Origin of the sequence: Methylobacterium sp. WL119 (assembly GCF_008039875.1) — a bacterium.
Lineage (GTDB): Bacteria > Pseudomonadota > Alphaproteobacteria > Rhizobiales > Beijerinckiaceae > Methylobacterium.
In genome coordinates this window covers 1-57,149 of record NZ_VRUU01000010.1, presented here as the reverse complement: position 1 = coordinate 57,149, position 57,149 = coordinate 1, and the positions used below count along the sequence as shown (strand labels likewise).

At 71.0% G+C, this 57,149-nt stretch carries 50 protein-coding genes and 2 pseudogenes (1 of these 52 running past the window's edge); 24 read left to right on the top strand and 28 right to left on the bottom strand.

What is annotated here, in order from left to right; genetic code table 11:
- Both FV227_RS06865 and FV227_RS06860 read left to right on the top strand, forming a co-directional pair.
- Positions 1-1,187 carry the 3' portion of a TonB-dependent siderophore receptor gene (locus FV227_RS06865; protein ID WP_147858614.1) on the top strand. The gene continues 1,174 nt to the left of window position 1, outside the view, so the window shows 1,187 of its 2,361 coding nt (coding positions 1,175-2,361); its start codon lies beyond the left edge, outside the window; the stop codon is at positions 1,185-1,187.
- 11 nt (positions 1,188-1,198) lie between these two features.
- Positions 1,199-2,753: pseudogene (locus FV227_RS06860) on the top strand (PepSY-associated TM helix domain-containing protein).
- A 61-nt stretch (positions 2,754-2,814) separates the two neighbouring features.
- Here FV227_RS06860 and murI read toward each other — a convergent pair.
- Positions 2,815-3,693 (bottom strand): glutamate racemase, encoded by an 879-nt coding sequence (gene murI / locus FV227_RS06855; protein ID WP_147727258.1) that lies wholly within the window; start codon positions 3,691-3,693, stop codon positions 2,815-2,817.
- Positions 3,694-3,948: 255 nt separating this feature from the next.
- On the opposite strand from murI, the gene egtB reads away from it, so the two are divergent.
- Both egtB and egtD read left to right on the top strand, forming a co-directional pair.
- Positions 3,949-5,211, top strand: coding sequence for an ergothioneine biosynthesis protein EgtB (gene egtB, locus FV227_RS06850; RefSeq protein WP_147727260.1), 1,263 nt, complete (start codon positions 3,949-3,951; stop codon positions 5,209-5,211).
- Positions 5,212-5,234: 23 nt separating this feature from the next.
- Positions 5,235-6,209, top strand: a complete 975-nt coding sequence (gene egtD, locus FV227_RS06845; protein ID WP_147858613.1) for an L-histidine N(alpha)-methyltransferase — start codon at positions 5,235-5,237, stop codon at positions 6,207-6,209.
- A 108-nt stretch (positions 6,210-6,317) separates the two neighbouring features.
- On the opposite strand, the gene FV227_RS06840 is transcribed toward egtD, so the two are convergent.
- From FV227_RS06840 to FV227_RS06820, 5 genes are all read right to left on the bottom strand, one after another.
- A complete protein-coding gene (locus tag FV227_RS06840; protein WP_147858612.1) occupies positions 6,318-7,625 on the bottom strand; it encodes an NAD(P)/FAD-dependent oxidoreductase in 1,308 nt (435 codons plus the stop codon).
- A gap of 46 nt (positions 7,626-7,671) precedes the next feature.
- On the bottom strand, positions 7,672-7,944 hold the full coding sequence (locus FV227_RS06835) for a hypothetical protein (protein ID WP_147727263.1): 273 nt from the start codon (positions 7,942-7,944) through the stop codon (positions 7,672-7,674).
- A gap of 157 nt (positions 7,945-8,101) precedes the next feature.
- A complete protein-coding gene (clpA, locus tag FV227_RS06830; protein WP_147727264.1) occupies positions 8,102-10,582 on the bottom strand; it encodes an ATP-dependent Clp protease ATP-binding subunit ClpA in 2,481 nt (826 codons plus the stop codon).
- A 26-nt stretch (positions 10,583-10,608) separates the two neighbouring features.
- Complete coding sequence (clpS, locus tag FV227_RS06825) at positions 10,609-11,025, bottom strand: ATP-dependent Clp protease adapter ClpS (protein ID WP_243933045.1); 417 nt, start codon at positions 11,023-11,025, stop codon at positions 10,609-10,611.
- Between the two features lie 153 nt (positions 11,026-11,178).
- Positions 11,179-11,556, bottom strand: coding sequence for a phasin family protein (locus FV227_RS06820; RefSeq protein ID WP_187274711.1), 378 nt, complete (start codon positions 11,554-11,556; stop codon positions 11,179-11,181).
- 298 nt (positions 11,557-11,854) lie between these two features.
- Between FV227_RS06820 and FV227_RS06815 the strand changes: the two genes are divergently transcribed.
- Positions 11,855-13,348, top strand: a complete 1,494-nt coding sequence (locus FV227_RS06815; protein ID WP_147858611.1) for an SPOR domain-containing protein — start codon at positions 11,855-11,857, stop codon at positions 13,346-13,348.
- A 143-nt stretch (positions 13,349-13,491) separates the two neighbouring features.
- Here the strand turns inward: FV227_RS06815 and FV227_RS06810 are convergent, their stop codons facing one another.
- The 3 genes from FV227_RS06810 to FV227_RS06800 are packed head-to-tail and all read right to left on the bottom strand — an operon-like array spanning position 13,492 to position 15,618.
- A complete protein-coding gene (locus FV227_RS06810; protein ID WP_147858610.1) occupies positions 13,492-14,202 on the bottom strand; it encodes a DnaJ domain-containing protein in 711 nt (236 codons plus the stop codon).
- A 4-nt stretch (positions 14,203-14,206) separates the two neighbouring features.
- Positions 14,207-14,473, bottom strand: a complete 267-nt coding sequence (locus tag FV227_RS06805) for a hypothetical protein (protein WP_246686443.1) — start codon at positions 14,471-14,473, stop codon at positions 14,207-14,209.
- Positions 14,470-15,618: a trypsin-like peptidase domain-containing protein gene (locus tag FV227_RS06800; RefSeq protein ID WP_147858609.1), complete on the bottom strand. Its 1,149-nt coding sequence runs from the start codon at positions 15,616-15,618 to the stop codon at positions 14,470-14,472. Before FV227_RS06800 ends, FV227_RS06805 begins: the two co-directional genes overlap by 4 nt.
- Positions 15,619-15,775: 157 nt before the next feature.
- On the opposite strand from FV227_RS06800, the gene FV227_RS30285 reads away from it, so the two are divergent.
- A complete protein-coding gene (locus FV227_RS30285; RefSeq protein ID WP_281407516.1) occupies positions 15,776-15,904 on the top strand; it encodes a hypothetical protein in 129 nt (42 codons plus the stop codon).
- 141 nt (positions 15,905-16,045) lie between these two features.
- Positions 16,046-16,261 (top strand): hypothetical protein, encoded by a 216-nt coding sequence (locus tag FV227_RS06795; RefSeq protein ID WP_147729791.1) that lies wholly within the window; start codon positions 16,046-16,048, stop codon positions 16,259-16,261.
- Positions 16,262-16,558: 297 nt separating this feature from the next.
- Here FV227_RS06795 and FV227_RS06790 read toward each other — a convergent pair whose 3' ends face one another.
- A complete protein-coding gene (locus tag FV227_RS06790) occupies positions 16,559-19,999 on the bottom strand; it encodes an SbcC/MukB-like Walker B domain-containing protein (protein ID WP_147858608.1) in 3,441 nt (1,146 codons plus the stop codon).
- Positions 20,000-20,210: 211 nt separating this feature from the next.
- Here FV227_RS06790 and FV227_RS06785 point away from each other — a divergent pair, with 211 nt between their 5' ends.
- Positions 20,211-21,026: a sialate O-acetylesterase gene (locus FV227_RS06785; protein WP_187274710.1), complete on the top strand. Its 816-nt coding sequence runs from the start codon at positions 20,211-20,213 to the stop codon at positions 21,024-21,026.
- A 1-nt stretch (position 21,027) separates the two neighbouring features.
- On the opposite strand, the gene FV227_RS06780 is transcribed toward FV227_RS06785, so the two are convergent.
- The 3 genes from FV227_RS06780 to FV227_RS06770 are packed head-to-tail and all read right to left on the bottom strand — an operon-like array spanning position 21,028 to position 23,487.
- Positions 21,028-21,654, bottom strand: a complete 627-nt coding sequence (locus FV227_RS06780; RefSeq protein WP_147729679.1) for a DUF4194 domain-containing protein — start codon at positions 21,652-21,654, stop codon at positions 21,028-21,030.
- Positions 21,647-23,032, bottom strand: a complete 1,386-nt coding sequence (locus FV227_RS06775; protein WP_147858606.1) for a Wadjet anti-phage system protein JetA family protein — start codon at positions 23,030-23,032, stop codon at positions 21,647-21,649. The genes FV227_RS06780 and FV227_RS06775 overlap by 8 nt, the downstream gene beginning before the upstream one ends.
- 35 nt (positions 23,033-23,067) lie before the next feature.
- A complete protein-coding gene (locus tag FV227_RS06770) occupies positions 23,068-23,487 on the bottom strand; it encodes an FKBP-type peptidyl-prolyl cis-trans isomerase (protein ID WP_147728502.1) in 420 nt (139 codons plus the stop codon).
- A 364-nt stretch (positions 23,488-23,851) separates the two neighbouring features.
- Between FV227_RS06770 and ggt the strand changes: the two genes are divergently transcribed.
- Together ggt and FV227_RS06760 are read left to right on the top strand one after the other, a co-directional pair.
- Positions 23,852-25,519, top strand: a complete 1,668-nt coding sequence (gene ggt / locus FV227_RS06765; RefSeq protein WP_246686571.1) for a gamma-glutamyltransferase — start codon at positions 23,852-23,854, stop codon at positions 25,517-25,519.
- Positions 25,520-25,600: 81 nt separating this feature from the next.
- A complete protein-coding gene (locus tag FV227_RS06760) occupies positions 25,601-25,915 on the top strand; it encodes a hypothetical protein (protein WP_147728504.1) in 315 nt (104 codons plus the stop codon).
- Here the strand turns inward: FV227_RS06760 and FV227_RS06755 are convergent.
- Positions 25,903-28,659, bottom strand: a complete 2,757-nt coding sequence (locus FV227_RS06755) for an autotransporter domain-containing protein (protein ID WP_187274709.1) — start codon at positions 28,657-28,659, stop codon at positions 25,903-25,905. The genes FV227_RS06760 and FV227_RS06755 overlap by 13 nt on opposite strands.
- Positions 28,660-28,925: 266 nt before the next feature.
- Between FV227_RS06755 and ruvB the strand changes: the two genes are divergently transcribed.
- The 7 genes from ruvB (at position 28,926) to tolB (ending at position 35,862) form a co-directional block, all read left to right on the top strand.
- A complete protein-coding gene (gene ruvB / locus FV227_RS06750; protein ID WP_147726888.1) occupies positions 28,926-29,987 on the top strand; it encodes a Holliday junction branch migration DNA helicase RuvB in 1,062 nt (353 codons plus the stop codon).
- A 375-nt stretch (positions 29,988-30,362) separates the two neighbouring features.
- A complete protein-coding gene (locus tag FV227_RS06745) occupies positions 30,363-31,085 on the top strand; it encodes a DUF4142 domain-containing protein (protein WP_147726886.1) in 723 nt (240 codons plus the stop codon).
- A gap of 250 nt (positions 31,086-31,335) precedes the next feature.
- The gene (ybgC, locus tag FV227_RS06740; protein WP_147726892.1) at positions 31,336-31,764 is read left to right on the top strand and encodes a tol-pal system-associated acyl-CoA thioesterase; all 429 of its coding nucleotides are present in this window, start codon (positions 31,336-31,338) and stop codon (positions 31,762-31,764) included.
- Positions 31,765-31,941: 177 nt separating this feature from the next.
- A complete protein-coding gene (gene tolQ / locus FV227_RS06735; RefSeq protein WP_147726885.1) occupies positions 31,942-32,658 on the top strand; it encodes a protein TolQ in 717 nt (238 codons plus the stop codon).
- Positions 32,659-32,683: 25 nt separating this feature from the next.
- Positions 32,684-33,130, top strand: coding sequence for a biopolymer transporter ExbD (locus tag FV227_RS06730; RefSeq protein ID WP_187274707.1), 447 nt, complete (start codon positions 32,684-32,686; stop codon positions 33,128-33,130).
- A 7-nt stretch (positions 33,131-33,137) separates the two neighbouring features.
- A complete protein-coding gene (gene tolA / locus FV227_RS06725; RefSeq protein ID WP_147858603.1) occupies positions 33,138-34,448 on the top strand; it encodes a cell envelope integrity protein TolA in 1,311 nt (436 codons plus the stop codon).
- A 73-nt stretch (positions 34,449-34,521) separates the two neighbouring features.
- Positions 34,522-35,862, top strand: a complete 1,341-nt coding sequence (tolB, locus tag FV227_RS06720) for a Tol-Pal system beta propeller repeat protein TolB (protein ID WP_147726881.1) — start codon at positions 34,522-34,524, stop codon at positions 35,860-35,862.
- A 375-nt stretch (positions 35,863-36,237) separates the two neighbouring features.
- Here tolB and FV227_RS06715 read toward each other — a convergent pair whose 3' ends face one another.
- Both FV227_RS06715 and FV227_RS06710 read right to left on the bottom strand, forming a co-directional pair.
- Positions 36,238-36,486: a hypothetical protein gene (locus FV227_RS06715; RefSeq protein ID WP_147726879.1), complete on the bottom strand. Its 249-nt coding sequence runs from the start codon at positions 36,484-36,486 to the stop codon at positions 36,238-36,240.
- A 104-nt stretch (positions 36,487-36,590) separates the two neighbouring features.
- Positions 36,591-37,823, bottom strand: coding sequence for an MFS transporter (locus FV227_RS06710; protein ID WP_147726876.1), 1,233 nt, complete (start codon positions 37,821-37,823; stop codon positions 36,591-36,593).
- Between the two features lie 321 nt (positions 37,824-38,144).
- On the opposite strand from FV227_RS06710, the gene FV227_RS06705 reads away from it, so the two are divergent.
- A complete protein-coding gene (locus FV227_RS06705) occupies positions 38,145-39,617 on the top strand; it encodes a PAS domain-containing methyl-accepting chemotaxis protein (protein WP_147726874.1) in 1,473 nt (490 codons plus the stop codon).
- A gap of 11 nt (positions 39,618-39,628) precedes the next feature.
- Here FV227_RS06705 and FV227_RS06700 read toward each other — a convergent pair whose 3' ends face one another.
- From FV227_RS06700 to FV227_RS06650, 11 genes are all read right to left on the bottom strand, one after another.
- A complete protein-coding gene (locus tag FV227_RS06700) occupies positions 39,629-42,136 on the bottom strand; it encodes a PAS domain-containing sensor histidine kinase (protein ID WP_147858602.1) in 2,508 nt (835 codons plus the stop codon).
- 334 nt (positions 42,137-42,470) lie between these two features.
- Entirely contained in the window at positions 42,471-43,871 is a 1,401-nt protein-coding gene (gene ahcY / locus FV227_RS06695) for an adenosylhomocysteinase (protein ID WP_147727175.1), read from the bottom strand.
- Between the two features lie 128 nt (positions 43,872-43,999).
- On the bottom strand, positions 44,000-44,761 hold the full coding sequence (locus FV227_RS06690; protein ID WP_147727174.1) for an ABC transporter permease: 762 nt from the start codon (positions 44,759-44,761) through the stop codon (positions 44,000-44,002).
- Between the two features lie 97 nt (positions 44,762-44,858).
- Positions 44,859-45,785 carry an ABC transporter ATP-binding protein gene (locus FV227_RS06685; RefSeq protein ID WP_147727173.1) on the bottom strand — a complete coding sequence of 309 codons (927 nt, stop codon included), beginning with the start codon at positions 45,783-45,785 and terminating at the stop codon, positions 44,859-44,861.
- Between the two features lie 438 nt (positions 45,786-46,223).
- Positions 46,224-46,709, bottom strand: coding sequence for an ATP F0F1 synthase subunit B (locus FV227_RS06680; protein WP_187274714.1), 486 nt, complete (start codon positions 46,707-46,709; stop codon positions 46,224-46,226).
- A gap of 19 nt (positions 46,710-46,728) precedes the next feature.
- A complete protein-coding gene (locus FV227_RS06675; RefSeq protein WP_246687866.1) occupies positions 46,729-47,259 on the bottom strand; it encodes a F0F1 ATP synthase subunit B' in 531 nt (176 codons plus the stop codon).
- A 164-nt stretch (positions 47,260-47,423) separates the two neighbouring features.
- Positions 47,424-47,651, bottom strand: a complete 228-nt coding sequence (locus FV227_RS06670; protein ID WP_007566773.1) for a F0F1 ATP synthase subunit C — start codon at positions 47,649-47,651, stop codon at positions 47,424-47,426.
- Between the two features lie 58 nt (positions 47,652-47,709).
- Positions 47,710-48,495, bottom strand: coding sequence for a F0F1 ATP synthase subunit A (locus FV227_RS06665; protein ID WP_147727170.1), 786 nt, complete (start codon positions 48,493-48,495; stop codon positions 47,710-47,712).
- A gap of 80 nt (positions 48,496-48,575) precedes the next feature.
- Positions 48,576-48,956, bottom strand: coding sequence for an AtpZ/AtpI family protein (locus FV227_RS06660; RefSeq protein WP_147727169.1), 381 nt, complete (start codon positions 48,954-48,956; stop codon positions 48,576-48,578).
- A 189-nt stretch (positions 48,957-49,145) separates the two neighbouring features.
- Positions 49,146-49,790 carry a DsbA family protein gene (locus FV227_RS06655; RefSeq protein WP_147727168.1) on the bottom strand — a complete coding sequence of 215 codons (645 nt, stop codon included), beginning with the start codon at positions 49,788-49,790 and terminating at the stop codon, positions 49,146-49,148.
- A gap of 79 nt (positions 49,791-49,869) precedes the next feature.
- Positions 49,870-50,352 carry a DciA family protein gene (locus FV227_RS06650; RefSeq protein WP_147727167.1) on the bottom strand — a complete coding sequence of 161 codons (483 nt, stop codon included), beginning with the start codon at positions 50,350-50,352 and terminating at the stop codon, positions 49,870-49,872.
- A 102-nt stretch (positions 50,353-50,454) separates the two neighbouring features.
- Here FV227_RS06650 and mutY point away from each other — a divergent pair, with 102 nt between their 5' ends.
- Positions 50,455-51,747: an A/G-specific adenine glycosylase gene (gene mutY, locus FV227_RS06645; protein WP_147858600.1), complete on the top strand. Its 1,293-nt coding sequence runs from the start codon at positions 50,455-50,457 to the stop codon at positions 51,745-51,747.
- Between the two features lie 118 nt (positions 51,748-51,865).
- Here mutY and FV227_RS06640 read toward each other — a convergent pair whose 3' ends face one another.
- Positions 51,866-53,059 (bottom strand): site-specific DNA-methyltransferase, encoded by a 1,194-nt coding sequence (locus FV227_RS06640; protein ID WP_147729732.1) that lies wholly within the window; start codon positions 53,057-53,059, stop codon positions 51,866-51,868.
- Between the two features lie 675 nt (positions 53,060-53,734).
- Here FV227_RS06640 and FV227_RS06635 point away from each other — a divergent pair.
- The 5 genes and pseudogenes from FV227_RS06635 to FV227_RS06615 all read left to right on the top strand — a co-directional run.
- A complete protein-coding gene (locus FV227_RS06635) occupies positions 53,735-54,091 on the top strand; it encodes a septal ring lytic transglycosylase RlpA family protein (protein WP_246686587.1) in 357 nt (118 codons plus the stop codon).
- Positions 54,092-54,171: 80 nt separating this feature from the next.
- On the top strand, positions 54,172-54,486 hold the full coding sequence (locus FV227_RS06630) for a polyhydroxyalkanoic acid system family protein (protein ID WP_147729107.1): 315 nt from the start codon (positions 54,172-54,174) through the stop codon (positions 54,484-54,486).
- Between the two features lie 89 nt (positions 54,487-54,575).
- On the top strand, positions 54,576-54,788 hold the full coding sequence (locus FV227_RS06625; RefSeq protein ID WP_147858599.1) for a hypothetical protein: 213 nt from the start codon (positions 54,576-54,578) through the stop codon (positions 54,786-54,788).
- A 48-nt stretch (positions 54,789-54,836) separates the two neighbouring features.
- On the top strand, positions 54,837-56,666 hold the full coding sequence (locus tag FV227_RS06620; RefSeq protein ID WP_147729105.1) for an ATP-binding cassette domain-containing protein: 1,830 nt from the start codon (positions 54,837-54,839) through the stop codon (positions 56,664-56,666).
- 203 nt (positions 56,667-56,869) lie between these two features.
- Positions 56,870-57,149: pseudogene (locus tag FV227_RS06615) on the top strand (hypothetical protein); the annotation flags it as partial.

The window sequence follows — 57,149 nt, the reverse complement described above, 5'->3', positions numbered from 1 at the left end:
CCGTCATCGGCAACATCGTCGCGGCCGAAGCCTACACGATGGATTCGAACGTCGTGGCCAACTTCGACACCGGCCCGATCGCCCACACGGCGCTCCTCGGCGTCGACCACCGCACCTTCAGCACGCGCGCCAGCGGGACGCCGTTCCCGAACGCGCCGGACCTGAACGCGCTCGCGCCGAACTACGAAATGAACATCCCGTTCCCGGCCATCAACACGACCTCGCGCGTCGACGCGCAGCAGACCGGCGTCTACTTCCAGGATCAGATGAAGGTCGACGGCCTGATCCTGACATTGGGCGGGCGCTACGACGTCGCCCGCCAGACCGGCCCGACCCGGTCGTTCACCGCGACGGGAAGCACGCTGACGCTGCAGGACGCGGCCTCCGACGCCTTCACGGGCCGGGCGAGCCTGCTCTACCTGTTCCAGTCCGGCGTCGCGCCGTACGTGTCCTACAGCCAGGCCTTCGAGCCGATCGTCGCCGGCCGGGTGTTCGACACCGCCTTCGGCACCGTCGGGCGGGTGCCCGACCCGCAGCTCAGCGACCAGTACGAGGCCGGTATCAAGTACCAGCCGCCGGGCACCGACATCCTCCTCACCGCCGCATTCTTCGACATCCGCCAGTCGAACCGGACGACGGCCGACACCACGCTCGGCCGCCCCACCGGCTTCGTGCTGCAGACCGGCGAGGTCGGCGTACAGGGCGTCGAGTTCGAGGCGCGGGCGAACCTCACCGAAGGCGTGACCCTGATCGGCGGCTTCTCGCTCCTCGACATCCGCAACGTCCGCGACGACGGCCGGACCGCCAACGACCTCGCGCCCGGCCAGACGGTGCCGCTGCAGGGGCGCCGCCCGGTGCTGGTGCCGGATTCCACCGCCTCGCTTCTGGCGACCTACCGCTTCCTCGACGGGCCGATGCTCGGCCTCGAGGTCGGCGGCGGCGTCCGCTATCTCGGCCCGTCCTGGGGCGACGCGGCCAACACCTTCAAGGTGCCGGAAAGCATGCTGGTCGACGCCGTGGTCTCCTACGACCTGAAGAACCTCGACCCGACGCTGGCCGGCTTCTCGATGCAACTGAACGCCAACAACCTGCTCGACGACACCTACGTCAGCGGCTGCAACGGCTACACCAGCTGCTATTACGGGCTGCCGCGCACGGTCTACGCCACGCTCCGCTACCGCTGGTAGGACGCGAAACCATGCGCAACGGCTTCCGGCAATCGATGGCGTGGCTGCACGCCTGGTCCGGCCTCGTCGTCGGCTGGGTGCTGTTTTCCGTCTTCGTCACCGGCACGGCGAGCTACTACCGCTCGGAGATCTCGCAATGGATGCGGCCGGAACTGAGGGCCGGGGCTCCGCTGAGCCCGGTCGCCCTCGGGCACGCCGCCGACCTCGCCCGCGCCTATCTCGAGGCGCAGGCGAAGGGCGCGCGCAGCTGGTTCATCACCCTGCCGAGCCCGGACCGGCCGACCCTCGACCTGTTTTGGCGCCGCAAGCCCGGCACCCCGCCGGGCCAGGCGATGCTCGATCCCGCGACCGGCGCCGCGGTCGCCGTCCGCGACACCCGCGGCGGCGACTTCCTCTACCGCTTCCACTTCGAGCTCAGCATGGCGCCGCTCTGGGGCCGCTGGATCGTCGGAATCTGCGCGATGATTATGCTCGTCGCGCTGGTCTCCGGGATCGTCACCCACCGGCGGATCTTCGTCGACCTGTTCACCTTCCGCCGTCACGCCAAGTCGGCGCAGTGCGGCTGGCTCGACGCGCACAACGTGACCGGGGTGCTGGCGCTGCCGTTCCACCTGATGATCACCTATACGGGGATCGTGACGCTGGCGCTGATGTACATGCCCTGGGGCGTCACCACCGCCTATCGCGGCGACGCGCAGGCCTTCTTCGCCGAATCCGGCCAGATCACCGCCGCCCGCCCGCCCGCCGCTCGCCCCGTTCGGCCCGATGGTCGAGCGCGCGCTCGCGATGAACGCCGAGCCGCTGGAGCGGATCACCGTGCAGAACCCGGGCGACGCCAACGCGACGGTCGTGGCGGTGTTCGAGGAGCCGCATGGCCTGAGGCACCGCCATCCGCAGGTGGCGTTCGACGGCACCAGCGGCGCGGTGATCGAGACCTTGGGCGCGATGAAGCCCGCCGCCGGCACCTTCACCGCGATGGTCGGCCTGCACGAGGCGCATTTCGCCGGGCCGGCCCTGCGCGTGCTGTTCTTCCTCAGCGGCGCGATGGGCGCGGCCATGGTGGCGACCGGGCTGATCCTCTGGACGGTGGCGCGGGTGCCCAAGCCCGGCACCGCGACGCGGGCGCATCTCGGGATGCGGCTGGTGCAGGCGCTCAACGTCGGCACCATCGCCGGGCTGCCGATCGCCATCGCCGGCTACTTCCTGGCCAACCGCCTGCTCCCGCTCGGGATGGCGGAGCGCAAGGAGGCCGAGGTGACGGTCTTCTTCGGCGCCTGGATCCTGGCCACGCTGGTGCCGCTGGCCCTGCCGCCGCGAACCGGATGGACCGCGATGCTCGCGACCGCGGCCGCGCTGCTCGCCGCCGTGCCGGTCGTCGGCGGGCTCGCCACCGGGCGCCACCTGCTCGCGAGCCTGCGGGCCGGCGACGCGGCGTTCTACGGGTTCGATCTCGCGCTGCTCGGGCTCGGCGCCGCCTTCGCCTTCGCGGCCTGCAAGGCGGCGGGGCTGCGCCGGCGACCGCTCGCCGAGCGACCGCGGCCCGGCTCCGTGGCGGCGCAGCACTGATCGACGGATTACTTGCGGTCGCGCGCCCCGCCGGTCTCGCCGGCCAGGCGGCGGCGCGGCGCTACTGCAGCGTCAGCGGCATCGGGTCGACGCCGATCGACGGGATGCCGCGCCGGTCGAGCGAGGCGCGCAGCGCATCCGTGAGCGTCGCGCCGCCGGTGAAGGCGCCGAGCACCGGGCCCTCGTCCGAGCGCGCATCGCGCGGGGTGCTGCCGAGGAGCTGCGTCACCCGGCGCGCGATGGCGGGCGCCGGATCGATCCAGGTGACGGGCCAGGGCGCGAGCCGCTCGAAGCGGGCGCGCAGCAGCGGGTAATGGGTGCAGGCGAGGCAGACGACGTCGGTGCGCCGGCCGTCCTCGGCCGTGACGAAGCACGGTGCGATCTCGGCGGCGATCGCCGCGTCGTCCACCGGCGTGCCGGCGAGTTCCGCCTCGGCGTAGTTGGCGAGGTTCGCCGAGCCGATCGAGGTCACCGAGCAGGCCTCGGCATAGGTCATGATCAGGTCGCGCGTGTAGGAGCGCGCGACGGTGCCGGGGGTCGCCAGCAGCGTGACGAGGCGTGAGCGGCTGGTCTCGGCCGCCGGCTTGATCGGCGGCACCACGCCGACGAACGGCGTCGGGAAGCGCTGGCGCAGGGCCGGCAGCACCAGCGTCGAGGCGGTGTTGCAGGCGATGACGACGAGGTCGGGCCGGTGCGTCGCGATCAGGCGCGCCATCACGTCGAGCACGCGCTGGACCAGGACCGATTCCGAGAGCCGGCCGTAGGGAAAGGCCGCGTCGTCCGCAGCGTAGACGTAGCGCGCGTCGGGCCGGGCTCGGCGCACCTGCTCCAGCACCGTCAGGCCGCCGAGGCCCGAGTCGAACACCAGGATGGTGGGCTCGGGCGCCGCGCGCAAAGCCGCCGCCGACAGGCTCGCTCCGGCCATCAGATCGATCCGCATCAGAACGCGTACCCCAGCATCAGAGCCCCGCAGTCTTGGACGAGAGGGTTAAGGCCATCTCACTGCGGCTGCAAAAAGGCTCGGGGATCGATCAACCGCGTCAAGCGGCCCCGCTCTACACAGACTTGCGGCGCGTCGGCCGGCGTCGGTGAGCCTATTGCGAACTGAATCGTCGCGCTGCCGTTGTCGGCTGCGCCTTCGGCCATATCTCCATCAACCGCGACCGGCGGATCAGCGGACGACGGGAGGACCAGCATGGCTGCGACGGCGACACTTCGCGAGACGGACGCGCCCGCTCAGGCCTTCCCGCCGCCGCCCGTCTCCGCCCGGCCGGTGGACCGGGACGCCTGGATCGCCGCCTTCCGCTTCGTCCGTGCCGAGACCGAGCGCCGTGCCGCGCCGCTGTCGCCGGAGGATCAGCAGGTCCAATCGATGGCCGATGCCAGCCCGACCAAGTGGCATCGCGCGCACACGACATGGTTCTTCGAGCAGTTCCTGCTGCGCGAGCACCTGCCGGGCTACCGCATCCATGACGAGCGCCTGCATTACCTGTTCAACTCGTACTATGTCGCCGCCGGCCCACGTCAGCCGCGGGTGATGCGCGGGCTGATCACCCGGCCGACCACCGAGGAGATCGCCGGCTACCGCGCGCACATCGACCGCGCGGTCGAGACGTTGCTGGCGCAGGCCGCGCCGGGCGCGCTCGAGGCGATCCTGCCGATCCTCGAGATCGGGCTGTTCCACGAGCAGCAGCACCAGGAGCTGCTGCTCACCGACATCCTGCACGCCTTCGCGCAGAACCCGCTGCATCCGGTCTACGACGCCGAATGGCGTTTCCCGAAGGCGGCCAATCGTTCCGGCACGATCGACCTGGCCCACGGCATCCATCAGGTCGGCCATGCCGGCGACGGGTTCTCGTTCGACAACGAGCATCCCCGGCACGACAGCCTGGTCCTGCCCGTGTCGATCGACCGGGCGCTCGTCACGACCGGCGACTGGCTGCGCTTCATGGAAGATGGCGGCTATTCCCGCCCCGACCTGTGGTTGTCCGACGGCTGGCTCGCGGCGCAGGCCGAGGGCTGGGAGGCGCCGGGCTACTGGCAGCCGGGCGAGCCGGGCTGGACCTGCATGACGCTCGGCGGCCGGCGCCCGATCGATCCGGCGCAGCCCGTCACCCACGTCAGCTACTACGAGGCGGATGCCTACGCCCGCTGGGCCGGGCGCGACCTGCCGACCGAGTTCGAATGGGAGGTCGCCGCCCGCGATGGCAGACTCGACGACGCGTTCGGCCTCGTCTGGCAATGGACCCGCAGCGCCTACACCGCCTACCCGGGATACCGCCCGCTGCCGGGCGCACTCGGCGAGTACAACGGCAAGTTCATGTCGAACCAGTTCGTGCTGCGCGGCTCGTCGGTGGCGACGCCGGAGGGTCATGCGCGGCTGCCGTACCGCAATTTCTTCTATCCGCATCAGCGCTGGCAATTCACGGGCCTGCGCCTGGCGCAGTCCCGCGCCTGACGTCGCATCTCGGAGTACCGCGCGTGACCATCAAGCCCGTCTTCGCAGACGCGACGCCGCTCGCCCACTTGCCCGACGACCGGGCGTTCCTCGAAGACGTGCTGGCCGGGTTCGCGAAGCCGCAGAAGACCCTGCCGGCGAAGTACTTCTACGACGCCGTCGGGTCCGACCTGTTCGAGCAGATCACGCGGCTGCCGGAATACTACCCGACCCGGACCGAGCTCGGCATCCTCGACATGCGAGGCGCCGAGATCGCCGCCGCCCTGCCGCGCGGCGCCGCGCTGGTGGAGTTCGGCAGCGGCTCGACCGTGAAGGTCCGTCGCCTGCTCCGGCACATGCCGGACCTCGCGGCCTACGTCCCGGTCGACGTGTCGGAGACGTTCCTGCGCAGCGAGGCGGCCGCGCTCCAGGGCGATCATCCCGCCCTGCGCATCGCGCCGATCGCCGCCGACTTCACCCAGCCCTTCGCCCTGCCGCACGACCTCGGCGACGCGCCGCGCGCCGGGTTCTTCCCGGGCTCGACCATCGGCAACTTCGAGCCCGCGGAGGCCGCCCGCCTGCTGCGCCAGTTCGGCGACGTGCTGGGGGAGGGCGCGACGCTCGTCGTCGGCGTCGACCTCGTCAAGGACGCCGCGGTGCTCGAGGCGGCCTACGACGACGCGGCCGGCGTGACCGCGGCGTTCAACCTCAATCTGCTGACCCGGATCGATCGCGACCTGTCCGGCACCTTCGCCGCCGCCGCGTTCGCGCACCGGGCGGTGTTCAACCGCGCGGCCTCGCGGATCGAGATGCATCTCGTGAGCCGCGCCGACCAGACGGTGACGGTGGCCGGACACGCCTTCGCCTTCGCCGAGGGCGAGACGATCCACACCGAGAACAGCTACAAGTACACGCTCGACGGTTTTCGCGCCTTGGCGGCGGAGGCCGGGTGGTCGCCGGTCACGGTGTGGACCGACCCCGAGAGGTTGTTCTCGGTGCATGCCCTGCGCTTGGGATAGGGGGCGGCTCGACGGTTCTTGCGAGAGCGTCGCACGTCACGCCCCCCTCTCCCGCAGGGGAGAGGGCCTGCACCCCGATCCGCACGCAAGATCCGCGTCCGATCCCCCTCAGCCCAGCATCCGCAGGACGGCCCGCGCGGCGCGTTCGCCGTCGAGGGTCGCGCCGCCGACCGTCATGGCGCCGCCGCCCGCATAGGCTTCGCCGGCGAGGAAGATGCGGTCGCCGATCGCCGCCTGCAGGGCGGTCCGGGCGTCGGCATGGCCGGGATGGGCGATCGCGTAGCTGCCGCGCGCATGCGGATCGGTCCACCAGCCGGCAAGCTTGCCTGCCGTCACGGCGCCGCGCGCCTGCGTGCCGAGGATCGCCACCAGCCGGTCCGTGACCTCGGCGACGGCCGCCGCTTCGCCGAGCTCGCACAGGGCACGGGATCCGTCGCCGCCGATGTTGGCCACCGCGAGCGGTCGGTCGAACGGCGAGACCTCGAAGTAGATCGTCCGGTCCTGGTCGCCGCGGTGCGCCACGGACACTGCGTCCCCCACCGCCTTCAGGTCGATCCGGGCGGGATCGAGCCGGAGGCCGACCTTGCTGTAGGCGCCCATGCCGAGGCCGCCGAGCGCATCCCGCGTCGGGGCCGGCAGGTCCGGCGTGAAGCGGATCGTGCCCGCGGCCAGCACGCCGACCGGAACGGTGAGGATCACCGCCGCGGCGTCGAGCGTGCCGCCGGGCGTCGTCACCCGCACGCCCTCGCCGGTCCAATCGATGGCGGTCGCGGCCGTGCCGAGGGAGACCGGCATCGTCGCGAAGCGGCGGCGGACAAGGCTGCCGTAGCCGTCGAGCCACAGATCGGTGCCGGACCACAGCCGGTCGTAGTCGAGCACCGAGACGCGCTCGGGCTCCTCGCCGAGCGACAGCCGGGCAAGGCCCGCCGCCGCCTGCGCCATGTCCGGTCCGGCCGCGGCGGCGGCTTCGGCGAGCGACCGGTCGGGGCCGTCCACCGGCTTCAGGGCGGCGTCGAGGCCGGAGAAGGCGGCGCGGCGTCGGTTGCGCTCGGTCACGGTCGCCGGGCGCCCGTCGACGAACAGGATCCGCGCCCAGCCTTCCTGCCCGGCGATCCGCACGTTCTCGCGTTCGGCGACGGCGCGCCAGGGATTGCGCTCGGCCCAGTGAACGTACTCGGCACCGGCATCGAAGGGACAGTCCAGTCCGAGCCCGAGCTCGGTATGGGCGCGACCGCCGATGCGGTCGCGCGCCTCGATCACGGTGAAGGGACGCCCGGCCTGGCGCAGGATGTCGGCGGCCGCGAGCCCGGCCGCGCCGGCGCCGACGACGATCACCGGACCGTCGCGACCGGCCGCCCTTACGACCGGAGTCGCGAGGAGGGCGCCGATCAGCGCGGCGCGACGGGTGAGGGACATGACGGCTCCGTTCGCGCGAGTGCGTGCGGCGACCGGAGCGACGCGATCAGGCGCGCTTCTCCATCATCGCCTTGACCTGCATCAGCTGGTCCCAGACCTGGCCCGGCGAGGTTCCCATGAACTCGAAGCCGGCATTGATGCCCCAGTAGATCCCGAGGCAGATCAGCGGCACCAGCACCCAGGCCAGGATCTCCTCGCCGCGGCGGCGGCGGGTCCGGCGGCGGCGGCGCTCCTCGCGTCGGGTGACGGGCTTCGGTCGGGCGGGCGCCGCCGTGGGCTGATCGACGGGCAGGAGGGGGCCCTCATGCAGTTCGCTCATCGTCACGCCCGCTCGATCCTTCGCGGCGACGGTCGGCCGCCGCGTCCATGGTGCAATCGTCCGCGAACCTGAAAGCCGCATTCGCCGTCATGCGCAAGGCCCCGGAGCGCGAGGCGCGCTCCGGGGCCAGGTCGATCGGGCTCACGTCACTCCGGCGTCAAGCCCGGACGAGGGGGACTTTCGGCACCGTGCGGACGCCGCCGCCACCCGAATTGCCGCCCTTGTCGTCCTTGGGCGTCTTCTTGCGGGCCGCGGCCCGGGGCTTGGCGCGCTTGTGCTTCTTGACCGCGTTGGTCACGTCCGCTTCGGGCTTCGGCACCACGGGGCCGGCCGGGAACTCGAAGCCCAGCGTCTCCTTGCCGCCGGCCTTCGCCTCCGCATCCTCGGGCTTGCGCACGATGACGCGGACCGCGCCGCCGTTCTTCAGCTTGCCGAACAGCACCTCGTCGGCGAGCTGCGTCTTGATGCTCGACTGGATCAGCCGCGCCATCGGGCGGGCGCCCATCGCATCGTCGTAGCCGTGCTCGACCAGCCACGCGCGCGCCTCGTCCGACAGCTCGATCGTGACGTTGCGATCGGCGAGCTGCGCCTCGAGCTGGAGCACGAACTTGTCGACGACCTTGGCTACGACCTCCTTCGGCAGGTGGCCAAACGAGATGATCGCATCGAGCCGGTTGCGGAATTCCGGTGCGAACAGCTTGTTGATCGCCTCCACGTCGTCGCCCGTGCGCTTGGCCTGTGTGAAGCCGTAGGCCGACTTCGCGAGGTCGGACGCGCCTGCGTTCGTGGTCATGATGATGATCACGTTGCGGAAATCGACCTGCTTGCCGTTGTGGTCGGTGAGCTTGCCGTGGTCCATCACCTGCAACAGGATGTTGAACAGGTCCGGATGCGCCTTCTCGATCTCGTCGAGCAGTAGCACGCAGTGCGGGTGCTGGTCGATCCCGTCGGTGAGCAGGCCGCCCTGGTCGAAGCCGACATAGCCGGGCGGTGCGCCGATCAGGCGCGAGACCGTGTGGCGCTCCATGTATTCCGACATGTCGAACCGCAGCATCTCGACGCCGAGCGACGACGCCAGCTGCTTGGCGGCCTCGGTCTTGCCGACGCCGGTCGGTCCCGCGAACAGGTAGGAGCCGATCGGCTTGTCCGGGTCGCGCAGGCCGGCGCGCGCCAGCTTGATCGCCGAGGTCAACGCATCGATGGCGTTGGGCTGGCCGTAGACGACGCGCTTCAGGTTCTCGGTGAGATGCTGGAGCACCACCGCGTCGTCCTTCGACACGGTCTTCGGGGGGATGCGCGCCATCGTGGCGATCGTCGCTTCGATCTCCTTGATGCCGATCACGCGCTTGCGGCGCGCCTCCGGCACCAGCATCTGCGACGCGCCGGTCTCGTCGATCACGTCGATCGCCTTGTCGGGCAGCTTGCGGTCGTTGATGTAACGCGCCGACAGCTCGACCGCGGCCTTCACGGCCTCGGTGGTGAACTTGAGCTTGTGGAACTCCTCGTAATAGGGCCGCAGGCCCTTCACGATCTCGATCGCGTCCGGGATCGACGGCTCGGCGACGTCGATCTTCTGGAAGCGACGCACCAGGGCGCGATCCTTCTCGAAGTACTGGCGGTACTCCTTGTAGGTGGTCGAGCCGATGCAGCGCAGGGTCCCGGCGGCGAGCGCGGGCTTGAGCAGGTTCGAGGCGTCCATCGCGCCGCCGGAGGTGGCGCCGGCGCCGATCACGGTGTGGATCTCGTCGATGAAGAGCACCGCGTTCGGGTGCGCCTCGATCTCCTTCATCACCTGCTTCAGGCGCTCCTCGAAGTCGCCGCGGTAGCGCGTGCCGGCGAGCAGCGTGCCCATGTCGAGGGAGAACACGGTGGCGTCGGCCAGGACCTCCGGCACCTCCTTCTGCACGATCTTGCGGGCGAGCCCTTCCGCGATCGCGGTCTTGCCGACGCCGGGATCGCCGACCAGCAGCGGGTTGTTCTTCTGCCGGCGGCACAGCACCTGGATCGTGCGCTGGACCTCGCTCTCGCGGCCGATCAGCGGGTCGACCTTGCCGTCGCGGGCCTTCTTGTTGAGGTTGACGCAGTAGGCGTCGAGGGCGTCGCCCTTCTTCTTCGTGCGGTTCTCGCCGTCGTCGCTCGGGCGCTCGTTCGAGCCCTCGTCGTCGGCCCCGCGCACCGGCTTCGCCTCGGAGGCGCCGGGGCGCTTGGCGATGCCGTGGCTGATGTAGTTGACCGCGTCGTAACGGGTCATGTCCTGCTCCTGCAGGAAGTAGGCGGCGTGGCTCTCGCGCTCGGCGAAGATCGCCACCAGCACGTTGGCGCCGGTGACCTCCTCGCGGCCCGAGGACTGCACGTGGATCACCGCGCGCTGGATCACGCGCTGGAAGCCGGCCGTGGGCTTGGCGTCCTGGCGTCCGTCCCCGGTGAGGTTGGAAAGCTCGGTGTCGACGTACTCGACGAGGCTGCGCTTCAGCGTGTCGATCTCGACGTTGCAGGCCCTCATGACGGCGGCGGCGTCCTGGTCGTCGACCAGCGCCAGGAGCAGATGCTCCAGCGTGGCGTATTCGTGCCGGCGCTCGCCGGCTAGCGCCAGGGCGCGGTGGAGAGCTTGTTCAAGGCTGCGTGAGAAGCTGGGCAATGCTCGAGCCTTTGTGCTGCGTGAGCCTACTTTTTTTCCATAACGCACTGCAGAGGATGTTGGTGTTTGCGCGCAAAGTCCATGACCTGCGTCACCTTGGTCTCGGCGACCTCGTAGGTGAACACCCCGCATTCTCCGACGCCGTTATGATGCACGTGCATCATGATCTGGTAGGCGTCTTCGTGGGTCTTGTTGAAGAAACGCTCGACCACCAGCACGACGAAATCCTGCGGCGTGTAGTCGTCGTTGAGCAATAGCACCCGATACAGGCTCGGCCGCTTGGTCTTCGGCTTGGTACGGGTGATGATCGCCGTATTCGAGCGATCGTCGCCGCCCGGGTCCCCGGGGTCCGAGGCGGTCGTCGTGAACCGCACCGCCTCGAGCGAAGGCCGGCCTGTCGAGTCGTGGGGATGAGCGGTGCCCCGCATCGGGACGTCTGTCATCGTGATGGAACCGGCTCCTTCGTGCCGGCCGGGGCTTGTCGCGTCGCTGCGACGGGCCCGGCCGCGTCTGAGCCAATCTAGGCGGCGGGATTCGGTTTCGCCAGTCGTCTGCGCGCAACTGTCCGGGAGCGGGCCGCCGCACCCGCAAACGGGTCAGGCGGGGGTTCGCGCCGCCGCCGCCGTGGCGGACCGGCCGACCAGCGTCGTGAACGGCTTCGCCATGTCCTGGGCCAGCGTGGCGTAGAGGTCGCGGAAGGTCGCCGCGCGCGCCATCCAGAGCTCGCCGGAGGTCTTCACGAACGCGCTCTGGATCTCGATCGCCTTGGCCGGGCTGCCGGCCTTCACGACCTTTTCCGTGGTCGCGGTGACCTCGGCGCTGACCTGCTTGAGGAAGTCCATCCACTCGATGCCGATGGTCTGGCTGGTGCGGGCGGCGGCGCCGACGCTCTGGCTCAGCGCCGCGGCGCCGGCCTTCGCGCCGTCGAGGCCGTTGCGGACCGCGTCGGCGGCCGGGGCGTAGGATGGGGTCATGAAGGATCTCCTGCGGCGCCACGGCCTCGACCGCGCGCCCGCGAACAATCGGGGTGCCACCGTCGTCCGGCCCGAACGGCTACGGCCCGTCACATTTGTGCACTGCAGCATCAGCCGTCAATCCGTGTTGCGATGCAAAAGTGATGCGTCGAATGTCGTCGGCTCCATTAACCGCGCTGTAACTGCATCGCCGTAGCGTGTTTGACAGACGTGATCGGGCCACGCCGCAGGGCATGTCCGAGCTGAATAGTGCGATGCAAACTGGCCGTGGCCGGTCTGTCGAGGGCAATGAGTCGTGATGCGTAGCGTTTCCCGTCGCTCCCGGACCGTGCCCACGATCTCGGCCGCGCTCGCCGCCGCCGCGGTCCTGACCGCGCTGGCGTCTCCCGCCGAGGCGCGCCGCCACGGGCGCCACGTCCGCCCCGGCGGCGGCTACAATCCGCCCTACGCCGCGATGGTGGTCGACGTGAAGTCCGGCCGCACGCTGCACGCGGTGAACGAGGACGCGATCCGGCACCCGGCCTCGATCACCAAGGTGATGACCCTCTACATGCTGTTCGAGCAGATGGAGAAGGGGCGCTTCGCCCTCGATTCCGAGCTGACGATCTCGGCCCATGCCGCAGCCCAGGCGCCGTCGAAGCTCGGCCTGCGGCCCGGCCAGACCATCGCCGTCGAGGACGCGATCAAGGCGATCGTCACCAAGTCGGCCAACGACGTGGCCTGCGCCATCGGCGAGAACATCGCCGGCTCCGAGGAGCGGTTCGCCGAGCTGATGACCGCCAAGGCGCACGCGCTCGGCATGAGCCGCACGCACTACGCCAACGCCTCGGGCCTTCCCGATTCCGAGCAGGTGACGACGGCCCGCGACCTCACCGTGCTGGCGCGCGCGATCCAGGACCGCTTCCCGCGCTACTACCGCTACTTCCAGACCCGGTCCTTCGCCTTCCGCGGCCGGACGATCGGCAACCACAACCACCTGCTCGGCAACGTCGAGGGCGTCGACGGCATCAAGACCGGCTACACCCGCGATTCCGGCTTCAACCTGATGACGGCGGCCAAGTCCGACGACCGCCAGATCGTCGCGATCGTGCTCGGCGGCAAGTCGGGCGCCAGCCGCGACCGGATCATGGCCGACCTCGTCCGCGCCAGCCTGCCGCGTGCCTATGCCGGCGCCCGCCAGGCGCCGCCGACCGTCGAGGTCGCCGAGCGCGCCCGGCCGGCGGTCGTCGCCGACGCGGTCTCGCGGACCCGGACGCAGCTGGCTTCGGCCGAGGACGACGAGGTCGAGACCACGAACTCGACCGATGCCGGCCAGCCCCTCGACATCGCGCCGCGGCGCTCGACCGCGACCCCCGGCAGCGCCGGCGCCTTCAAGGCCGGCGCGCAGCCCCTGCCGAAGGCGGCGCAGGCCTACGCCGCACCCGCGACGGGACAGGCCGCGTTCCCGGGCGGCGCACGCAAATCCGATCAGCGCATCGCGTCGGCCGACGGCCCGATCGCCCGCGCCGAGGCGCCGAAGCCCATCGCCGGCCCGAAGATCGTGCCGACGGCCTGGGTGATCCAGCTCGGCGCCATGGACGACGAGGGCAAGGCCAAGGCGATGCTGGCCGACGCCAAGGCGAAGGGCGGCGGCAGCCTCTCGAAGGCCGCGCCCTACACGGTGAAGGTCGAGCACAGCGGCGCCACCCTCTACCGCGCACGCTTCTCCGGCTTCCAAGAGCAGGACGCGGCGCAGGATGCCTGCTCCGCCCTGAAGCGCAGCGGCTTCAGCTGCTTCGCCACCCGCAGCTGATCCCCCTCACGTCGCGCCGCGGTCCGTTCGACCGTGGCGTTCAGCGACCGGCGGCCTTCGCCGTCCCGGTCGCCATCGACGCCGACGGCGGACGCCGCCCTCGGCGAACGTCGTCCTGCACCCCTGGCAACGCGCGTGGAGTCTCAGCGATGTCGGTTCGTCAGCCTGTCGCGGGCCGCGTTGACGCGGGCCGCCCCTTCGGCGCTTCCCCCCTGGTCGGGGTGGGCGCGCTTCATCAAGGTCCGGTGAGCCGTGCGGACGGCCTCTGGGGTCGCCCCGCGCTCAAGCCCCAGGATCTGATAGGCCTCGTCCTGCGTCATCGTCCCTGGCTGCGCCGGACGGCGCGGCCCCGCGTTGCGATCGCGCTCAGCGTCTACACGCCAGCCGGCGTGCCGGCGGTCGAGATACGCCTCTAGCGGCACCACCGCCGCGGGATCCTGCGTCCGGCAGACCGCCAGCACCGCGCGGAGGTCGGCGAGCCCGAGGCTCTCGAGACGCCGGCCGCCGAGCGGGCCGCCTCGCAGGATGCCGTCGCCGACGCTGCCGTCGTCGCGCAGGACGAAATCCACCCGCGCCGTCCGGTGCCGTCTCGGCGACGGCTTCATCGACGCCAGCAGCCGCTTGAGCCGGGAACCCAGCGTCTCCGGCCCTTCGAGCAGCCAGACGCCGCCGAGCCCGACGACCAGGGCCGGGGCGAGCTGGCCGCGCAGCAGCAGGATGGCGGCGAGCCCGATCGCGATCCAGGCGCCGGCACGCCGGATCGACCGCGGGGTGAGCCTGGGCCCGAGCCGGCCGCCGTTCCGGCCGAGCCACCACAGGCCGAAACACGTCGCGAAGCCGAGGACGAGCAGCATCCGCCTAGCGCCGCATGTCGAAGCTGGAACTCGCGCGCCCGCTGATGCGGATGCCCGTGCCCGGAAGGATCTCGTGGAACCCGGAATCGCGCCGCGGCGCCGGGATCTCGCGCGATCCGCAGCCCGGCTGCGGCGGCAGGCGTACGCCCTCCGGCGCGTCCTCGGGACAGAGCCGCGGGCGCGCCGGCCTCTCGGCGGCTGGCGCGGGGAGGGGGGCGGCGATCGAGAGGCCGGCGGCGAGGCCGATCAGCACGGCGAGGGTAGGGATCATGGCCGGTTCTCCGCGACGTCCGCCGTCGTGATGCGCACGCGGCGGGTGCGCCCGTCCCGCTCGACCGCGAGGTCGATCGGCTGGCCGAGACCCGCCGCCTCGAGCGCCGCGGTGAGGTCGGCCAGGCGGTGGACCGGGCGGTCGCCGACGCCGACGACGACGTCGCCGATCGCCCCCGTTTGCGGGTCGACCCCGCGCAGGCCCGCGCCGGCGGCCGGCGATCCGCGCAGGACGCGGAGCACCACGACGCCGTCGATGCCGAGCCGGGCGGCGGTCGCCTCCTGGCCGGCGATGATGCCGATGCCGGGGTTGCGCACGCGGCCGTTGCGGATGAGATCGGGCACCACGCGGTTGACCACGTCCACCGGCACCGCGAAGCCGATGCCGGCGCTCGCCCCGGACGGCGAGAAGATCGCGGTGTTGACGCCGATCAGCCGGCCGGCGGAATCGAGCAGCGGCCCGCCGGAATTGCCGGGGTTGATCGCCGCATCGGTCTGGATCACGCCGGACAATTCGCGGCCCTCGCTCGTCGGCAGGCGCCGCTGGAGCGCGCTGATCACGCCGGTGGTGAGGGTGTGGTCGAGCCCGAACGGGTTGCCGATGGCGAAGGTGGACTGCCCGACCTTCAGGTCGGCCGAGGTGCCGATGGCGAGCGGCGGCGGCGCCTTCGCCACCCGGCCGAGCCGCAGCACCGCAAGGTCGTAGGCCGGCGCGGCGCCGACCACGGTCGCGGAGACCACCTCGCCCGAGGACAGGCGCACCGAGATCGACCCGCCCGACTGGATCGCCGCCTGGACGACGTGGTTGTTGGTGACGACGTGGCCGCCGGCATCCCAGACGAAGCCGGTCCCGGTCTGGGTGTTGCCTGACCGGCCGCCCTCCTGGCCCTGCTCGGATTCGTCGTCGAGGCTCATCAGGTCGGCGCCGCGCGCCGCCCCTTGCGCGAAGACGTGCACCACCGAAGGGCTCGCCCGCTCGAACAGCGCGACGGTGGTCGCCTCCGCCGGTGCGAGGTCGCCGCGGGCGGTCACCGCGCGCGGGACCTCCCGCGAGAACAGGAACGCGGTGACGTAGGGCTGTGCGACGAACAGCGCCAGCAGCACCAGGATGGCGGCCAGCACGAGGCGCGCGAAACGATCCGGCACGATGACGCGATCTCCGACCGACGGGCACGACGACGCGGCCGACCCGCGATCCGTCGACCCTTAACGTGGCATTCAGCCTGCCCGCTTCAACGTTCTCGCACGGGAATGGTCAAGGTGCGGCGCCGCACCGTCGCGCTGCGGCGGAGACGCTAACGGAATGGTCATTCCTCAAGACCACAGTTTCGACAAGACGAAACGAAGTCCTGAGGTGTTCGCGCGCGATCTGCCACCGGTGGTCGGCAATCCGACGCGGGCGATTTGCGACGCAATCATGACCGGTTCCTGACGAGGGTGCCGCAATGATCGTGAAGCTGCCTTAGAGATGCTTCGATGTCTGGGCAAATACGCTGCGTTCCTGATCGGCCAGCCCTGGTGCCGGCCGTGGACGCCTGAACGGACGATACCGTTTCGGAAGGAAAAGAGTGAGATGGAAACCGAGGCCCTCGAACGACCCGCCGATCTGACGATCTGGCGCACCCTGCCGGCAAGCTCGCCGCTGGCGCAGCCCAAGCGCTACGGCACCCTGCGCGAGGCGATCGCCGCCGCCGCCGGCGCGCTGACCGACCCGGCCAAGCAGCCCTGGATCATCACGGACGAGGGCGAGATCCTGTCCCCGAACTGGATCCGCACCTACCTGAACTGAGACGTCGCGCCGGCCCCCCGGACGGGCGGCGCTTCCGCGACGCGACCGCGCCCGGCCCGATGCGGCGGCGCGGTCGCGCTGCCGACCGCCGGCCGCCCACGATGCGCGACGGTGCATAAGTCCGACACGCCGGAGTTTTGTCGTCGGCACTTTCACAAATGTGAATGGCGATCGGCCGAGCAAACCCTAGGGTGTAATCGGCTCGATGAGTTCCCCCCTCTCGTCTGGCTGGCACCGCTGGCCGGACGTTCTCCCGATCGTTCTCGCGCCGGCGGTGCCTAATTGCGATCGCGCAGCCTACTCGGCCGCATCGCGATCGTCGTCGTACCGCTCCGGATTGATCGCGTGCAGCGCACGCTTGGCCGCCTCCAGCGGGTGCTCGGACTCGATCCGCACCGAGGCGAGATCCGGGCTCTTGTAGACGGTGACGATGGTGTCCATCACCTCGGTCAGCGTGGTGCGCTTGTCCTCCGGGGCGGCGATGAGCAGCTGCAGCCCCCACGCCGCGTAGAGATCGACCAGCGCCTGGCTGTTGCGCACGTCGAGCTTCGAGAACGCCTCGTCGAGCAGGCACAGGCCGAAGCCCGGATTCTCGTCGCCCGGCCGGTCGCCCGGATAGTAGGCGCTGGCGAGCGAGGCCGCGATCGCCACGTAGAACGGCGCCTGCGCCTCGCCGCCCGATCCGCGCAGCGCCCGGCTCGACATCGTGGTGCGGTTTCCCGCCCCGTCCCGCATCCCGATCTCGTAGACGAAGTAGTTGCGGTAGTCGGCCAGGCGTGCCGCGTCCTCGGCACCGGAGATCAGGGCGGTGACCTCGGCAAGCGCAGCGGCCATCGGGCCCTCGCCATCGTCCGGCAGCAGCGCCTGGGCCGCGTCGGGCGAGCGCGCCACCTCGGTCGCCAGCGCGTGGACGGCGGCGTAGCGGCGGTCGACCACGGCCTCGAAGGCGTAGGTCTGGCCGGTGAAGCGCTGGGTCGAGAGCCGCTCGTTGAGCGCGTCGAGCCGCGCGCGCACCCGCTCGAACTTGTCGGCGAGCCGCGTCAGCAGGTCCTCCGTCATCAGGCGGCGCATCTCGTCCGTCGCCCGCTCGGCCTGGGCGCGGTAGCGGCGCAGCTCGTGCCCCTCGACCTCGTCGTGCTCGCGCCGGACCCAGGCATAGCCCAAGGTCGCCGGCTGGTCGCCGCGGTTGCCGTCGCCGCGGCCGAGCGGGTTGTCGATCCGCCACTGGGCGCAATACTCGGCGAGGTCGCGCTCGGCCGCGCGGCCGTGCGAGCGCGCGCTCTCGGCCGCCTCCTGCGCGAGGCTGCGCTCGGCCGACGCCGCAGCCGAGATCGCCTTCGCCTCCAGCCCGGCCAGCTCCGCGCGGATCGCGTGGACGGGGGCGGCCGAGAACACCTGCCCGCGCACCATGCGGATGCGCAGGCAATCCCCGCTGGCGAGCCTATGCAGGGCGCTGCGGCGGGCGGCGAAGGCGGCACGCGCCGCCTCGCGCCCGGCCCCGAGCCGCGCCTTCAGCCCGGCCTCCTCGGCGAGCAGGCCGTCGAGCTTCGGTTCCAGCACCTCGGAGAGCTCGCGCAGGTAGGCGATGCGCTCGGCGGTGAGCGCCTTGATCTCCTCGGCGAGGCCGGCGGTGTCGCGCTTCTCGATCGCCTCGCGCTCGGTGGCGAGCGTACGCTTGCGGCCCTCGATCCCGTCGATCTCCTCGCGCAGGGCGTCGCAATCCTCGACGCCGCGGGCGATGCGCGCGCGGATCGCCGCCGCCGTCCGCGCGGCCTCGCGCAGGACCACGGCCTCGCCGCGCAGGCGCTTGGCCTCCGCCACCGCGACCTCGTGGTTGCGCCGGCCTTCGGCGGTGGGGCCACGCTGGCCGCGCGTCATCAGCAGGTCGACCGAGCGGGTCACCGAGTAGGCCATGCCGGCGGTGGTGCGCCCGCTCGGCGCCACGGCGCGGCTCATCCGGCGCAGCTCGGCGTCGTCGCGGGCGAGATCGTAGCCGCCGAGCCGCACGCCGAGGAAGGCGGCGGCGTGCGGGTCGTCGGTCTCGATCACCGAGAGCGGGCCGTCGTCGAAACGGCGCGCCCGCTGGCCGGCGGTGTCGGTCGTCTTCACCAGGATGCAGCGGCTGAAGCGGTCGCGGTTGCCCTGGAGCACGCCGAGCGCCTCCTCGAGCCGGTCGGGCGCGACCACGAGGGCTTCGCGCGCCCGGCCGAGCAGGCCCTCGAGCGCCGGCCCCCAATGCGGATCGACGATCTCCGCGAGCTCGCAGACCGGCACGGCATCGATGTTGCGCCGGGCCAGCTCGGCGCGGAAGGCGACCGTGTCGGAGGAGAGCCGCGCGCCGTGCCCTGCGGCCGGGGCGGGGGCCGAGCGCTCGGCCTCGCTCTCCTGCGCGCGGGCCTTCAGCGCCGTGTCCTCGGCGGCCCGGTCCAGGGCCTCGTCGAACTCGGGCAGCCGCAGCAGGCCCTCGATCAGGTCGGGGAGGGGCCCGTCGTGGCGCAGGGTCTCCTCCGGCGGGGCCTCGCGGCGCAGCCCCGAGCGGGCGCAGGCCTCGGCGAGCCGCGCGGCCTGCGGCGCCACCTGGCGCAGCACCGGCGCGACCGCCTGGAGCTTGCCCATCTGCCCGACGAGGCCGACGAGGTCGGCGACCCGGGCCGCCAGGTCCCGCCGGTCGCGCTCCAGCATCGACAGGCCGATGGTCGAGGCGGCCAGGCGCCCGTCCGTGGCGCCGCCGACGACGAGGGCCTTCTTCTCGGCGATCTCCCCGTCGATGTCGCGCACGAAGCCGCGGCTCGTGGCGACACTCTCGCGGGCGATCCGCAGCGGCTCGGCGCCGGCGCGGAGCTTGGCCCGCACCGCCACGAGATCGTGGCAGCGGCGGCGCAGCTCGGCGCTGGCCGCCCGGGCCTCGTGGATGCCGGAGGCGAGCACCGCGTCGGCCCAGGATTCGTAGCGCCCGGCGAGACGCTTCAGCCGCGCGAGCTTCACCTCCAGCTCCTCGATCGTCTCCAGCAGCCGGCGCCAATTCTCGACCGATTGCCGGACGCGGGCGACGTCGAGCGGCTCGGGGTCGAGGACGAAGCTGCGCACGAAGGCGCTCGAATCGAAGATCGGCTTGAACGCGACCGCGTTCGAGAAGGTGCGCAGGAAGTGGCGCGGGTCCGGCGCCGGCGCACCCTCGCGCAAGGTCGCCAGCACTTCCGCCGTGAAGCGCTCGCCGGAGGAGCGGAACTCCTCGAAGCGCTCGGCCCGCAGCCGCAGGTCCTTGGCGATCTCGGTCCACGGCGCGGTGAAGCTGCCCTCGGCATTGGTGCGCAGGTAGTCGCCGATCTCGAAGCGGTGCCCGGTGGCGATGAAGCGGGAGAGCACCTCCTCCTTCTGGTCGGTCGCCCGCGCGGCGAGCGCCAGCCCGAAGGAGACCGTGCGCCCGCTCTCGGCGTTCTCGAATACCAGGGCGATGACGGTCTCGCAGGCCTCGCGCGTCGGGCGCCCGCCCTCGGCCGGGTCGCTGATCCAGCCGAGGCAGTAGTCGCGCACAGTGCGCGCGCTGCGGCCCGAGGCCGAGGCGTTCAGCGCCAGCCGGCTGGCATTGTTGCCGGCCAGCACGGTGCCGACCGCATCGAAGATCGTCGACTTGCCGGCCCCCGTCGGCCCGACGAGCGCCGCCGCGCCCCGAATCCGGATCTGCTCGCGCCGGATGAGGTACCAGTTCGAAAGGGCGATGTCGGTGAGGCGGTACACCGGGGGCGGGTCCGATCCGGGTGAGGCGGGGGCGCCCAGTTGGCCAACCGCGCGGGCAGACGCAAGGGCGCGCAGAGCACGGACGGCGGGGGCGCCGCGGGTTTTCGGTGTAGAGGGGGGCCGGAAGCCCCTCGATCCCGGGGGAGCGGGCACGGCAGCCATGATCTTGAGAACGCAGCGCACGGGTCCTCGCCGGGCCAGGAGGCTCGGCGTGTCGGCCCTCGTCGGCCTCGCGCTGGCGTCGCCCGCGACGGCGGGGGTCTGCAGGCCGACCGATCGGGGGCGGGGCACCGACGTGGTGCTGCTCGCCGGGCAGTCGAACATGGTCGGGTTCGGCCTGGGCTTCGACGCCGCGCTCGACGGGACGCCCGATCCGCGCATCGGGCAGTGGAGCCAGGCCGGCGGCCGTGGCCGGATCGTGGCCGCGATCGATCCGCTCCTGCATCCGGGGGCCGCCGCGGGGCGGGTCGGCCTCGGCTTGAGCTTCGCCCGCGCCTACATCGCCGCGCGGCCGCCGGGCCGCCGGATCCTGCTCGTGCCCGCGGCCGTCGGCGGCACCGGCTTCGCCAACGGCCGCTGGAACCCCGGCGACGACCTGTTCGAGGCCGCGGTGATGCGCACCAACGCGGCGCTCGCCGCCGCGCCGAACGCCTGCCTCGCCGCGATCCTCTGGCACCAGGGCGAGGCCGACGTCGGCGCGCTGTCCGGCTCGGATTACGCCGCGCGGCTCACGCGCACCGTCGCCGCGTTCCGCGCCCGCATCGGCGGCGCGCGGAACGCGCCGTTCGTGACGGGGCGCTTCGAGCCGGAATGGGTGAAGCCGACGCCCGCGCAGACCGCGATCCTCGACGCGCTCGCGCACCTCGCCGACACGGTGCCGCGGACGGTCGACGTCTCGGCCGACGGGCTGACCGGAAACCCCGGCGACAAGATCCATTTCGACGCGGCCTCGCAGCGCATCCTCGGTCGGCGCTACTTCGAGGCTTTGCGCACGCTGCTGCCCGCGCCACGGGCGGCGAAGCCCTGACTCAGCCCTCGGCCGCCTCGGACCACGCCCGCAGGCGGTCGAGCCACGCGTCCGAGGCGAGCACCAGGATGCCGGGCAGCACGCTCACCGGGGTGACGCGCTCAGCCCTGTCGCGCTCGCCGAGCCGCAGCCCGCCGCGGCGGGCGATCAGGCGCAGGATCTCGATCAGCCGCGTCTCCTCGGGCGGATCGCTGCGGGCGGCGGTGCGGATGCGCTCGGTGACGTCGTCGGTGGTGCACTCGACGAGCCCGTCGGTGGAGACGCGGTGATCGCGCAAGCCTTCCTCGTAGATCAGGCGGAGCGCCAGCAGCACCAGGGTCTCGTCCTTGCGCAGGCGCTCGGCGACGATGTCGTGACGCGGGCCGTCCTGGGCCAGCGTGAGCGAGACCATCTGGTCGCGGTGCGACACGGTCAGCGCGTAGCCGAGGCAGGCGAAGTAGTCGGTGAAGAACGGGGCGTAGTGGCGCGCGATCTCGTAGCTGCGGCCGATGCCGGGGGTGTTCGCGTAGATCACCTGGCCCTTCAGCAGCACCGCGAGCGCGCGGGTCAGCTCCTCCACGTCGGGCGCGCGGGCGCCGGGCGGGGGCGGCTCCTCGCCGTCGACGATGGCGCGGAACGGCTCAAGCATGCCGGTCGCCCGAGATGCGGCGGATGACGAAGTCCGGGCAGTCGAGCCAGCCGTTCGCGAGCCGGCCCTCCACGCGGGCGATCGTGTAGCGCGTGCCGAGCGCGCCCTCGAACAGCACGTCGATCTCGCGCAGGCGCTGGAACACGACGAAGGCGTCGACGTCGGCGACCGCGATCGCCGAGCCGCGCAGGGTGCCGTCGGGCCCGAGGTGGCGGTCGAGGAAGGCGGTCATCGTCTCCGCCGTCACGGTGGTGCGCCGGCGATAGGCCGCCTTCGCCTCGACGAAGGCCTCGATCGCGGGATCGATCTCGAAATCCGGCAGCGCCTCGGTCTCGATCGGGACTTTTCGCCCGCGCGGGATCGCGAGGTGCGGCGTCCCGATCGGCGGGCGCAGCAGCGAGATCGCCGGTGCCACGTCCGGTGGGGCCGCCGCGGCGCCGACCGCGCGCAGGGCCGCCGCCGTGCGCTCGATCCCGGCCGAATCCGGCCGGTCCATGTAGCGGACGGCGGCCGCGATCCGGCGCTCCATCCGCGCGACCACGTCGTCGACGGCGTCGAGGTGCCGGTCGAGTCCTTCGAAGATCGACAGGATCTGGGTGAGGTCGGCGCGCACGCCGCGCTCGGCGACGCGGAGTTCCGCCGCCCTTCCCTCGCGCAGGATCGCCTCGGCGAGCGCGCGGATCAGCAGCGGGTCGCGCAGCGCGCGGCCCGCCTCGCGCACGATCGCCGAGCGGAAGCGGAACGGGTTGTAGCGCGTGTGCAGCGTCCGGTAGTCGCTGATCAGGTGGCGCTCGACGAAGTCCTCGAAGTAGAGGCGGAAGGCGGCGCGCATGTCCTCCTCGTGGAGAATGCGCTCCTCGATCTTGCGCATCGCGCCGGCCAGCCCGCGGACGTGCCCGAGGAAGGCCTGCGCCGCGCGGGCCGCGTTGCCGAGCGCCTCGGAGCGATCGGCGGGGTTGGCGATCGCGCTCTCCAGGCTTCCGAGCACGTCGAGGATCGCGGCGCCGTAGGAGCGGGTCTCGCCGCGCTCCATCCGCGACAGCTCCTCGAGCAGCAGCCGCGCCTCGGGGTCGAAATCGACCACCGGCACGTAGCGCTCGCGCCGCTCGATCAGCCAGCCGGTCTCGAGGAAGCGCCGGAACAGCGCCGAGCGCCGCTCGATCGGATCGACCGGCACCGGCTCGTCGTCGGATTGCTGGTCGAGCGCCCAGTCGGCGGAGAAGTCGCCGATGGCGGCCAGCAGCTCCGCCTTGCGCACCGGGTCGGGGCTGGTGCCCATCACCTTGCGGTGCAGGTGCAGCAGCAGCGCGGCGTTGAAGGCCCGGCTCGGCGAGGCCAGCGGCCGGAACAGGTCGTCGGGAAGCTGCGCGAACAGCATCGTCTCGAACTCCCGCGTTCGCGCAGCCGTCCGCGTTACTTCGCGCCGAGAAGCTCGACGTCGAAGATCAGCGTCGCGCCGGGCGGGATGATGCCGCCGGCGCCGCGGGCGCCGTAGCCGAGCTCGGCCGGGATCACCAGGGTGCGCTTGCCGCCCTGCTTCATCGTGGCGACGCCGAGGTCCCAGCCCTGGATGACCTGGCCGGCGCCGAGGGTGAAGGTGAAGGGCTGGTTGCGATCCCGCGAGGAATCGAACTTCTTGCCCTTCTTGCCGGCGTCGTCGAGCCAGCCGGTGTACTGCACGGTCACCTTCTGGCCGGCCTTCGGCTCGGGCCCGGTGCCGACGACTTCGTCCTGATACTTCAGGCCGGAGGGCAGGGTGGTGTAGTCGGCGTTGGCGGCAGCGGTCATGGCGATCAGCACGGCTCCGGCGATGGGGAGAATAAAGCGAGGCATCGTTCCTCCGTCGGGCCGAGCCTCTTTCGGGCCGCCCGTCGAGGGGCCTCTTAACAGCAGGGCCGGGGCCGAGGCCAGCCGGCGGGGCTTTTCGCCGTCGGCGCACGCCGCGATCGGGCACGGAACGCGGCTTGCGGGGCGGGAGGCGGCCCTTCGCGATTTTCGCCCGGCGCCGGTTGACGCGGCGCCAACCTTGGCGGCCCATTCCACCGCCCGGGCCGCGAGCGCGGCCTTACCAACTTTCCTCGGAGCGACGATGCGCCTGGATCGAACGGACGGCAGCCCTGGCCCGACGCAGACGGCTGGGTCGCACCGCAGGCCGGCCCGGGCGGTCGCGTCGATGCTCGCGATCCTCGCCCTCGCGATGCCGGCCCGAGCGGCCTCGATCGCGCCCGCGGTGGCCGAGCACGGCATGGTCGTGACCGCGCAGCACCTCGCGACCCAGGTCGGCGTCGACGTGCTGAAGCGCGGCGGCAATGCCGTCGATGCGGCGGTGGCCGTCGGCTACGCGCTGGCGGTGGTCTACCCGGCCGCGGGCAACCTCGGCGGCGGCGGCTTCATGACCGTCCAGCTCGCCGACGGGCGCCGGACCTTCCTCGATTTTCGCGAGAAGGCGCCCTTGGCCGCGACCCGCGACATGTACCTCGACAGGGACGGGAACGTCATCAAGGGCCTAAGCGTCAGCGGCCCCCTCGCCGTGGCGGTGCCGGGCACCGTCTCCGGCCTGGAGACGGCGCTCGAGACCTACGGGACGATGGCCCGCGCCGACCTGATCGCCCCGGCCATCGCCTACGCCGAGGGCGGTTTCGTCCTCGAGCAGGGCGACGCCGACATGTTCGCCATCGCCACCCCGGACCTGCGCAGGGATCCGGCCTCCGCCGCGATCTTCGTCGACGGCGATGCGCCGTTCCGGGCCGGCCGGACGCTCAAGCAGAAGGATCTCGCGGGAACGCTCCGGACGATCGCCGAGCACGGCGCGGCCGGCTTCTACGGCGGCCCGGTCGGCAGCGCGATCGTGGCCTCCAGCCAGGCCGGCAAGGGCCTGATCGTCCAGGCCGACCTCGACCGCTACCGCACCCGCGAGCTGAAGCCGGTCGAGTGCGACTATCGCGGCTACCGCGTGATCTCGGCTCCGCCGCCGAGTTCGGGCGGCGTCGTCATCTGCGAGATGCTGAACATCCTCGAAGGCTACCCCCTCGGCGATCTCGGCTGGGGCTCGGTGCAGGCGATCCACTACGAGATCGAGGCGATGCGGCACGCCTACGTCGACCGCAACAGCTACCTGGGCGATCCCGACTTCGTCGACAACCCGACCGCGCGCCTGACCGACAAGGCCTACGCGGCGACCATCCGGAGCGCGATCGATCCGGGCAAGGCCGGCGTGTCGAGCCGGCTCAAGCCGGGGGTGCCGCCGCACGAGGGCAGCAACACGACGCATTATTCCATCGTCGACGGCGCCGGCAACGCGGTCTCGGTGACCTACACCCTGAACGACTGGTTCGGCGCGCGCATCACCGTGCCCGGCACCGGCGTGCTGCTCAACGACGAGATGGACGACTTCACCGCCAAGGTCGGGGTCCCGAACATCTACGGGTTGGTGCAGGGCGAGGCCAACGCCATCGCGCCGGGCAAGACGCCGCTGAGCTCGATGAGCCCGACCATCGTGACCAAGGACGGCAAGCCCGTCCTCGTCACCGGCACGCCGGGCGGCAGCCGCATCCTCACCGTGGTGCTGCACAGCATCCTGAACGTCGTCGATTACGGCATGAACGTGCAGGAGGCGGCCGACGCGCCCCGCATCCACAACCAGTGGCTGCCCGACGTCACCAACGTCGAGCGGTTCGCGCTCTCGCCCGACACCCGCAGGATCCTCGAGGGCATGGGCCACCATTTCGCCGGGCCGCAGCCGGCCAACCACCTCGCCGCGATCCTGATCGGCGCGCCGGTGCTCGGCGGCAAGGCGGTCGGGGCGAACCGGTTCTACGGGGCGAACGACCCGCGCCGGAACACCGGCTTGGCGCTGGGCTACTGAGCGGCGCCCGACGCTGCCCCGTCCGCACACCGGGACCGAGAAAATCCGGCGACGTTTTCGTCGCTGGTGCGTTCCTGGAGGATGAACCCGACACCCGACGATTGGGACCAGCGCGTCGCGCACCTCTCCCAAAAGCTGCCCGCGCCGCTGCAGCGCGCCGTCGGCTGGCTGCGCGAGCCGTCGCGCCTGTGGCTGCGGGTGGGGGCCGCACTGCTGCTCATCCTCGGCGGGATCTTCTCGATCCTGCCGGTGCTCGGCCTGTGGATGCTGCCGCTCGGCCTCGCGCTTCTGGCGCAGGACGTGCCCTGGCTGAAGGTGCCGCTGGAGAAGGCCGCCCGCTGGATCGAGAGGACCTGGGCCGCCCTCGTCGCGTGGTGGCGGCGTCAGAAGCGGTAGGTCAGGTTGCCCTTGGCGCCGTGGTCCTGGGCGCGGGCGCCGATCTGCCCGGCATAGGACAGGCCGACGGTGGTCGAGGGTAGGACGATCCAGCTCAACCCGGTCTCGAGCAGCACGGCGCTGCGGTCGACCGGCGCGCCGCGGGTCAGCGCCGAGACGCCACCGGCATTGAAGGCAAGCAGCGCGTTCGGGGTGACGTCGCCGAGGGCGCCGCGATACCCGACGAGGCCGCGCAGCAGCATCGGCAGGCCGCCGACGAAGCCGTCGATCCGCGCCTCGGCCCGCACGCCCGCGGTCGCGGTGGACACGGTGGCGTCGCGCGCCGCGCCGGTGAGCGCCGCTGCGCCGCCGGTCTCGGAAAAGGCGTCCTGCCCGACGCGGATCACCGCACCGCCGGCAAAGGGCTCCAGCGTCAGGCCGGCGAGGTCCATGCGGTAGCCGATTTCGCCGAAGCCCTGCGCGACGCTGCCGCCGTAAGAGGCGCGGGCGCTGTCGCGAAAGCCGGCGAACGCGACGTCGCGCCGGGTCTCGGTGTCGCTGATGCCGTAGAGGCCGCCGATCCGCAGGTCGAGCGCGCCGAGGCCGATGCCGGCATAGACCGACCCGAACCCGGTCTGGACGTTGCCGCTCGACATGCGCAGCGGGATGTCGAGGGCGGTGTCGGTGTAGCCGGCGGCGGCGCCGACGCGGATCAGGTCGCTCGCGGCGACGTCGCCGCCGATCACGAGGCCGCCGGTGTTGCGCTGGAGGGCGGCAGCGTTGCCGTCCGAGCCGGTGCGCCCGAAGCTGCCGAAGCCCTGGCCCCACAAGCCGACGATCCGCTGGTCGAGGCCGCCGGGGCCGAGGCCCGTGCCGCATTCGGGCACGGAGTTCAGCGGCACCCGGGCGATCGGTGCGCGCTCTGCCGGCAGGCCGGGCGCGGCCGGCGTGCAGGTGAGGCCGGCGCCGTCCGACCAGCGCATCCGATCGAGGATCGCCTCGCGCGCCAGGCCGCCGGACTCGACGAGCGCGGTGACCGCGCTCGCGTGGACTTCGCCCGAGAGCGCGTCGAAGGCCTGCCGGGCCTGGGCGGTGGAGAGCGGGCCGACCGCGTCGTAGACCGCCTGTCCGGCACCGAGCGACTGCGCGCGCCGGCCGGCGGCGACGCCGTTCACCGTCGCGCCGGCGGTGTCGAAGCCGAGGTCGTTGCGGATCAGGTGCAGCTGCACCGCGTCGTCCGCGTAAGTCAGCGACGGCGTCAGGAAGGCGAAGTTGGAGGTGACGGCGGCGAACTGCCCCTGCACGCCGCCCGCTGCCGTGAGGATCGTGTAGGTGGTGTTGGCGCTGTAGGCGCCTGGCTGCGCCTGCACGTCGACGAGGCCGCCGCGCAGGGTCGCGACGCCGCCCGCCGCGATCCGGTCGCTGTTGCCGGCCGCATCCGCCTTCACCTGGAAGATCGAGCCCGCCTCGAACAGCACGTTGCCGTTGGCCGACAGCGTGCCGATCCCGTCGTAGCCCGGCGCCGCGCGGCCGCCGCTGCGGACGCTGAGGCCGCCGAGCGTGCCGATGCCCTCGATCGTCGCGCCGGAGGCGACGCCGACATCGGCCGCGCCGAGGTCGCCGCCGACCCGCAGGCGGCCTTCCGCCACCGTCACGCCGCCGGCGAACGGGCTGTCGCCGGTGAGGTCGAGGCGGCCGGCGCCGGTCTTCACGATGGTGCCGGTGCCGTCGATCGTGCCGGAAAACAGCGCGTCGGTGCCGTTCGAGCCGGCGGTGAGGGTGGCTCCGCCCAGCGAGACCCGACCGTCGCCGTTCAGCGCGGCGACGCTCTGGTCGTAGCCGGCGAGGTCGAAGGTCCCGGCACCGGCGACGAGGAGCGCGCTGCCCGCGGGGAGGGCGCCCGCGATGCCGGCGCGCAGGGTCCCGTTGGTGACCGAGGTGGTTCCGGCGTAGCTGTTGGCCTGGGTCAGCAGGACGGTGCCGTCGCCGCTCTTGGCGAGCGTCCCGGGGCCCGACAGCACCGCGTCCACGGTGCCGCTCTGCAGGCCATAGATCGCGCCGCGCAGCGTGCCGTTGCGGATCGTGCCGGCGGTGAGCACCACCGGGCCGGCGCTGGAGGCGGTGCCGCCGAGATCGAGCGTTCCGCCCCCGACCACGAGGGCCGCGTCCGCCGCGCCGAGACGACCGCTCCCGGTCAGCTGCAGTGTGCCGCCATCGACGCGGGTGCCGCCGGAGAAGTCGTTGGCGCCGGACAGCGTCACGGTGCCGGCGCCGGTCTTCACCAGCGGCCCGGGGCCGGTCAGCGCGGCCTCGATGCCGCCGGACTGCACGTCGTAGACCGAGCCGCGCAGCGTCCCGTCGGCGATGGTGCCGCCGGTGAGCCGCACCAGCCCGACGGCCTGATTCGTGCCGCCGAGGTCGAGCCGCCCGCCCGAGACCAGCAAGGCGCCGTCGGTCGCGCCGAGCGTTCCGGGCGCGGAAGTCGCGAGCGTGCCGGCCGAGAGGCTGGTGCCGCCGGCATAGGTGTTGGCGGCCGAGAGGGTGACGCGGCCGGTGCCGGCCTTCGACAGGCCGCCGGGACCGACGACCGGGCTCGCCAGCGTCGCGTCGTCCGGCCCGTCGCAGGCGAGGCCCGTCGCGGTCGCCACGCAGGCCGCACGGGCCGGATCGGGCGCCGCCATCGACGCTGCCCCGAGGATCAGCGGCAGCACCGCCGTCGTGGCGAGGAGGCGACGGCGCGGCGGGCAGGATACGAGGTGCGGCATGCGGCCCATCCGAAGGCGCGAAGAGACGATCCGGCGATCGCGCGATTGCGCGGTCGTCGGTCCGGTGCCGGGAACGACGGCACGGGGCGGCGGTGAAGACAGGGGCCAGGAGGCCGGGAAACGATTAACGCGACCTCAACCATGCCGAAGAAAAAACAATCGAGGGTTGTTTTTCGGGCTTGGCCGGACGATCCGACGGCGGCGAGGCGCGCTTAGACATCGCCGCGGGCGCGGGTTAGGAGGATCGCATCCCCAGCCGAGGCTCCATGAGCAAACCGAAACCCCTGACCAGCGCGATCCTCGACCCGGAGAAGCGGGCCGACGACGTCGATCAGACCATCCGTCCGCTGAGCCTGTCCGAGTTCATCGGGCAGCGGGCGGCGCGCGCCAACATGGAGATCTTCATCCAGGCGGCGAAGATGACCGGCCAGGCGCTCGACCACGTCCTTTTCGTCGGGCCGCCTGGCCTCGGCAAGACCACCCTGGCGCAGATCGTGGCGCGCGAGCTCGGCGTGAACTTCCGCTCGACCTCCGGGCCGGTGATCGCCAAGGCCGGGGATCTGGCGGCCCAGCTCACCAACCTCGAAGAGCGCGACGTGCTCTTCATCGACGAGATCCACCGCCTCAACCCGGCGGTGGAGGAGATCCTCTATCCGGCGATGGAGGATTACCAGCTCGACCTGATCATCGGCGAGGGGCCGGCGGCGCGCTCGGTCAAGATCGAGCTGCCGAAGTTCACGCTCGTCGGCGCCACCACCCGCGCGGGCCTGCTGACGACGCCGCTGCGCGATCGCTTCGGCATCCCGATCCGGCTCGAATTCTACGACATCGACGAGCTGCAGCTCATCGTCAGCCGCGGCGCGCGGGTGCTCGGGCTCGGCATGTCCGACGACGGCGCCAACGAGATCGCCCGGCGGGCCCGCGGGACCCCGCGCATCGCCGGCCGCCTGCTGCGGCGGGTGCGCGACTTCGCCGTTGTCGCCGAGGCGCCGACCGTGACGCGGGCGATCGCCGACCGGGCGCTGAAGCTGCTCGACGTCGATCCCGTCGGCCTCGACGTGATGGACCGAAAGTACCTGACGATGATCGCGAAATCCTTCGGCTGCGGCCCCGTCGGGATCGAGACCATCGCGGCCGCGCTGTCGGAGCCCCGCGACGCGATCGAGGACATCATCGAGCCCTACCTGATCCAGCAGGGTTTCGTGATGCGCACGCCGCGCGGGCGGGTGCTGACGCAGCACGCCTTCAAGCACATGGGTTTCGCGATGCCCAAGCGCGACCCGATCACGCAGATCGGCCTCTTCGTCGAGGATGAACCCGAAACCTAGCCCGTGTCGTCGCGATGCTGAAGCGACCGTTCGAGGACGGGACACGAAATCGCGTTTCATCGAGTTCCGCTGCGGCGCAACGCCGTCGACGCATGCCGTTCCACCGCTTCAGCTATGCTGTGGCGGCATAGGATAAGGTTCGGAAACTTGTCACATACCACCGCTATAAACTGAGCAAAGCATTGCATAACATCAGCAAATCGATGTTCCGCATACCGCTTCACAACGCCGCGATGTCTCGGTTCGTCGGCTCAGCATGTGCCGGAAGCGTGGCTACGTAGTTCGCACGTGCGGAACGAGCGGCGATCCGACCCGTTGTGCCCGCAATCGCCTGGGGCCTCGACGCACCGGCTAACCACAAAGGATCGTTCTCCTATGAAGCGTACCGCCACCCTCGCCGTTCTCGGCCTCTCGCTCGCCTCGCTGACCGCCCCCGCCTTCGCCCAGGACGCCCTTCCCATCCGCGTCTCGCCGTTCGAGCGCGGCGTCGGCGCCGCCGGCACCGACACTCCCGAGTTCCGCGCCGAGGCCCTTCGCTCGGATGCCGTGAGCATCGAGTCGAGCCGCATCGCCCTGGAGCGTTCGCGCAACCCGCAGGTCCGGAACTACGCCAATCGCGTGATCACCGAGCGTGAGGCCACCACCAAGGCGCTTCTGCCCGAGGGCACGTCGCTGTCCTCCGGCGGCACCGTCGTCTCGGATCGCCAGGGCTTCGACACCCGCATCGACAACCCGGTGGGCCTCGTGCTCGCCCCGGTGACCATCGCCGCCAACCTCGGCACCAGCATCGTCGGCGGCGTCCTCGGCGGCGTCGGCATCATCGACAACAGCCCGACCGAGCCCGGCCGCCGCGTCGCGATCGGCCCGAACGGCCAGAACCGGATCGAGCGCCTGAAGTCGGCCCGCAACGGCCGTGACTTCGACCGCACCTATATCGATCAGCAGGCCCGCTCGGACGCTCGCACCCTCGAGCTCTACGAGACCTACTCGCGCAACGGCGACAACGCCGCCGGTCGCCAGTTCGCCAACGAGGCGCTGCCCTACATCGCCAACGAGCACGGCCACTCGGCCTCGCTCGCCAACCGCATCGGCGGCTGATCCCGCTTCGGCATCGTCGAAACAGATTCACTGACGGAAGGGCCGCCCTGCGAGGGGCGGCCCTTTCGCGTTCGCGAGGGCCTCGTCCTCTCCCTCCGCCCGCCATGCCGTCGCCATGTCTGCCCGTCATCCCGGAGCCGCGCGGCCCCGCGATGACGGGAGGGTGGGGACGGACCCTCGTCCGATCCGTGCCCGACGGGACGTCGGCCCTTGCCACCGTCCCGGACCGCCCTGCGGCAGCAGAAGGACCATCGAACCCGTGACGTCATCGATCGATGCCCACGCGCTGCCGGTGCGCGTCTACTACGAGGACACCGACTTCTCGGGCTTCGTCTACCACGCGAGCTACCTGCGCTTCATGGAGCGCGGTCGCACCGAGCTGCTGCGCGGGCTCGCGGGCGACCAGTCCGAGCTGCACCGGGAGGCGGACGGCCTCGTCTTCGTCGTGCGCCGCATGGAGATTGATTACCTGAAGCCGGCGCGGATGGACGACGTGCTCTCCATCATCACCAGCACGCGCGAATTGCGTGGCGCCTCGATGCACCTGCACCAGGAGGTCTGCCGGGACGGTGTGGTCCTCGTCCGCGCCGAGGTGGTGGTCGCCTGCGTCCGCGCGGGCCGGGCGATCCGGCTGCCCGACGCCCTGCGTCGCGCCCTTGCTCCGGCAACCCTTCCTTAACCAACCCGCCCGCTTATGCGGTGGGAAAGCGACGCCCCGCGTGCACCGCACCCGGCCCTTACTTTCGACAGATTCGAACGCGATTCCCTTTGAATTCGCTCGATGATTTCGGATGGAGCGCGCTGGCCCGCCGGGTCGTCGCGCCGCCGCCGTCGAGACGTCCGAGGACCAAAGCCCATGAACCCCGCAGATGCGATGCAGGCCGCGCCCGTCGCCGACATGACGCTGCTCGGGCTGTTCCTCCAGGCCCACATCGTCGTCAAGTTCGTGATGATCGGGCTGCTCGGCTCCTCGATCTGGTGCTGGGCGATCATCGTCGACAAGACGCTGCTGTTCCGGCGCACCAAGGACGAGATGGATGCGTTCGAGGACGCGTTCTGGTCCGGCCGGTCCCTCGAGGAGCTGTATCGCTCGTTCAACGACCGCCCGGCCACCGGCCTCGCCGCGCTGTTCGTCGCCGCCATGCGCGAGTGGAAGCGCTCGTTCGAGGGCACCGGCCGGCAGATCCAGTCGCTGTCGCAGCGCATCGACAAGGTGCTGGACGTGACCATCCAGCGCGAGGTCGAGCGCCTCGAGGGCCGCCTGCTGTTCCTCGCCTCGATCGGCTCGGCTGGCCCCTATATCGGCCTGTTCGGCACGGTCTGGGGCATCATGACCGCCTTCACCTCGATCGCGGCCTCGAAGAACACCTCGCTCGCCGTCGTGGCGCCGGGCATCGCCGAGGCGCTGTTCGCCACCGCCATCGGCCTGTTCGCGGCGATCCCCGCCGTGCTCGCCTACAACAAGCTCCAGGCTACGGTCGCCAAGCAGCAGTCGCGCCTGGAAGGCTTCGCCGACGAGTTCTCCGCCATCCTGTCGCGCCAGATCGACGAGCGCCTGTCGCTCGCCGCCTGACCGAAATCCGCGAAGGGATCGACACATGAGCATGGCGGCGGGCGCGCAGGGCGGCGGCAAGCGGCGGCGGCGGGGACGCCGCGGCGGCGGCCCGATCAACGAGATCAACATGACGCCGTTCATCGACGTCGTGCTGGTGCTGCTGATCATCTTCATGGTGGCGGCCCCCATGATGACGGTGGGCGTGCCCCTCGACCTGCCGCAATCCAAGGCCTCGCCGCTGAACTCGGACACCAAGCCGGTGACGCTATCGATCCGCCAGTCGGGACAGGTCTTCCTCGGCGAGGACGAGCTGACCGACGACACCATCATCCCGAAGCTGACCCAGGAGGCCAAGTCCGGCTTCGAGGAGCGCGTCTTCGTGCGCGGCGACAAGCGGGTCGATTACGGCCGCGTCGCCCAGGTGATGGCGATCGTCACCGGCGGCGGCTTCAAGAAGGTGGCGCTCGTCACCGAGCCCGAACAGCGGTAGCAGACCTGTGAGGCTTCCCTCCTTCCGCAGCGAACCGGGCTTCTGGGTCTCGGCCGGCACCCATGTCGGGCTGCTGGTCTTCGCCCTGTTCAGCGTCGCTGCGCCCGCGCTTCCCGAGGCGCAGGAGGGCGTGCCCGTCGAGGTGATCACCGAGAACCAGTTCTCGGAGCTGACCAAGGGCGAGCGCAACGCCGAGAAGCCGCTGTCGGACGCCAAGCCGCGGGCCGACAAGAAGGCCGAGAAGTTCGAGGAGAAGGAGCCGGAGAACGCCAATGTCGATTCTCCGACCGCGCCGACGCGCACCAGCGACATGAAGCTCGCCAACGCCGACGAGATGCCGCTGCGCGTCAACGAGCCCGATCCCGCCGCCGAGACGGCGAAGGCCGCCAAGATGGCCAAGGAAAAGGCGGACGCCGAGAAGGCCGAAGCCGCCAAGGCCGAGGCCAAGGCGGAAGCGGCCAAGGCCGCGGCCGCGGAGAAGGCCGCCGCCGCGAAGGCCGCCGCCGAGGCCGCCAAGGCCGAAGCCGTGAAGCGCGAGCAGCTCGCCAAGTTGGTCGAGCGCGAGGAGGCCGAGGCGGCGGCCGCGGAAGCCAAGGCGAAGGCCGAAGCGAAGGCCAAGGCGGACGCGGCCAAGGAAGCCGCGAAGGCCGCCGAGAAGGCGGCGGCCGCCAAGGCCGAAGCCAAGGCGAAGGCGGAAGCCGAGGCCGAGCGCCAGAAGGAGATCGCCGAGGCCAAGGCCGAAGAGGCCAAGGAGAAGGCGGAGGCCGCCGCCGCGGCGAAGGCCGAGGCCGCCGCCAAGGCGAAAGCGAAGGCGGTCGCCGACGCGAAGGCCAAGGCCGACGCCGAAGCGAAGGCGCGCAAGCAGGCCGAGCTGGCCGCTAAGTTCAATGCCGGCGACATCAAGTCGATCCTGGCCTCGAAGGCGCCGTCGCAATCGACCGGCGCCACCGGCCACGAGGTCCAGCGCACGGCCTCGCTCGGCGCCGCCACCGGCACCGCCCAGCGCCTGTCGCCGTCGCTGCGCGACGCGCTCGTCGGCATGCTGCAGCAGCAGATCGAGCGCTGCTACTCGGCGCCTCCGGGCGCCGCCCAGGGGGTGGTGCTGCCGGTGCTCGACATCCGCCTGAACGCCGACGGCTCGCTCTCGACCGAGCCGCGGATCATGCGCGGCGGATCGAGCTCGGTCGACCAGTCGATCGCGCAGGCGGCGTTGCGTGCGGTGCGCCGCTGCGCGCCCTACAAGATCCCGACGCAGTACCAGCCCTATTACAACGACTGGAAGGCGATCAACGCGGAGTTCGAGTTCACCGCGACCTGACCGCCGACGCCGCCTTGACGACCTGACGCCACGACCTCGCCGGCACCCGTTCCAACGCTCCCGGACCAGACCCATGCTGCATCGATCGCTCACCCGGGCCCGGCACGTGCCCGCCGCCCTCTATGGCCTCGCGCTGCTGCTGCTGGCGACGCTCGGCCTCGCCGCGCCGGCGCAGGCCCAGCTTCAGCTCCGCATCGGCGGCGGCGCGTTCCAGCCGATGCCGATCGCGGTGACCGACTTCTCGGGCGACCCGAACCTCGGCGGCCTCGTCTCGAGCGTGGTGACGAACGATCTGCGCCGCTCGGGCTATTTCCTGCCGCTGGAGAAGGGCCGCTTCCCGGAATCGCCGAACTTCGATGCCGCCCCCGGCTTCGAGAAGTGGCGCGCCGCGGGCGTGCAGGGCCTCGTTACCGGCCGCGTCTCGCGCGACGGCTCCGGCCGGCTGAAGGTCGAGTTCCGCCTGTGGGACGTCACCTCGGGCCAGCAGATCACCGGCCAGCAATACGGCACCGACGCCGCCAACGCGCGCCGCGCCGGCCACCTGATCTCGGACAGCGTCTACACCAAGATCACCGGTCTCGGTCCGTGGTTCGACAGCCGCATCGCCTTCGTCGACGAGTCCGGCCCGAAGGAGAACCGCCGCAAGCGCCTGATGGTGATGGACCAAGACGGCGCCAACGTCCGCGCGCTCACCACCGGCGAGAACGCCATCGTCGCGCCGCGCTACTCGCCCGCGACGCAGGACATCGCCTTCATGGCCCAGGCCACCGGCCACCAGCCGCGGGTGCAGGTGATCAACCTCGAGACCGGCAGCCGGACGGCGATGGGCAACTTCGACTCGATGAGCGCGAGCCCGCGCTTCTCGCCCGACGGCCGCCGCCTCGTGATGAGCGTGCAGCAGGGCGGCAACGCCGACATCGTCACCATGGACATCGCCTCGAAGGCGCAGCATTCGATCACCAACGGCAACGCCATCGACACCTCGCCGACCTACTCGCCGGACGGCGGCCAGATCGTGTTCGAATCCGACCGCGGCGGCTCGCAGCAGGTCTACGTGATGGGCGCCGACGGCTCGAACCCGCACCGGATCTCGTTCGGCGAAGGCTCGGCCTCGCAGCCGGCCTGGTCGCCGCGCGGGGACCTGATCGCCTTCACCCGCCAGCGCAAGGGCGGCTTCGCGATCTGCGTGATGAAGCCCGACGGCTCGGGTGAGCGCGTGCTCACCGAGGGCTTTCACAACGAGGGCCCGACCTTCGCGCCTAACGGGCAGTACGTGCTGTTCTTCCGCGACCCCGGCGGCCAGGGCGGCGGCAAGCTCTACATGGTCGACATCACCGGCAAGGTGGAGGCGCCGGTCCCGACGCCGTCCTACGCCTCGGACCCGACCTGGTCGCCGCTGCTCTCGGGGAAGTAGGCCTCGGCCCCGGGGCCACCTACCGGACGGGCTCGACCGCATCGCCCCGACCCTCCGTCGCGAGGGCGTCCCGGGCAAGCGCGGCTGCGCGATCGCGCAGCGCGGCGCGTTCGGCCTGGCCGGCATCCCGCCGCGACGGGACCGGATCGGAAGTCAGCGGCGTCGCTCGCTAGGCGAGGCCGATCGGTTCGCAGCTGACCGTCCGACGGGCTCGATCGACGGCCGAATGCCTGATCAACCTGCCATCATCCCTTCGCGGCGCCTGAACGCATGCAGAAGGGATAATCGGTCGCGCGGCAGCGTTGAGGACGCCACGTGACGGGCGTCGTCCGTTCCAGGCCCCCGATCCGTCGACGGCCGCACGACGGGTCCGCCTCAGCCCCGCTTCTGCGCCTTCGTGTAGCTGCCGATCGCGGCCTGGCAGTTCGGCGACAGGCTGGCGCGGTTCTGCTTGAAGCAGGCATGCACCTCGGGGCTGTCCGGGGCGAACTCGCTGCACAGGGCGAGGTAGTCGCCGGTGCAGTTCTGCTTCAGCGCGGCGCGGTCGGGCACGGCCGACGCGTTCGGCGCGGCGAGCGCGGCGGTGGTGGTGAGGGCGAACGCAACGACGGTACGGACGAGCAAAATCTTCTTCCTCCACGAACCCGGACCAGCCGGGCGGCCGTCCGTAGAGCAGCGCATCCTGGCCGGAATGGGTTAGCTTGGCCGTTTGCCGTCGGTCGCCGGCCTCACCCCTCGCGCAGCAGGCGGTCGCGGGCCCGCAGGGCCGGGAAGATCCGGCCCCACAGCACCGCGACGAGCACCGTCGCGGCGCCGCCGACGACCACCGCCGGCACCGCGCCGATGAGCGCCGCGACCGAGCCGGACTCGAACTCGCCGAGCTCGTTCGAGGCGCCGATGAAGACGGTGTTCACGGCCGAGACCCGGCCGCGCATCGCGTCCGGCGTCTCGCCCTGCACGAAGGTCTGGCGGACGTAGACGCTGATCATGTCGGCCGCGCCCGTGACGAACAGGCAGGCCATCGACAGCGGCAGCGAGGTCGAGAGCCCGAACACGATGATGGCGAGGCCGAACACCGCCACGGCGCGCAGCATCCGCACGCCCGCATGGCGCCGCAGCGGCCGGTAGGCGAGCACGATCGCCATCAGCACGGCGCCGGCGGCCGGCATGCTGCGCAGCGCGCCGAGGCCGAGCGGGCCGACATGCAACACTTCGGCGGCGAAGATCGGCAGCAGGGCGGTGGCGCCGCCGAGCAGCACCGCGAACAGGTCGAGGCTGATCGCGCCGAGCACCACCGGGTGCGCGCGGATGTAGCCGATCCCGGCCGACAGCGTCGCCCAGGTCACCGGCGGCCGCTCCGTGACCGCCGCCGGCCGATAGCGGATCGCCGTGGTCGCGAGCGCCGCCAGCGCGAAGCTGGCCAACGCCGATCCGAACACGACCATCGGCCCGAGCGCGTAGAGGAAGCCCCCGAAAGCCGGCCCGAGCACCGACGCGCTCTGCCAGAGCGAGGCGTTCCAGGCGATCGCGGCGCCGAAGAGGTCGCGCGGCACCAGCGTCGGCAGCAGCGCCTGCAGGGCGGGGTTGGCGAAGGCGCGCGCCGTCCCGATCAGCACGACGAGCCCGTAGACCGGCCACACCGCGCTCGCGCCGCTCCAGGCATAGGCGAGAAGCGCCGCGCTCGTCGCCGCCTGCACCGCGAAGGCCGCCGCCGCCACGAGGCGGCGGTCGTAGGTGTCGGCGACGTGCCCGGTGATCAGCGCGGCGAGCATCGCCGGCAGGAAGCCCGCCAGGCCGACGAGCCCGAGCGCCCAGGCCGAGCGGGTCAGGTCGTAGACGAACCAGCCGACGGCCACGGCCTGCATCTGGTAGGCGAGACCGGTCAGGAAACGGGAGATCCCGAACAGGCGGAAATCGCCGTTGCGGAAGACGGTCCAGCCGGATTGCGCGTGCTCGGGCATCGCCAGCGTCGTGGCGGCCGAACGAGGCCCGGTCAAGCTGCGGCCGGACCGAGCGCAGGGCGTTCGCCGGCGCCGCGCGATCGGTCGGATGCGTCCGGAACGCCCGATCCCGATATTCCGGCTGAGCTTGCAGCCTGAAACAACCGGAAGGTGTTTCGGACAAAAAAGACCGCAGCGTGCTCGACGACCTCGATGCGTCCCGAAGTTCGTCAATGGGCGGCGCGAGCACGTAGTCGTGTCCTGCTAAAAGTCCCGGTGGATCAAATTTTAAGCCTCGCCTGCCAAGCTAAAAGTCATGTCGCGCGCCGCGGGGTACTGACGATGACGATATTCAACCAGAAGATGAGCGCCCTGATCGATGCGATCGATCGGTCTCAGGCGCGGATCGTTTTCGGCCTCGACGGGTGGATCATCGATGCGAACGCGAACTTCCTGACCCTGTTCGGGTATACGCTTTCCGAGATCCGAGGCGCGCATCACGGGATCTTGATGGAGCGCAGCGAGCGCGAGAGCGCGGCCTACCGCGCCTTCTGGGAAGCCTTGGCCCGCGGCGAGACCCAGGCCCGCTCGTTCAAGCGCGTGGCGAAGGACGGTCGCGAGATTTGGCTGCAGGCATCCTACAATCCCGTGCTCGATCGGCGGGGCCAGCCGGTGCAGATCGTGAAGCTCGCCACCGACATCACCGCCGAGACCATGGCCGCCGCGACCAGCCAGGGCCAGATCGACGCGATCAACCGCTCCCAGGCCGTGATCCACTTCACCCTCGACGGGACCGTCACCGACGCGAACGCGAACTTCCTCACGACGATGGGCTACCGGCTCGACGAGATCAAAGGCCGCCACCATCGGATCTTCGTCGACGCGGCCGAGGCCGATTCCCCAGCCTACGCCGCGTTCTGGAAGGCGCTGGCCGGAGGCGCCTTCCAGGCGGGCGAGTTCCGTCGGATGGGCAAGGGCGGCAACGAGGTCTGGATCCACGGCGCCTACAACCCGATCCTCGATCGCGACGGCCGCCCCTTCGCGGTCGTGAAGTTCGCCACCGACGTGACCGCCCAGGTGCACGAGCGCCGCCGCCGCGCCGAAGGCCAGCGCCTGATCGAGGTCGACCTCGGCCACATCATGCAGGAGATGTCGGGGGTGAGCCGGCAGTCGACGGAGACCGCGCGCGCGGCCGCCGAGACCTCCGGCAACGTCCAGGCGGTCGCCGCCGGCGCCGAGGAGTTCTTGACCTCGATCGAGGAGCTGACGCGGCACGCGATCGACGCCAAGACGGCCTCCGACGAGGCGGTCGGCCGCTCCGACGAGGCGCGCACCATCATCTCCGGGCTCACCGCCTCGGCCGAGCGGATCGGCAGCGTGATCACCACGATCCGCACCATCGCCGACCAGACCAACCTGCTGGCGCTCAACGCGACGATCGAGGCCGCGCGCGCCGGGCAGGCCGGCCGCGGGTTCGCCGTCGCCGCCGAGGTCAAGGCGCTGGCGACGCAATCCTCGCGCGCGACCGAGGAGATCGGCAAGCAGGTCACGGCCGTCCAGGAGGCGACCGCGGAGGCGGTGCGGGCGATCGAGCTGGTTGGGCAGACGATCGGGCAGGTCAGCCACATCTCGCTCAGCGTCTCCTCCGCGGTGACGCAGCAGGCGGCGGTGACGCGCGACATGTCGGTCAACATGCAGAACGCGGCCGAGAGCGTCCAGCGCGTCCGGCTGAACATGGACGGGATCGCGGAAGCCTCGCGGACGGTGGACGGCCGCGTCCAGGCGGTGGCCGAGGCGGCGCGGGCGCTCGGCTGACGGAAAGCGGCCTACTCGGCCGCCTCGGAGTCGCGGGCCGACGGCATCGTCGGCGCGACGATCGGGAAGCTGCAGCTGACGCAGGTGCCGGCCCCGGGCCGCGAATCGAGCGACACCCGGCCGCCGTGCAGCTCGACGAAGGAGCGAACGATCGACAGGCCGAGGCCGACGCCGCGGTGGCGGGTGCCCAGCGTGTGGCTCTCGAAGCGGTCGAACACATGGGCGGCGATCTCCGGCGGCATGCCGCGGCCCTGGTCGCGCACGCTGAGCACGAGGTCGCCCGCATTCCGCCGCGCCCGAACGGTGATGCTCTGGCCGGCGCTGGAGAAGCCGACCGCGTTCGACATCAGGTTGAACAGGATCTGGCGCACGCGCTTGCCGTCGACGAACACGCTGCCGATGTCGTCGGGCACGTCGAGGACGAGGTTCAGGTCGGATTCCGCGAGGCGGTCCTCGATGCCGAGCAGGGCCGCCTCGACGGTCGCCTGGACGTCGACGGTCTCGCGCTGGAGCTCGAGCGAGCCGGCATCGATCGAGGCGAGGTCGAGGATGTCGTTGATGATCACCAGCAGCGCCCCCGACGAGCGCATGATGTGTTCGGAATACTCGCGCTGGCGCGCGTTGAGGGCGCCGACCGTCTCGTCGCCGAGCAGCTGGGTGAAGCCGATGATGTTGGTCAGCGGCGAGCGCAGCTCGTAGGAGACGTGGTGGACGAAGGTGTCGCGCAGCTGCGCCGCCTTCTCCAGCGCGTCGTTTTTCTCGGTCAGCGCCCGCTCGACGTTCACGCTCGCGGTCACGTCGATCAGGGTGATCAGCGTCGCGCCCTCGGGCAGGGGCTGAGCGGCGCAGTCGAGCACGGTGCCGTCGACCATCTCGAGCTTGCAGGCGAGGCCGGTGCGGGACTCGAGCCCGACCACCGCGTCGCGGATGTCGAGCCAGGGCTCGTCGGCCGGCGCCAGCACGCGGCACGCCTCGATCACCGCCTCGACGTGCGGACGCGCCTCCAGCGTCTCGGGGTCGAGGCGCCAAGCGGTGGCGAAGGCGCGGTTGGCGAAGGTCAGGCGGCCGTCGGCGCCGAACACCGCCACGGGCTCCTTGAGGGTGTCCAGCGTCTCGGCCTGCACCCGCATCAGCGCGTTGTAGCGGGATTCGAGCTTCATCCGGTCCGAGACGTCGTCGAACAGGTAGGTGAGGCCGCCCTGCGGGTTCGGCTCGGCCAGCACGCGCAGCGTGCGGCCGTCGGGCAGGTACCACCAGGCGGGGTTCGCCTCGGCCGAGCGGTAGGCCGCGAGCACGCCCTGCTTCCAGCTGCGGAAGTCGGCATGCTCCTCCAGCTTCCGCTGGGCGCGGAGATGGTCGAGGATCTCGCCGTCGAGCGGGCGCCCGTCGAGGAAGCCCTGGTCGAGCTCCCAGAGCTGGCGGTAGGCGGCGTTGTGGAAGATCAGGCGCTGCCCGGCATCGAACATCGCCACCGCGGTCGGCAGCTGGTCGAGGGTGCGCACGTTCGCATCCATCTGGCGCTGCAGGTCGGCGCGGACGCTCTCGAGCTCGGAGACGTCGACCGCGATCCCGACCCGCCCGCCCTCCAGGGCGGTCTCGGTGACGTCGAGGATGCGGCGGCCGCCGGCCACCACCGCCGACAGGCGCAACGCGGCGCGCTGGCCGGCGGGGCGGCGCTGGCCGTCCTCGCGGGCGATCATCTCGCGGGCCGGGCGGTCGAGCAGCTCGATCCCGGCCTGGATCGCGGATTCGCGGTTCGCCGCCTCGACCGCGGCGACGTAGGCGGTGTTGACCCAGGCGAGGCCGCCCTCGCGGTTGCGCCGCCAGACCGGCTGCGGGATCGCGTCGAGCAGGCCGGCCAGCGCCGACAGGCCGCGGCGGGCATCCTCGAGGGTCTCGCGCAGCTCCGAGATCTGGCGGCGATCCTCCGTGGTCTCGCGCAGGCGCAGCAGGACGCGCCCGGCCACCGCTTGGCCCTGCGCCTCGATGCTGCGGCCTGACTGGCTGCGCAGGGTGGTGCGGAAGCTCGTGCCCCGGATGCGCAGGGCCTCGACCGCGGTCTCGATCGCCTCGGCGTCGGTCGGCACCAGCCACGTGCCGAAGGCGAGGATGCGGCGGGCGGAGCCGATCGCGGGGCGCGTGCCGTCGAAGGCCAGCCCGACGTCGCCCTCGACCACCGGCTCGCTGCGCCCGTCCCAAGTCACGATGATCTGGCGCTCCGCGGCGAGCAGCATCTCGGCGCGGTCGTGGGCACCGCTGAGCGCGTCGAGGGCCGCGGCCTGCTCGCGCTCGCGCCGGGTCCAGCGCGAGCGCTCGCTCAGGTAGAGCAGGGCGACGATGGTGGCGAAGGCGACGAGGCCGCCGAAGATCGCGGCCGCCGCGACGTTGTGCATGTGCGAGCCGAATCCCCAGGCCGGAAAATCGGCGCCCGCCGCGAGGGACGGAGCCGGGAGGCCGGTCGCGGCGGCGAAGAGAGCGCCGGCCCCGGCGATGCGCCGTGCCGCCCGATCGACCTCCATGATCCGTCCCGTCTCCCAAAACCGCCGGTCGGACCGACGCGAACGAATGCGTGGCGCATGCGGCGCCGGTTCCCCGCGCCCCGTTTCGGGGGAGGGGAGACGCGACGACCTGACGACCTGCCGAACCGGGGGCAGTCTAACGCGTCGGGGATTTGCGCCGGAAGCGGAATTAGCTTGGCCGTAACCGTGGGTCGGCAGGTCGCGTGCGAACGACACACAGAAGACACAGTCCGGCCGGGCGGTGGTGCCTTGACAAACGAAGAGGGCCCGGCGCAACCGCCGGGCCCTCCTGTCTCGCATCGGTCCTGCCCGGCGCGTCCCCGCGCCGAGGGTCTCAGTAGCGGTAGTGGTCGGGCTTGAACGGGCCGTTCTCGGAAACGCCGATATAGGCGGCTTGGTCGGGGCGGAGCTTCGAGAGCTTCACGCCGATCTTCTCGAGGTGGAGCAGCGCGACCTTCTCGTCGAGCGCCTTCGGCAGGGTGTAGACCTGCTTCTCGTACTTGCCCGGGTTGGTCCAGAGCTCGATCTGGGCCAGCGTCTGGTTGGTGAACGAGGCCGACATTACGAAGGACGGGTGGCCGGTGGCGTTGCCGAGGTTCACCAGGCGGCCTTCCGACAGCAGGATGATGCGGTGGCCGTCGGCGAAGGTGATCTCGTCGACCTGCGGCTTGATGTTCGACCACTTGAGGTTCTTCAGGCCGGCGACCTGGATCTCGTTGTCGAAGTGGCCGATGTTGCAGACGATCGCCCGGTCCTTCATCGCCCGCATGTGGTCGAGGGTGATGATGTCCTTGTTGCCGGTGGCGGTGACGAAGATGTCGGCGCGGGGCGCCGCGTCTTCCATCGTCACGACCTCGTAGCCTTCCATCGCGGCCTGGAGCGCGCAGATCGGATCGACCTCCGAGACCAGCACGCGGCAGCCGGCATGGCGCAGCGAGGAGGCCGAACCCTTGCCGACGTCGCCGAAGCCGGCGACCATCGCGACCTTGCCGGCCATCATCACGTCGGTGCCGCGGCGGATGCCGTCCACCAGCGACTCGCGGCAACCGTAGAGGTTGTCGAACTTCGACTTGGTGACCGCGTCATTCACGTTGATCGCCGGGAAGAGCAGCTTGCCCTCCTTGGCGAGGTTGTAGAGGCGGTGGACGCCGGTGGTGGTCTCCTCCGAGACGCCCTTGATCGCGTCGGCGAGACCGGCGAACCAGCCCTTCGGCTTCTCAGCGAGCTTCTTCTTCAGGAGCGCGAAGAAGATCTCCTCCTCCTCCGACTCGGGCTTGTCGAGGAAGGCGGTGTCGCCGTTCTCGGCGCGCAGGCCCAGGTGGACGAACATGGTGGCGTCGCCGCCGTCGTCGAGGATCATGTTCGGCGTTCCGCCGCCATGCCAGTCGAACAGCTTCGAGGTGTAGTCCCAGTACTCCTCGAGGGTCTCGCCCTTGATGGCGAAGACCGGGATGCCGGCGGCGGCGATCGCGGCGGCTGCGTGGTCCTGGGTCGAGTAGATGTTGCACGAGACCCAACGGATGTCGGCGCCGAGAGCCTTGAGCGTCTCGATCAGCACCGCGGTCTGGATCGTCATGTGCAGCGAGCCGGCGATCTTCGCGCCCTTGAGCGGCTGCGACGGGCCGTATTCCTCGCGGGTGGCCATCAGGCCCGGCATCTCGGTCTCGGCGATCGAGATCTCCTTGCGGCCGTACTCGGCCAGGCCGATGTCCTTGACGATATAATCCTGGGCCATTTCGCTTCGCTCCGTGTCGCGGGTTGCCTCTCGCCGAGGCATCTAGCAGAGCGCCGGATACGAAGCAATCAAGACATAAAGATGTCTTTATGCGTTTTCGAACGGCTCCAGGCAGACGGGCCGGCGGCTCAGCTCTTGAGGCGGTAGCCGGTGCGGAAGATCCAGGCGACGAGCCCGAGGCAGACCGCCAGGAACAGGCCGGTCATCGCCAGGCTGATGCCGATGGCGACGTCGGCCGTGCCGAAGAAGGCCCAGCGAAACCCGCTGATCAGGTAGACCACGGGGTTCGCCAGGCTGACGGTGCGCCAGAACGGCGGCAGCATCTCGATCGCGTAGAAGCTGCCGCCGAGGAAGGTCAGCGGCGTCACGACGAGGAGCGGCACCAGCTGCAGCTTCTCGAAGCCGTCGGCCCACAGGCCGATGACGAAGCCGAACAGGCTGAACGTCACCGCCGTCAGCACCAGGAAGGCCATCATCCACACCGGGTGCTCGATGTGCAGCGGCACGAACAGCGCGGCGGTCGCGAGGATGATCAACCCGATCAGGATCGACTTCGAGGCCGCCGCCCCGACATAGCCGAGCACCACCTCGACCGGCGAGATCGGCGCCGAGAGGATCTCGTAGATCGTGCCGGCGAAGCGCGGGAAGTAGATGCCGAACGAGGCGTTGGCGATGCTCTGGGTCAGCAGCGCGAGCATCACGAGCCCGGGCACGATGAACAGGCCGTAGGGCACGCCGTCCACGGTGCTCATCCGCGAGCCGATCGCCGCGCCGAACACCACGAAATAGAGCGAGGTGGAGATCACCGGCGCCAGGATGCTCTGCATCGCCGTGCGCCAGAAGCGGCTCATCTCGAACCGGTAGATCGCGCGGATGGCCGGCCAGTTCATCGGTTTGCCTCTCGATGCCGACGCCCCGGGCCGCGACGCGCGTTCGCGCCTGCCGGCAGCCGGGGGATGGATGGTTCGGACCTCGCGGCGGCCGCGGTCATGCGCGTTCCCTGACGAGATCGACGAAAATGTCCTCGAGCGACGACTGGCTGGTGCGCAGGTCGCTGAACCGGATGCCGGCCGCGCCGAGATCGGTGAGCAGCCCGGTGATGCCGGTGCGCTCGCCCTTGGCATCGTAGGTGTAGACCAGCTCCTGCCCGCCGGGGCCGAGCTCGAGGCCGCGGTCGGCGAGATCCGCCGGCAGCGCGGCGAGGGGGGCCAGCAACTGGAGGGTGAGCTGCTTGCGCCCGAGCTTGCGCATCAGCTCGGCCTTCTCCTCCACGAGGATGATCTCGCCCTTGCGGATCACGCCGATCCGGTCGGCCATCTCCTCGGCCTCCTCGATGTAGTGCGTGGTCAGGATCACGGTGACGCCCTGCTCGCGCAGGCGCCGCACCATGCGCCACATGTCCTGGCGCAGCTCCACGTCGACGCCCGCCGAGGGCTCGTCGAGGAACAGGACCTTGGGCTCGTGCGACAGCGCCTTGGCGATGAGCACCCGGCGCTTCATGCCGCCCGACAGGGTCATCAGCCGTGAATCGCGCTTCTCCCACAGGGAGAGGTCGCGCAGCACCCGCTCGATATGGCCGGGATCCTTCTTCAGGCCGAACAGGCCGCGGGTGAAGCTCACCGTGTTCCACACGCTCTCGAACGCGTCGGTGGTGAGTTCCTGCGGCACCAGCCCGATCGCCTTGCGCGCCCCGCGATAGCCCGAGGCGATGTCGTGCCCGTCGACCGTCACGGTGCCGGTGCTCGGCGTGACGATGCCGCAGACAATGTTGATCAGGGTCGACTTGCCGGCGCCGTTCGGCCCGAGCAGAGCGAAGATCTCGCCGCGCGCGATCGCGAGGTTCACGGTCTTCAGCGCCGACAGGCCCGAGGCGTAGGTCTTCGACAGATTGTCGATGGAGATGATCGGCGACATCGCAGTCCGTGAAGGATGGCCCGCCCGGCAAGGCGAGGACGGTGTGCCCTATAGCATCTGTCGGTTGAGCAGCAGGCCGACCACCGGGCGGCCGACGCGCGCGGTGTCGAATGGCACCTCCTGCAGCTCCGATTCTCGAGGCGACGACGTCAAGCGAGCGGCGATCCGCGTCACTCCCGTTTCGTGGACCGGATCCATCTTTCGGGCAGCGTCGCCCACCGTGCCCTCCTTCCCCCCTGAAGCGGAGGAGGGGAGGCGCACGCCTTTCCCGACATTCTTGCGAAATAGATCGACGCAGTCGCCGGGTGGAAGAGGGCACCAGCGCCATCATCGGCGCTGGACCGCTTCGGTCTCCGGCACGTGAGCGAGGCGAGCGAAGGCACGCGCACGAAAAAGCCGCCCGGAGGCGGCTTGATCGGTCGGTCCTGCCCGGAAGGGTCAGGCCCGCATGCGGGTGCGGATCTCGCCGAGGCTCGAACGCACCAGCGCCTGGGCGGCCTCGCCCTGCATGCGCTCGCGCAGGATCGTCTCGGAGACCTTCACCGCGGCGTCGGCCGCTGCGGCACGGACCTCGGCCTGGGCCTTGGCCTCGGCCTGGGCGATCTTGGTCTCGGCCGACTTGGTGCGGCGGGCGATGAAGTCGTCGAGGCGCTGGCGGCCCTCGGCGGCGGCACGCTCGGCCTCGTCGCGGGCGCTCGCGATGATGGTCTCGGCCTCTCGCTCCGCTTCCGCGCGGCGGCGCTTGTAGTCGGCCAGCACGGCGGCCGCCTCCTCGCGCAGGCGCTTAGCCTCGTCGAGCTCGTGGCGCACGCGGACGGCGCGGCCGTCGAGGCCCTTGGTCATGATCCCGAAGCCGCCGACCTTCCAGACGATCGCCATGAAGACGAGGAAGGCGACCGCGACCCAGAATTCCGCTGTCATCAACATGGTCGGTTCTTCCGTCTCAGTGCGCGGTCGCGGTGGAATCGAGGGCGCGGTCGAGGCTGGCCTGGTCCGGCGCCTGGCCCGTCAGCCGCTCGACGATCGCGGAGGCGGTCTCGCTGGCGATGGCGCGGACGTTGCCCATGGCTTCCTGCGTCCGGCTCTGGATCGTCGCCTCGGAGGCTGCGATCTTCTGGTTGAGCTCGGCCTCGAGCGCCTTGCGCTTGGTCTCGGCGGCGGCGGCGAGCTCGGTGCGGGTGCCCTGCGCGATCTCGCGGGCCTTGCCCTGCGCGTCGCGCAGCGATTTGGCGTAGGCCTCGCCGGCGGCGTCGGCTTCCGTCTTCATCGCCTGCGCCTGGTCGAGGTCGGCGGCGAGGCGCGCGGAGCGGTCGTGGAGAATGCCCTGGATGCGCGGGAGCGCGATGTTGGCCATCAGCCAGTAGAGCAGGCCGAAGGCGAGGGCGAGCCAGATCAGCTGCGCCAGGAAGGTGTGGGTCTCGAAGGGCGGGAACGCGGCGGCGCGCGCCGGCTCCGCGGCACCGGCCGGGACCATGTGGACGTCGGAACCGGCGGGCGGTGTGGTGAGGGAATTCGGCTGCGCCATGGCCCCGTCCGTATGACCTTGAAAGACGATGGAGCGCTCGCGCGAGGGGCGGAGCGCTCACTGGTGATCGGCCGCCGCGACTTCGAACGGCGCGGCGGCGGTGTCGGCGTCGATCAGACGGCGAACAGCAGGAGCAGGGCGATCAGCAGCGAGAAGATGCCGAGCGCTTCCGTCAGCGCGAAGCCGAGGAGCAGCGTGGCGCGCTGGCCGTCGGCGGCCGAGGGGTTGCGAAGGGCGCCTGCCAGGAACTGGCCGAACAGGTTGCCGAGGCCGATGCCCGCGCCGGCCATGCCGAGGCAGGCGAGGCCGGCGCCGATGTACTTCGCAGCGACGGGATCCATAGAAAACTCCTGAAGTGTCTTGAGAGTGCGTCGTTTGCCGCGGGTGGAGCCGGCCTGTTCAGTGGCCGGGGTGAAGCGCGTCGTTGAGGTAGATCGCCGTCAGCGTCGCGAAGACGTAGGCCTGAAGCGCCGCAACGAGGAATTCGAGAGCCGTCAGCGCGATCGTCAGGAACAGCGGGAGGGGCGATAGCACGCTCCATGCGCCTGCGGAAAGCAGCCCGACGACGAAGAACGCGAAGATCTTCATCGCGATGTGACCGGCAAGCACGTTCGCGAACAGACGCACCGACAGGCTGATCGGCCGCGAGATGAACGAGATCACCTCGATCGGCACGAGGAGGGCCAGCAGCGGCTTGGGCACGCCCTGCGGCACGAACAGGCCGAAGAAGTGCGCGCCGTGCTTCATCACGCCGTAGATCACCACGACCGAGATCACCAGGGCGGCGAGGCCGAAGGTGATGACGAGGTGGCTGGTCACCGCGAAGGCGTAGGGGATCATGCCGAACAGATTCAGGATCAGCACGAACATGAAGAGCGAGAACACCAGCGGCATGAAGCGCTTGCCGCCGTCGCCGGTGGCCTGGTGCAGGGTGTCGGCGATGAACTCGTAGAAGATCTCGGCCAGCGACTGCATCCGGCCCGGTACGACCGAGCGGCTCGAGGTGGCGACGATCGTCAGGAGCGCGATGACGCCGACGGCGGCGAACATGTAGAGCGCCGACTGGGTGAACGCGAGTTCCTGATGGCCGAGATGCCCGAAGGGCAGGATCGACTTGAGCTCGAACTGATGGATCGGATCCGGTCGCAAGGCGACGGAGTGCCCCGGGTCGATGCTGGCCGCCATGCCGTCTTCCGCCCTCACGTCTCGTTGCCGGCGGCCCGCATGGCCGAACCGGATCGATGGTCACAAAACACCGGTCGCCCTCACGGATCCCGCGGGGTGTCCCGTCCGGAACGGGCGCCGGCGAAGCCGGATGCCCGCATCACGTTGAAGACGCCAGCGACGAAGCCCAGCATCAGAAGTACGATCAGACCCCAGGGTTTCGTCCCGAGCATCCGATCGAAGATCCAGCCGAGCACCCCTCCCGCGATCACGCCGGCGACGAACTCCGTGGAGAGCGTCATGGCCTGCCCGAGGGAGGACGGACTTCCGGACGAACCCGAACGCGACGAATGAGCGGGAGGGGCCGGGGGCCGCTTCCGTTCGATCTGCGTCTCGAGGCGTCGGAGCCTCGCTGAGAGTTCGCTGTCGGGCGGCGTGGGCCGTCCGGTCTCTCCCTCGTCCCTTGCGTCGTTGCCGCTCACGGCGAGAACTCACATCGGCGAGAGGAACGGAACCGGGCGGATTGCCTCCTTCGAGCGCGGCGCACCTTAGTTTCGGCGCCCCGGGGTGTCAAGGCTCGAAAGGTCGAGCTTAAGGCATTCCAGGCGTTAAGAAAATTACGCTCGGGGCCGTGCGCGTGCGCAGCGTCGCGCGAGACCCGCCCGGAACCCTCACGCACCGAGGATCGGCTTGATGATCTTCTCGATTCCGTCGACCGTCATCTCGCCGGTGTAGCGCTCGCCGTTGATGAAGAAGGTCGGCGTCGAATCGACCTTGAACGTCTCGAGACCGCGCTGCTTCACGCCGTTGACCGCCGCGTAGAGCTTCTGGTCCTTGAGGCAGGCCTCGAACTTCTCCTTCGAGAACCCGGCCTGCTTGAGCATCTGCTCCAGGGCGTCGACCGGCTTCGGGGTGAAGGCCCAGGCCGGCTGCTGGTCGAACAGCAGGTCGGTGATCGGGTAGTACTTCGCCTCGCCGTCGCAGCGCGCCAGCATGAAGGCGGCGGTGGCGAGCGGATCGAGCGGAAACTCGCGCAGCGTGAACCGGACCTTGCCGGTGTCGATGTAGCGCTCCTTGAGCGTCGGATAGGTCATCTTGTGGAAGGCGGCGCAGTGCGAGCAGGTCATCGAGGCGTACTCGATGATCGTCACCTTCGCGTCCTTCGGCCCGAGCCAGACGTCGCCGAGCGGGCCCGGCTGCATCAGGCCGTCGACCGGCACGCTCTCGGCGAGCGCCGCCATCGACAGCTTGGGGAGGATGAGGGCGGCGCCGATGGCGAGGCCCGTGGCTTTCAAAGCGTCGCGCCGGGTGATCATGGCCGTGGCTGCCTCCGCGTTCCGTCCTGTCGTCTTGTTGAGAGTGCGGTAACGGCGCGGGCGCATCGTGGCAAGGCGCCTAGCGCTTCGCCGACGTCGCGACGACGGCGAGCCCGAGCCGGTCGAGGGCGTCGCGCAGGCCGTCGTGCTCGATCGTCGAGACCGCCTGCGCGATCTCGCCGCGCCGGGCCGGGTCGACGGTCGCCTCCGGCGGGCGCCGGGCGCTGCGGCCGACCCGGTCCTGCTGCAGCACGATCCGGCCGACGCAGGCCCAGCCGTAATGGGCGTTGATGCGCTGGATCACCACCGGCGCGAGGTGCTGCAGCTCGATCGCGAACACGCCCTCGACCCGCACCACCAGCGTCCCCGAATCGGGCGCGTCGTCCGTCCGGCGCTTGCGCTTGGGCCATTCGAGCTTCGAGGGCCGGCAGAATCGTGCCAGCCGCTCCCCGACGATGTCGGGCCAGGCGGCGAGGATGTCGGTCGAGGCGAAGCCCTGCGCCGCGAAGGCCGGGCCGATGCAGCCCTCGATCAGTTCCGCCAGCGGTTTGACGCGCGCCATGTTCTTGGGACATCCCGCCGGTTGCGGGCGCGAGGATAGCGCAAGGCCGGCGGCAAAGGGAGCGCTTTCGGCGGAGAGCCCGGGCCGCTATGCCTGCCGGCGATGCCCGCGTCCGAACCCTTTCCGAAGGCCGCCGACCTGCTGGTCTGGTACGACCGGCACCGCCGCGTTCTGCCGTGGCGGGCGCTGCCCGGCGAGCGGCCCGATCCCTACCGGGTCTGGCTCTCCGAGGTGATGCTGCAGCAGACCACGATCGCGGCGGTGAAGCCCTACTTCGCGACCTTCCTCGCCCGCTTCCCCGACGTCGACGCCCTGGCCGCGGCGCCGGAGGAGGCGGTGATGTCGGCCTGGGCCGGGCTCGGCTACTATTCCCGGGCGCGCAACCTCCACGCCTGCGCCAAGGCGGTGGCCGCGGCCGGGCGCTTCCCCGACACCCTCGACGGGCTGCGCAAGCTCCCCGGCATCGGCGCCTACACGGCCGGCGCGGTCGCGGCGATCGCCTTCGACCGCCCGGAAGCGGCGGTCGACGGCAACGTCGAGCGGGTGATGACGCGGCTTTACGCGATCGAGGCGCCGCTGCCCGGCGCCCGGCCCGAGATCCGGCGCGTGACGCAAGCGCTGGTGCCGCTCGACCGGCCCGGCGATTTCGCGCAGGCCGTGATGGATCTCGGCGCCACCATCTGCACGCCGAAGCGCCCGGCCTGCGCGCTCTGCCCGTGGATGACGCCCTGCCGCGCCCGCGCGGCCGGCAACCCGGAGACCTACCCGCGCAAGCTCAAGGCCGTGAAGGGCTCCCTGCGGCGCGGCGCGGCCTTTGTCGTCGTCCGCTCCGGCGACGAGGCCGTCCTGCTGCGCACCCGGCCGCCGGAAGGCCTGCTCGGCAGCATGGCCGAGCCGCCGATGAGCGCATGGGCACCGGACTACGACCCCGCAGGCGCGCTCCTCGACGCGCCCCTCGACGCGCGCTGGAAACGGCTGCCGGGGCTGGTGCGGCACGGCTTCACGCATTTCCCGCTGGAGCTGACCGTGTTTCTCGCCCGCGTCGCGCTGTCGACGCAGGCGCCGACCGGGATGCGCTTCACGCCGCGGCGCGACCTCGACGCGGAGCCGCTGCCCGGCGTGATGAGGAAGGTGCTGGCCCACGCCTTCGATCCGAAGCCGGAATCCGAGGCGAAGCCCCGCGGCCGGCCGAAGCGCGAGCCGCCGCCGATGCCGATGCTGGCGGTCTGGGAAGCGCCCGAGACGGTCGCGGACCCGCCGCGCTTCCGCCCGGTGCCGAAGCCGACGCCGCGCATCGTCGAGCCGCCGGCGCCGACGGACGAGATGTTCGAAGGGGAGCCGGAGGTCGTGCCGCCCGCCCGCAAGCCGGCGCGGAAGACGACGCGGAAACGCTGACGGCGCGCACGCATTCCCTCCGCCCCTCCGCCGCACCCAAGTCAGGCCTGCCCGACTTGGGCACACGAGGTGCGGATCTCGGGCAAGCCCGCGATCCGTCGGGGGGGGGGGCGCGGTTCTAGCCCGCCGCCCCCATCACCGCGCGGAGCTTCGCGCGATAGGTGTCGATCACCACCAGCTTGCCGGCGCGCTCGGCGTGCCAGAACGTCCAGCCGTTGCAGGCGGGCAGGCCCTGGACCAGGGCGCCGACCTTGTGGATCGAGCCGATGGCGACGCCGACGTCGAGCTGGCCGTCCGGCCGCACCGTCGCCTTGAAGCGGCGGCGCTCGTCGGTGAGCACGTCGCCGGCCTTGAGATGGCCGGCCTCGACCACGCCGAGGAACGGCACCCGCGGCTCGGCGCGCTTGGTCGGCGCGACGAGGAGCGCGGCCCGCGACAGCGGCACCACCGCGTCGATGCGCCGGCGCGCGGCGTCGGCGTAGACCGCCTCGCGCTCGCAGCCGATGAAGCGACGCCCAAGCAGCTTGGCCACCGCGCCGGTGGTGCCGGTGCCGAAGAACGGGTCGAGCACCACGTCGCCGGGATTGGTCGCTGAGAGCAGCGTGCGGGCGAGCAGCGCCTCCGGCTTCTGGGTCGGGTGGACCTTGCTGCCGTCGGCGCCCTTCAGGCGCTCGTCGCCGGTGCAGAGCGGGATGAACCAGTCCGAGCGCATCTGAAGGTCTTCGTTGCCGCCCTTCAGCGCGTCGTAATGGAAGGTGTAGCCCTTCGATTCGGCCGAGCGGGAGGCCCAGATCAGGGTCTCGTGCGCGTTGGTGAAGCGCTTGCCGCGGAAGTTCGGCATCGGGTTGGCCTTGCGCCAGACGATGTCGTTGAGGATCCAGAAACCAAGATCCTGCAGCACGCTGCCGACGCGGAAGATGTTGTGGTACGACCCGATAACCCACAGCGTGGCGTTCGGCTTCATCACCCGGCGGCAGGCGGTGAGCCAGTCGCGGGTGAAGCTGTCGTAGCTGGCGAAGCTCGCGAACTTGTCCCATTCGTCGTCGACGGCGTCGACCCGGCTCTGGTCCGGCCGCATCAGCGAGGCGTCGCCGAGCTGGAGATTGTAGGGCGGGTCGGCGAAGACGCAGTCGACCGACGACGCCGGCAGGCGGTTCATCGCCGCGATGCAGTCGCCGACGAGGATCTCGTCGAGGGGAAGGCGCTGGACGGCGGGTACGAGACCCATCCGTGGTGCCGACGAAGCGCGCCCGGTACGCGAGACATGTTTCCGGGCGGCGGCGTCGGCAACCACGGTACGCGGGGAAGCCATGGCAAACACCGGTTACGCGACTGACCGGCAGACCATGGCCCCGTTAAGGTAAAGGTCGCGTTTCCGATTTGCGGAACTTCATGTCCCGGTTTGGGGCTGGCGTTGCTTTCGATCTCTTTCTGGATCGTCGCGGCCTGTCGCGTTCACGTCGCCTTAACCATCCCCGTCACGGCGATTTGCCTTGCCGGGACCGCATCGACCGCACCCGATGCGGCGATTGTCGCGTTCCGCGCTCGCATGTCCGGATGGATCGCTCCAAGCGCCTCGCGGCGACCGGGTCGTGCGCCGACACGGTCGTGGACCCGGAACGACCCGGCGGTGCAGGCAGGCGCCCGCGGCGCCGCGCCCACGAGCCCAGCCCGGCCCCACGCTACGGCCAAGCTCAGTCGCAGGGCGGGCAGCAGGGTTTCGCTGAGCGCACGTCTCGGACCTCGATGGCGGTTCTTCCTGCGTCCCTGTGCGGGGGTATGAAGACTATACCGCACCGTAATCGGGCATTCGCGCCGAGAAAAAGACAAGTCTTCAATGCTTGTGCGTTGCTTGCAGCGGCGAATGCGGACGACATCTTCGAAATTCGGCCGGAATGTGATTCGGCTGCCCAAAATGTGGGGGTCTCATTTCAGCCCCGTTCGGTCTCGATTGGCGCCGCCCTCGTCAACAGCCAAGGACCGAAGCATGCTTTTCCGACCCGTCGCCAGAAACGCCTCCGTCACCCTCGGAACCGCCCTGTCGCTCGTCGCCGCCTCCTTGCCGGCCGCCGCCCAGAGCGGAGGCGCATCCTGGTACGGCAGCGGCCATCGCACCGCGAGCGGCGAGCGCTTCAACCCGAACGGGATGACCGCCGCCCACCGCAGCCTGCCCTTCGGCACCCGCGTCCGCGTCGAGAACCGGCGCACCGGCCGGTCGGTCGTGGTGCGGATCAACGATCGCGGCCCGTTCGTCCATGGCCGCATCATCGATCTGTCCCGCGGCTCGGCCCGGGCGCTCGGCATGGGCGGCACCACCTACGTCTCGCTGCACGTCGTGAACTGATGGGCAGGCCGGCCGGCGTTGCCCTGCACACCGGCCGGCCCCATCTCCGGGCCTGAACCGGAGACGCAGCGCGAAAAGCCATGGCAAAACCCCTCATCGTCGACATCCCGCACGACCTCGGCCGCGACGAGGCGCGCCGCCGCATCGAGACCGGTGTCGAGCAGGGGCGCGCCTTGCTCGCCAAGAGCGGCGTCACCATCGAGAACCTCGCCTGGACCGGCGACCGGCTCGACTTCGCGATCTCGGCGATGAAGCAGAACATGAACGGCCAGATCGACGTCGGCCAGGAGAGCGTGCGCGTCGAGTGCCACCTGCCGCTGCTGCTCGCGCTGTTCGCCGACAAGGTGAAGAAGATGGTCGGCAAGGAAGGCAACCTGCTGCTGACCAAGAAGTAGCACCGGAACACCCGGCGCGACCGCGCCGTTCACGCTCGTCACGCGGCGCGCGCCAAGACGCGCCGCGACCCCAGCGAGGAGCGTTTCCCATGGCCGATCCCGGCGCGATCCCCGAGGTGCCGACGAACCCGACGCCGGCCCCCGACACGCCCTACGACCCGCCGACCGTGCCGAGCCCTGCGCCCGGCCCGGAGATCCCCGGCGAAACCCCGAGCGAGGCGCCCGGCATCACCCCGGCCGAGGTCCCCGGGACCACGCCCGGCATGCCGACGCCGACCGGCCCCGCCGACCCGGTCGCCTGAGCGCATCGGCATTTGTGGTGAGGCGGCCGCGCTGCCATAAGCCCGGCCATGGCCGCCCCACCGCTCCTGACCCTTCAAGACATCGCGCTCACCTTCGGCGGCACGCCGCTGATCGAGGGAGCGGGATTCTCCGTCTCGCCCGGCGAGCGCACCTGCCTCGTTGGGCGCAACGGATCGGGCAAGTCGACGTTGATGAAGATCGCCGCCGGGCACGTCGAGCCGGATCGCGGCGTCCGCTTCGTCCAGCCCGGCACAACGATCCGCTATCTCGCCCAGGAGCCGGATTTCTCCGGCTTCGCCACCACCCTCGACTTCGTCGAGGCGGGCCTCGGCGACGGCGACGCCCATCACCGCGCCCGCTACCTGCTCGAAAGCCTCGGCCTCGACGGCAGCGAGGACCCGACGCGGCTCTCGGGCGGCGAGGGCCGCCGCGTCGCGCTCGCCCAGGCGCTGGCGCCCGAGCCCGACGTGCTGCTGCTGGACGAGCCGACCAACCACCTCGACCTGCCGGCGATCGAGTGGCTCGAGGCCGAGCTGAAGGGCACCCGCGCCGCGATGGTGCTGATCAGCCACGACCGGCGCTTCCTCTCCGCCCTGTCCCGCGCCACGATCTGGCTCGACCGTGGTGTCACCCGCCGGATCGAGCAGGGGTTTTCCGGCTTCGAGGCCTGGCGCGACGCGTTCTTCGAGGAGGAGGAGCGCGACCGGCACAAGCTCGAGCGCAAGATCAACGACGAGGAGCACTGGCTCCGCTACGGCGTCACCGCCCGGCGCAAGCGCAACGTGCGCCGCCTCGGCAACCTGCACGCGCTGCGCAAGGAGCGCCGCGACGACCGCCGCCCGGTCGGCACCGTGACGATGCAGGCTGGCGAGGCCGAGGCCTCGGGCACGCTGGTGATGGAGGCCAAGAACGCGAGCAAGAGCTTCGGCGAGCGCCGGATCGTCGCCGACTTGTCCCTGCGGGTGATGCGCGGCGACCGCCTCGGCATCGTCGGCGCCAACGGCGCCGGCAAGACCACGCTAATCAACCTGCTCACCGGCAAGCTGCAGCCCGACGACGGCAGCGTCCGCCAGGGCACCAACCTGAAGATGATGCTGCTCGACCAGGCCCGCGCGGTGCTCGAGCCGAGCATGACCGTGACCGAGGTGCTGACCGGCGGCAGCGGCGATTCCGTCGTCGTCAACGGCGTCAGCCGCCACGTGGTCGGCTACCTGAAGGACTTCCTGTTCACCCCCGAGCAGGCGCGCACGCCGGTGTCGGTGCTCTCCGGCGGCGAGCGCAACCGGCTGCTGATCGCCCGCGCGCTGGCGCAGCCGGCCAACCTTCTGGTCCTCGACGAGCCGACCAACGACCTCGATCTGGAGACCCTCGACCTGCTGCAGGAGATGCTTGGCGACTATTCCGGCACCCTGATCCTGGTGAGCCACGACCGCGACTTCCTCGACCGCGTCGTCGGCAGCGTGCTGGTCTCGGAAGGGGAGGGGCGCTGGGTCGAGTATGCCGGCGGCTACTCCGACATGGTCAACCAGCGCGGGATCGGCGTGCAGGCGCGCGCCGGCGCCAAGGGAAAAGCCGAGGGGAAAGCCGACGCCAAGAGCGGGGCAAAGGCCGACCTTCGCGAAAGGGCGGACACGGCGCCCGCGTCGAAGGCGAAGCTGAACTTCAAGGACCAGCACGAGCTGAAGACGCTGCCCGCGCGGATGGAGAAGCTGCAGGGCGCGATCGCGCAGCTGCGCACGGTGCTGGCCGATCCCGGCCTCTACGCCCGCGACGCGGCCCGCTTCGACAAGGCGTCGGCGATGCTCGCCCAGGCCGAGGTCGAGCTGTCCGGCGCCGAGGAGCGCTGGCTCGAGCTGGAGATGCTGCGCGAAGGGTGAGCGTCCGCCGGCCTTCATGATGCCGCGATGGCGGTTCAGGTTTCCGGTGCAGAAGTTCCAGGACTCACACATCTCCGGGTGGCGGCACCGGACGGCGTGTTCGAAGCACGGCGCAGCACTCTCTCCCGCGCGAGGGAGGGGACCCGTGCCCGATCATGCGCTCTGTGAGACGAGGATCGCCCGCCATCATCGGATCGTAGCCCGTGCCGTCTCGCCATCCGCCCGCATCGCTTGACGGCCTGCGATCCAAGGGCTGGCTGCTCGGCTTGCCCGTGCTCGGGCTGATCTGGGTCGGCACCACGCTGTACGCCGGGCCCGGGATCGGCGCGCGGATCGCCGAGGCCGGCGAGGCGGTGGCGCAGGCGACCGAGGCCGGATCGCCCGAGCCCTGGCTCCGCGTCACGGTCCGCGGGCGCGACATCGTCGCCGAGGGCGAGGCGCCGGGGCCGGCCGCGCGCGCGGCGGCCGCGTCGCGCCGGGCGC

Coding starts and splice junctions, on each gene's coding strand:
- FV227_RS06705 (WP_147726874.1), top strand. CDS start 38,145: ATGACGATATTCAACCAGAAGATGAGCGCCCTGATCGATGCGATCGAT.
- FV227_RS06640 (WP_147729732.1), bottom strand. CDS start 53,059: ATGGCTTCCCCGCGTACCGTGGTTGCCGACGCCGCCGCCCGGAAACAT.
- clpS (WP_243933045.1), bottom strand. CDS start 11,025: ATGACAGACGTCCCGATGCGGGGCACCGCTCATCCCCACGACTCGACA.
- FV227_RS06795 (WP_147729791.1), top strand. CDS start 16,046: ATGGAAACCGAGGCCCTCGAACGACCCGCCGATCTGACGATCTGGCGC.
- ruvB (WP_147726888.1), top strand. CDS start 28,926: ATGAGCAAACCGAAACCCCTGACCAGCGCGATCCTCGACCCGGAGAAG.
- FV227_RS06650 (WP_147727167.1), bottom strand. CDS start 50,352: ATGGCGCGCGTCAAACCGCTGGCGGAACTGATCGAGGGCTGCATCGGC.
- FV227_RS30285 (WP_281407516.1), top strand. CDS start 15,776: ATGGTCATTCCTCAAGACCACAGTTTCGACAAGACGAAACGAAGTCCT.
- FV227_RS06625 (WP_147858599.1), top strand. CDS start 54,576: ATGGCCGATCCCGGCGCGATCCCCGAGGTGCCGACGAACCCGACGCCG.
- FV227_RS06655 (WP_147727168.1), bottom strand. CDS start 49,790: ATGATCACCCGGCGCGACGCTTTGAAAGCCACGGGCCTCGCCATCGGC.
- FV227_RS06755 (WP_187274709.1), bottom strand. CDS start 28,659: ATGCCGCACCTCGTATCCTGCCCGCCGCGCCGTCGCCTCCTCGCCACG.
- FV227_RS06665 (WP_147727170.1), bottom strand. CDS start 48,495: ATGGCGGCCAGCATCGACCCGGGGCACTCCGTCGCCTTGCGACCGGAT.
- FV227_RS06690 (WP_147727174.1), bottom strand. CDS start 44,761: ATGAACTGGCCGGCCATCCGCGCGATCTACCGGTTCGAGATGAGCCGC.
- FV227_RS06760 (WP_147728504.1), top strand. CDS start 25,601: ATGAACCCGACACCCGACGATTGGGACCAGCGCGTCGCGCACCTCTCC.
- FV227_RS06710 (WP_147726876.1), bottom strand. CDS start 37,823: ATGCCCGAGCACGCGCAATCCGGCTGGACCGTCTTCCGCAACGGCGAT.
- FV227_RS06805 (WP_246686443.1), bottom strand. CDS start 14,473: ATGATCCCTACCCTCGCCGTGCTGATCGGCCTCGCCGCCGGCCTCTCG.
- FV227_RS06635 (WP_246686587.1), top strand. CDS start 53,735: ATGCTTTTCCGACCCGTCGCCAGAAACGCCTCCGTCACCCTCGGAACC.
- FV227_RS06835 (WP_147727263.1), bottom strand. CDS start 7,944: ATGAGCGAACTGCATGAGGGCCCCCTCCTGCCCGTCGATCAGCCCACG.
- ggt (WP_246686571.1), top strand. CDS start 23,852: ATGCCGGCCCGAGCGGCCTCGATCGCGCCCGCGGTGGCCGAGCACGGC.
- murI (WP_147727258.1), bottom strand. CDS start 3,693: ATGCGGATCGATCTGATGGCCGGAGCGAGCCTGTCGGCGGCGGCTTTG.
- FV227_RS06745 (WP_147726886.1), top strand. CDS start 30,363: ATGAAGCGTACCGCCACCCTCGCCGTTCTCGGCCTCTCGCTCGCCTCG.
- FV227_RS06630 (WP_147729107.1), top strand. CDS start 54,172: ATGGCAAAACCCCTCATCGTCGACATCCCGCACGACCTCGGCCGCGAC.
- FV227_RS06620 (WP_147729105.1), top strand. CDS start 54,837: ATGGCCGCCCCACCGCTCCTGACCCTTCAAGACATCGCGCTCACCTTC.
- FV227_RS06840 (WP_147858612.1), bottom strand. CDS start 7,625: ATGTCCCTCACCCGTCGCGCCGCGCTGATCGGCGCCCTCCTCGCGACT.
- FV227_RS06780 (WP_147729679.1), bottom strand. CDS start 21,654: ATGCTTGAGCCGTTCCGCGCCATCGTCGACGGCGAGGAGCCGCCCCCG.
- FV227_RS06770 (WP_147728502.1), bottom strand. CDS start 23,487: ATGCCTCGCTTTATTCTCCCCATCGCCGGAGCCGTGCTGATCGCCATG.
- FV227_RS06700 (WP_147858602.1), bottom strand. CDS start 42,136: ATGGAGGTCGATCGGGCGGCACGGCGCATCGCCGGGGCCGGCGCTCTC.
- mutY (WP_147858600.1), top strand. CDS start 50,455: ATGCCCGCGTCCGAACCCTTTCCGAAGGCCGCCGACCTGCTGGTCTGG.
- tolQ (WP_147726885.1), top strand. CDS start 31,942: ATGAACCCCGCAGATGCGATGCAGGCCGCGCCCGTCGCCGACATGACG.
- ahcY (WP_147727175.1), bottom strand. CDS start 43,871: ATGGCCCAGGATTATATCGTCAAGGACATCGGCCTGGCCGAGTACGGC.
- FV227_RS06730 (WP_187274707.1), top strand. CDS start 32,684: ATGAGCATGGCGGCGGGCGCGCAGGGCGGCGGCAAGCGGCGGCGGCGG.
- FV227_RS06685 (WP_147727173.1), bottom strand. CDS start 45,785: ATGTCGCCGATCATCTCCATCGACAATCTGTCGAAGACCTACGCCTCG.
- tolB (WP_147726881.1), top strand. CDS start 34,522: ATGCTGCATCGATCGCTCACCCGGGCCCGGCACGTGCCCGCCGCCCTC.
- FV227_RS06810 (WP_147858610.1), bottom strand. CDS start 14,202: ATGCTGCTCGTCCTCGGCTTCGCGACGTGTTTCGGCCTGTGGTGGCTC.
- FV227_RS06815 (WP_147858611.1), top strand. CDS start 11,855: ATGCGTAGCGTTTCCCGTCGCTCCCGGACCGTGCCCACGATCTCGGCC.
- FV227_RS06775 (WP_147858606.1), bottom strand. CDS start 23,032: ATGCTGTTCGCGCAGCTTCCCGACGACCTGTTCCGGCCGCTGGCCTCG.
- FV227_RS06670 (WP_007566773.1), bottom strand. CDS start 47,651: ATGGATCCCGTCGCTGCGAAGTACATCGGCGCCGGCCTCGCCTGCCTC.
- egtB (WP_147727260.1), top strand. CDS start 3,949: ATGGCTGCGACGGCGACACTTCGCGAGACGGACGCGCCCGCTCAGGCC.
- FV227_RS06675 (WP_246687866.1), bottom strand. CDS start 47,259: ATGGTCCCGGCCGGTGCCGCGGAGCCGGCGCGCGCCGCCGCGTTCCCG.
- FV227_RS06820 (WP_187274711.1), bottom strand. CDS start 11,556: ATGACCCCATCCTACGCCCCGGCCGCCGACGCGGTCCGCAACGGCCTC.